Origin of the sequence: Pseudomonas sp. NFIX49, assembly GCF_900115915.1 — a bacterium.
In the GTDB taxonomy this organism is placed as follows: Bacteria; Pseudomonadota; Gammaproteobacteria; order Pseudomonadales; family Pseudomonadaceae; genus Aquipseudomonas; species Aquipseudomonas pharyngis.
Genome location: NZ_FOYE01000011.1, coordinates 172,166 through 218,173 on the forward strand (window position 1 = coordinate 172,166; position 46,008 = coordinate 218,173).

The window sequence follows — 46,008 nt, forward strand, 5'->3', positions numbered from 1 at the left end:
ATTTTTCGGTACTGAGAAAGTGCTTGCCGTAGGACCAATGGTGATAGCCCAGCGGCATGCCGACCGACGCATAGGCGTCCATCATCTGTTCGGCGGTGATCACTTCGATCTGGTTGGGATAGGTATCCAGGGCATAGCGGGCCGCGATACGGGCGATTTCACGGTCGTACGTCTGGATCAGCTCGAATGTCCATTCCGAGCCGGTGGAAATGGGTTGGCGCTTCTGCTCTTTGGCGGTCATGTCACTAACCTGCGCTGGAAGAGTTCACGGAAGACCGGATAGATATCCCCGGCCGAGACCAGTTGTTGCTGGGCAAAAGTATCGGAAAAGGCTTCGGCGATGCGCTCGTACTCGTACCACAAGGCCTGATGTTCGCGCGGGGTGATCTCCACGTAAGTGTAGTACTGCACGAACGGCATGATCTGGTTGATCAGGATGTCGCGGCAGATCGGCGAGTCGTCGTTCCAGTTGTCGCCGTCGGAAGCCTGGGCGGCGTAGATGTTCCATTCGTTGCTTGGGTAGCGCTCGGCCATGATCTCCTGCATCAGCTTGAGTGCACTGGAAACGATGGTGCCGCCGGTTTCCCGGGAATAGAAAAACTCTTCTTCGTCCACTTCCCGGGCGCTGGTGTGGTGGCGGATGAACACCACGTCGATCTTGTCGTAGTTCCGCTTGAGGAACAGGTACAACAGGATGAAGAAGCGCTTGGCGATGTCCTTGGTCGCCTGGGTCATGGAGCCGGAAACGTCCATCAGGCAGAACATCACGGCCTTCGAGCTGGGGTTCGGCTGCTTGATCAGCAGGTTGTACTTGAGGTCGAAGGTATCGAGGAACGGCACCCGATGGATGCGCGCACTGAGTTTCTCGATTTCCGCCTCGAGATCCTGAATATCCCCGAAGTTATCCGGTTCTTCGCGTTTCAGTCGCGCCAGCTCTTCTTTGACTTCGCGCAGTTTGGCGCGGCTGCTGCCCGACAACGCAATGCGCCGTGCATGAGCCGAACGCAGGGTACGGATGATGTTGATCCGCGACGGGTTGCCCTCGTTGCTGATCCCCGCACGTACGGTCTTGAAGGTGTCGGTGCCGGTCAGGTTGCGCTTGACCAGGTTGGGCAGTTCGAGGTCCTCGAACATGAATTCGAGGAATTCTTCCTGGGTGATCTGGAAGACGAACTCGTCCATGCCTTCGCCGGAGTTGCCGGCCTTGCCTGGCCCACGGCCACCTCCGCCTCCCGGCGGACGGGCAATATGTTCGCCGGCGGTGAACTCCTTGTTGCCGGGATGGACCACGGTCTGCTTGCCGCCGCGACCATGGTGAAGCACCGGCTCGTCGATATCGCGACCGGGAATGCTGATCTGCTCACCGTGTTCCATATCGGTAATGGAACGCCGGCTGACCGCCTCTTCGACAGCCTTCTTGATGTGGTCACGGTAACGCCGCAGGAAGCGCTGACGGTTCACCGTGCTCTTGTTCTTGCCATTGAGACGTCGGTCGATCACATAGCTCATAGGAGGCCCTCCGGGCAGCTTCAAGTAGTGAGCTGCGAGCCGCAAGTGCAGGCATATGCCCTGGCATCAGGCTCATGCGCTTTTTTACTTGCAGCTCGAAGCTTGTAGCTTGCAGCTGCTTTACTGCGATTTCCGGACCCGCAGATACCACTCGGAGAGCAGTCGTACCTGTTTGTCGGTGTAGCCGCGTTCGACCATTCGTGTAACGAAGTCGTTGTGTTTCTGTTGATCCTCTTTGCTGGCCTTGGCGTTGAAGCTGATGACTGGCAGCAGGTCCTCGGTGTTCGAGAACATTTTCTTCTCGATGACCACCCGCAGTTTTTCGTAGCTGAGCCAGGTCGGGTTCTTGCCGTTGTTGTTGGCCCGGGCGCGCAACACGAAGTTGACGATTTCGTTGCGGAAATCCTTCGGATTGCTGATGCCGGCCGGTTTCTCGATTTTTTCCAGCTCCTCGTTGAGGGCGACGCGGTTGAGGATCTCGCCGGTTTCCGGATCTCGGTACTCCTGATCCTGAATCCAGAAGTCCGCATACAGCACGTAGCGGTCGAAGATGTTCTGGCCGTATTCGCTGTAAGACTCGAGGTAGGCGGTTTGGATCTCCTTGCCGATGAATTCGATATAACGCGGCGCCAGGTATTCTTTCAGGTAGCGCAGGTAGCGCTCGCGGGTTTCGGCCTGGAACTGTTCCTGTTCGATCTGCTGTTCCAGCACATAGAGCAGGTGTACCGGGTTGGCGGCGATTTCGTGCGGATCGAAGTTGAAGACCTTGGACAGAATCTTGAACGCGAACCGGGTCGACAGACCATTCATGCCTTCGTCGACGCCCGCCGCATCGCGGTATTCCTGAATCGACTTGGCCTTCGGATCGGTGTCCTTGAGGTTTTCGCCGTCATACACGCGCATCTTCGAATAGATGTTGGAGTTTTCCGGCTCCTTCAGGCGTGAGAGCACGGTGAACTGCGCCAGCATCTTCAGGGTGTCCGGCGCGCAATGGGCCTTGGACAAGGAGCTGTTGAACAACAGCTTGTCGTAGATCTTCACTTCGTCACTGACCCGCAGGCAGTACGGCACCTTGACGATGTAGATCCGGTCGATGAAGGCTTCGTTGTTCTTGTTGTTGCGGAAGGTGTGCCACTCCGATTCGTTGGAGTGAGCCAGCAAAATCCCGGTGAAAGGAATCGCGCCCAGGCCTTCGGTACTGTTGTAGTTGCCTTCCTGAGTGGCGGTCAGTAACGGGTGCAGCACCTTGATCGGTGCCTTGAACATCTCGACGAATTCCATCAGGCCCTGGTTGGCCCGGCACAGCGCACCTGAGTAGCTGTAGGCGTCGGCGTCGTTCTGCGGGAATTCTTCGAGTTTGCGGATATCGACCTTGCCCACCAGCGCGGAGATGTCCTGGTTGTTTTCGTCACCCGGCTCGGTCTTGGCCACGGCGATCTGGTTGAGGATCGATGGGTACAGCTTGACCACGCGGAACTGGCTGATGTCGCCGCCGAATTCGGCCAGGCGCTTGGTGGCCCATGGCGACATGATGGTGTTCAGGTAGCGCCGTGGAATGCCGAAGTCTTCCTCGAGGATCGCGCCATCTTCGGTGGCGTTGAACAGACCCAAAGGCGATTCGAATACCGGCGAGCCCTTGATCGCGTAGAAGGGCACTTTTTCCATCAGTTGTTTCAGCTTCTCGGCCAAAGACGATTTACCGCCGCCGACAGGGCCGAGCAGATAGAGGATCTGTTTCTTCTCTTCCAGGCCCTGGGCGGCATGGCGGAAATACGACACGATCTGGTCGATGCATTCTTCCATCCCGTGGAAGTCTTCAAAGGCCGGATAGCGACGGATTACCTTGTTGGAAAAAATTCGCGACAGTCTCGAGTTGGTCGAGGTGTCGAGCAGCTCCGGTTCGCCGATGGCCAGCAATAGACGCTCGGCGGCAGAAACGTAGGCGCTACGGTCGTTCTTGCACAGCTCCAGGTACTCTTGCAGCGAGAGTTCTTCCTGGCGTGTGGACTCGAAGCGTTGTTGGAAGTGGCTAAAGATACTCATGACGTCACCTCGCTCGATACGTGGAGCCGACGCCGGATCACTCAGTCGATGCTGGCAAGCAGCCGCTGTGGCAGCTGATTGTTTACCCCCCAGAACACTTTCGCGGTCGACAACCTTGAAAGTCACTCCCGATGACCCGTGCGCCGGTGTACCGGCTCTCCCCTGTTTTGGATGGCCTGGGCTTAAGGATAGTTGGGAATTCGGGAGGTAAAGGCGAGATACGTAATTAGTTGTGGCAAGACCGTTCGTCTGCCGCCGCGGGCCCACGGGAGCCGGGGCCTGCGCGTTACAAAAAAATTATTCGGAGCTGCCTTGCGCGGTTTCCGAAGGAAAAGTCGTACGCCACAGTTCGAAGCCGCCGTCCATGCTGTAGACGTCGGAGAAGCCCTGGCTCACGAGGTAGGCCGCGGCACCCTGGCTCGAGTTGCCGTGGTAGCAGACCACGACGGTCGGAGCATCGAGGTCGGCGCCCTGGATGAAAGCATGCAGGGAATGATTATCCAGATGTTTCGAGCCGCTGATGTGCAGGGCGGCGAAGGTCGCCGGGTCGCGGACGTCGACCACGACTGCACCTTGCTCGCGCAGGGCCTGGGCCTGCTCCGGGGGAATACGTTTGAATTCGCTCATGGCGGGTTCCTGTTGCTCGGCTGAAAGCGCAGTCTAACGCGGGACGCTGACTGGCGAAGTTTCGGGGATAAGTGGTGCGACGGTTGGGGCAAGGCCACCATGCTCATCGCATTTGCATGACAGGCGTTCGCCGCTGTCGACGTTCATCAGGGTCAGACTGCCGCCCCAGACACAACCGGTGTCCAGTGCGCAGATGCCTGGCTCATGGACATTGCCTTCCAGCGCCGCCCAGTGACCGAAGATGATCCGCAGACCTTTGGTCTTCCGATCCTTGTGCTGGAACCAGGGCTTATATCCCGGTGGCGCGGTGTCGAGGCCTTCCTTGCTCTTGAGGTCAAGCTTGCCTTCGGCGGTGCAGAAGCGCATGCGCGTGAAATAGTTGGTGATGACTCGCAGGCGGGTGACGCCTTTGAGATCGTTGTCCCACTTCGCCGGTTCGTTGCCGTACATGCCGTCGAGGTAGGCGGGAAACAGATTGTCGTCGCGCAGGGCGGTTTCGACCTCGGCGGCGCACTTCAGAGCGCGCCGCAGCGACCATTGCGGCGGGATGCCGGCGTGGGCCATGGCGACATCACGCACTTCGTCGTAGTGCATCAGCTTTTGCTGACGCAACCACTCCATCAGCACCGGGCCGTCGGGGGCTTCGATAATCTCGCGCAGGGTGTCGGACTTTTTCAGGCGCTCGATCTTTTTAGCGGCCGCCAGCAGGTGCAGGTCGTGATTGCCCAGCACGCAAACCAGCGATTCGCGCATGCCATATAGAAAACGCAGGGTTTCCAGCGATTGCGGGCCACGGTTGACCAGGTCGCCGACCAGCCACAGCCGATCGATCGACGGATCGAACGCAACCTGCTTGAGCAGGCATTTCAGCGGTTCGAGGCAGCCTTGCAAGTCCCCCACGGCATACGTCGCCATCAGTGCAGGGCTCCGGGGACGGCGAGGCGGAAGGGCTTGATGATTGCGTCGAAATGTTTGCCGTCGCTGGCAACCATTTCGTAAGTGCCTTGCATGGTGCCGACCTTGGTGGTCATGACCGTGCCGCTGCTGTACGTGTGGCTTTTGCCTGAATCGATCAGTGGTTGCTGGCCGACGACACCGGCGCCGCGGACTTCTTCGACATGGCCGTCGCCGTCAGTGATCACCCAGTGACGCGACATCAGGCGTGCGGGCTGCTCGCCATTATTCTGCACGGTGATGGTGTAGGCGAAGGCGAAGCGGTCGTGCTCGGGTTGCGATTGGTCTGCCAGATAGTGGGTAACGACGCTGACATCGACCTGATAACGAGGATCGGACATGCAAAAGGGCCTTAAACGAAGCGGAACGCGAGGGGTAGCTGATGGGGAATCAGTCTAGGCAAGTATCGGGCAGTAAACCAGAGTGGCGTCCTGCCCGATAGCGTTCACGGCTGTCAGTCGGCGGCGGGGGTTGCCGGGATCTGTACCGCGAGCTGGTCGGCCAGACGTACGAATGCCGCCAGATCCAGTTGCTCGGGACGCAGACTGCCATCAACGCCGGCGGCTTCGATTTCAGCGTTGCTGAGCAGTTGTTTGAGGGTGTTGCGCAGGGTTTTGCGGCGCTGGTTGAAAGCTTCGCGAACCACGCGTTCGAGCAGGCGATGATCCTTGGCCGGGTGCGGCAGAACCGCGTGCGGCACCAGGCGAACGATGGCCGAGTCGACTTTCGGTGGCGGGTTGAATGCGCCTGGCCCCACGTTGAACAGATGCTCTACGCGGCAATGGTACTGAACCATGATCGACAACCGACCCCAGTCACCACCACCCGGACCTGCGGCCAGACGTTCGACCACTTCCTTCTGCAGCATGAAGTGCATATCGCGAATGATGCCGGCGTTGTTCAGCAGGTGGAAAATCAGCGGCGTGGAGATGTTGTACGGCAGGTTGCCGACCACGCGCAGGCTGTTCGGCGCAGCATTCAGGCTGTTGAAGTCGAACTTCAGCGCATCGCCCTGATGCAGGTTGAAATTGCTCTTGCCGGCGAACTGCTGGTTGAGGATCGGGATCAGGTCCTTGTCCAGCTCCACTACGTCCAGCTGTGCGCCGGAGTTGAGGATGCCGGCAGTCAATGCGCCCTGGCCCGGGCCGATCTCCAGCATGCGGTCGCCGGCCTTGGCACTGATGGAGCGCAGGATGCGGTCGATGACGCCGGCATCATGCAGGAAGTTCTGGCCAAAGCGTTTGCGCGCCTTGTGTTGGTATTGCTCGGTCATAAACGGGTCTCGGCCATCTGGTAGGCGGTTTCCAGGGCGACTTGCAGGCTGCCGGTGTCGATCCTGCCGCTGCCGGCCAGATCCAGGGCGGTGCCATGGTCGACCGACGTGCGGATGATCGGCAGGCCCAGGGTCACGTTGACCGCAGCGCCGAAGCCTTTGTACTTCAGCACGGGCAGGCCCTGGTCGTGGTACATCGCCAGCACCGCGTCGCAGTGCTCCAGATATTTGGGGGTAAACAGAGTGTCGGCAGGCAGCGGGCCACGAAGGTCCATGCCCTCGCCGCGCAGGCGCTCCAATGTGGGTTCGATGATGTCGATTTCTTCATGGCCCAGGTGTCCGCCTTCACCGGCGTGCGGATTGAGCCCGCAGACCAGGATGCGCGGTTGGGCGATGCCGAATTTTTGTTGCAGGTCGGCGTGCAGAATCCGCGTGACCCGTTCCAGCCGCTCCGGCGTGATCGCATCGGCGATGGCGCGCAAGGGCAGGTGAGTGGTGACCAGCGCCACGCGCAAACCGCGGGTGGCGAGCATCATCACCACTTGGGCGGTGTGGGTCAGGTCGGCGAGAAATTCGGTGTGACCGGAAAACGCGATACCCGATTCGTTGATCACGCCCTTGTGAACCGGGGCGGTGATCATCCCGGCGAAATCACCGTTCAGGCAGCCATTGCCGGCGCGGGTCAGGGTTTCGAGGACGAATGCGGCGTTGGCCTTGTCCAGTTGCCCGGCGACCACCGGGGCGCTGAGTGGGGTGTCCCAGACATACAGGCTGTTGGCGGGCGCCGGAGCGTCCGGCCAGTGGTCAGGCGCAACGTCCAGCAAACTGACGGCCAACCCCAGCTGCGCGGCCCGCTCTTGGAGCAGGTCGCGGCTGGTGATGGCAATCAGGGGATGTGGCTGGGCTTGCGAGGCGAGCAGCAGGCACAGGTCGGGACCGATGCCGGCCGGTTCGCCGGGTGTCAGCGCGAAACGCTTGGGTTTCACTGCGCTGCCTGGTCTGCACCAGGGAGTTTGATCTCTACGTACGCTTCGTCACGGATCTGACGCAGCCAGGTTTGCAGCTCTTCGTCGTATTTGCGGTTACGCAGTACGGTCATCGCTTGCTGCTCACGTGCCTGTTCGGTGCTGTCGGTGGCGCGACGGCCAAGGACTTCCAGAACGTGCCAGCCGTACTGGGTCTGGAACGGCTTGGACAGCTGACCCTGCTGGGACTTGGCCATCACGGCGCGGAATTCCGGTACCAGTGCGTTCGGGTCGATCCAGTTCAGGTCGCCGCCGTTGAGGGCAGAACCCGGGTCTTCCGAGTACTTCTTGGCCAGTTCGGCAAAATCTTCACCGGCTTCGATGCGGTTATAGAGCGACTGAGCCAGTTCCTTGGTCTTGGCTTCGTCGCGAACCGGACTTGGCTTGACCAGAATATGGCGCACATGCACTTCGTCGCGCATCTGGCTTTCGCCACCACGTTTTTCCAGCAGCTTCAGGATGATGAAACCACCTGGGGTGCGTGCCGGTTGAGTGATGTCGCCGATTGCCATGCGGCTCAACTCACGGTCGAACGGCGGTGGCAGTTGAGCGGCTTTACGCCAGCCCATATCGCCGCCTTCCAGAGCGTTGTCACTGGCGGAGTTGGCCACGGCCATCTGGCCGAAGTCAGCGCCTTGCTTGAGCTGCTGGTAAACGTCCATCGCCTTGCGTGCAGCACTCTGAATCGCTTCGGAGTTGGCGCTTTCCGGGGTCGGGATCAGGATGTTGGCCAGGTGCAGCTCTTCTGACAGTTGCATCTTGCCCAGGTCGGAGGCGAGGAAGTTCTTCACTTCCTGTTCCGATACCTGAATGCGCTCGGCCACGCGGCGCTGACGCACACGGCTGATGATCATTTCACGACGGATCTGCTCGCGAGCGTCGTTGTAAGACAGACCATCGCGAGACAGGGCGATGCGGAACTGCTCCGGGGTCATGTTGTTGCGCTGGGCAATGGTGCCAACCGCCTGGTTCAGCTCTTCATCGGTGATGCGGATGCCGGAACGTTCGCCGATCTGCAGTTGCAGATTTTCAACGATCAGGCGCTCGAGCACCTGTTGATCCAGCACGCCCGGAGGCGGCAGACCGCCGCCACGCTTGGCGATGGTTTGCTGAACTTCGTGGACGCGTTGATCCAGCTGGCTCTGCATGACCACGTCGTTGTCGACGATGGCCACAACCTTATCGATGGACTGCACCGCGGCGTTGGCCGCGGTACCCAGGAACAGCGCGCCCAGCATCAGCGGGCGCAGACAATCAGAAAGCTTGGTCTTCACGTTGACGATAACCTTGGATGCCTTTGTCGAGGAAGCTCTCTACCTTGGCGCCGGTGAGGCCGCCGAGTCCCTTCAGAACAATTTGGAGGAAGACGCCGTGGTCGCCTTTTTCGTTTTCCGGGGCGTTCTGACTGAATTCGTCATAGCTGACCCAGTAACGGTTGATCAGGCGCAGTTTCCAGCAGCAGTTGTCATATTCGAAACCACCGAAGGCTTCCAGCGTGCGATTGCGGTTGTAGTCGTACTGCCAGCGGCTGATCGCGCTCCACTGCGGAACGATCGGCCAGATGACCGAGAAGTCATGCTGCTGGATCTTGTAGTAGTCCTTCACGTAGCCAGGCTGGCCTGGGGTGCCGTAGTCACCGCCACCCACCGACCATTTACCGGTGTTCTGGTCGTAACGGACCTGGTCGTTGCGATAGCGATAGCCGACGTTGACCACCTTGTTCGGGTTGTCTTCAGGCTGGTAGTGGAACATCGCGCTACCCGAACGCGGGCTGCGGCTGTCCGGATCCCAGTTGTAGTCGGCCGTGGTGCGCCAGTCGCGGTTCCAGCGGTATTCGTATTCCAGCGCGTAAGGCGAAACATTGGCCTTGGCGTCGTCGCGGTCGTTGAACGCGATGCCTGGCAGTTGGACTTCGCGATCCTTGAAGTACAGAGCCTGGCCGACGCTGATGCGTTGACGCTCGAACCCGTCGTCTTCGATCCAGCGGCTGGTCACGCCCAGCGACAGCTTGTTCTCGTCGCCAACACGGTCGGAACCGGAGAAACGGTTGTCACGGAACAGCGACGCATAGTTGAAGGTGTATTCGCTGGTGTCGAATACCGGAATGTCTTCCTGATCCACCTTCGGCACATAGAGATAGAACATGCGCGGCTCAAGCGTCTGGCGGTAGTTCTTGCCAAAGAAGGACGTGTTGCGGTCAAAGTACAGACCACCGTCAACGCTGGCGATCGGCACGCCGCGACTCTGGTTGCTGTCGAAGGTGCCGTTGAGTTTGTTCTGCTCTGCTGTCTGGGCGGCAATTTGCGATTTGCCGGTGCCGTCCAGATCCAGTTGATACTGGGTGTACTGATATTTGAGCGACGGAGTCAGGTAGCCATAGGTCGTGCTCATCGGCAGGCTGACACCTGGTTTCAGGTTCAGACGGTCACCATTGGCGCGAGCGAGCCCGAATACGTTGTTATCGAGGCGTGGCTCGACAGTGCCGTCTTCGTTGGTAAAGTTGCCGTTTTTCAGATCACGGTCAAAACGAACGATCTCGGTCTCGTAGTCGAAATTCAGGCCTTCCGGATGATAGGGCAGCTGACCATTGAAGGTGATCTGCGGCAGACGGTCATATGGCGTGATGTTCGATACGGTCGCCAGCTGGTACGCCTGGGCATTCAAACGGGCGATGTAACTGTCGCCACGATAGGTGACCGAGCCCTGCTGATTCACGTAGTCGTCGCTCTTCACACCAATCTGATCGGTCTGCAAATCCTGGAAGTAGTACGGATCGCTGATCTTGGTGTAATCCACCTGGGTGAGCACGCGGGAGTCGAGACCACCCTTGTGTTGCCAGTTGTACATGTAGCGGGTCTTGTCGTAGTCGGTCTGGCCCTTGCGCTCGTCGTCCTCGTCGTTGAGGTACGCCGCACCGAACTGACCTTCGCTGGACTTGGTGAGGTAGCGGAATTCGCCTTCCATCAACAGGCCGCGTTTAGCCATGTAACGTGGATACAACGTGGCATCGTAGTTCGGTGCCAGGTTGAAGTAGTACGGGGTGACCAGCATGAAGCCGGTGTCGCTGCCGGTGCCGATGGTCGGCGGCAGGAAACCCGACTGGCGACGATCGTCGATCGGGAAGTAGATGTACGGCGTGTACAGGACCGGAATGTCCTTGACCCGCAGTGTCACGTTGGTCGCGGTACCGAAGCCGGTGGCAGGGTTCAGGGTGATGTTGTTGCCCTTGAGCTGCCAGGCGTTGCTGTTCGGTTCGCACGTGGTGTACGTGCCGTCCTTCAGACGAATGATCGCGTTTTCGGCACGCTTGGCGTACAGCGCGTTACCGCGGATGCGCGATTTGTGCATCACGTATTCGGCGTTGTCGACCTTGGCTTCACCAGTGTCGAGCTGCACATCGGCGTGGTCGCCGACGATCAGCGCGCCGTTGTCGCGAATGCGCACGTTGCCCGCCAGTTCGCCACGGCTTTCGGCCTGATACAGGTTGGCCTCGTCGGCTTCGACCTGCATGCTGCCCTGACGCATGACCACGTCACCGGCCAGGCTCGCGACCTGCGAATCCTGCTGATAACGCGATGCCTTGGCGCCGATGAAGGTCGGGGCGTCACTTTTATTCGTCTTGTCATTCATGCCAGGACGAATCGGTTCGATATAGGAACCAGAGCAGTAAGGACCGGTCTCGGCCAGTTGGGCGGCGGTGAGCTTCTCGCGCGGAACCCAGTCGAGGTGACTGTAGTCTTCGCTACGGGATTTCAGGCCGCGGCCCTTGGACTCGGTAACCAGTACCGGCTTGGGCCCGGACTCCGCGGTGGAGCCGTTCTGGGCCGGAGCTTCGCCAGCGGCGCTGACGGCACTGCCGTCGTGCACGGGACGCGGCGGCAAGGCAGCGGCCGGCGTCTTCGGCGAGCAGGCCCAGCCACCCGTTGCCGACACGGCGCAGTCATACTGCTCGGCGGCAACAACGAATGAACTGGCCAGAGGTTGCATAGCCAGCAGACTGCCGGTTACCAACAACGGAAATTTTTTACGAAACGCGGGGGATTTCAATGCCATCTTATTAGTCCGGGCTTCCTGCGTGCCATCTGCCCGCGGTGTGGGCCGCACGCCTCTCGATGGTCTGAAAAAGATGCTGGATAATAAAGCATGACCCGCTTGACGGCTAGCGCCGTCGGAGACCCTTGCAATGCCTGATCAAGATGTACGCTTGCAACACCTTAAAGTTTGGCTCGATGAACAGTTGGCAACCCTTTTTGCGAATCAGGGCTGGGGAGCCGTACCCCCGGCCACGTTGACCGCGGCCAGCAGCGACGCGAGTTTCCGCCGGTATTTCCGTTGGGAAGGCGCGGGTCGCAGCTTCGTCGTGATGGACGCGCCGCCGCCTCAGGAAAACTGCAAACCGTTCGTGGATATCGCCTTTTTGCTGGCGAAATCCGGTATCAACGTGCCGAAAATTTATGCCGAAGACCTCGAACGTGGCTTTCTTTTGCTCAATGACCTGGGCAACCAGACCTATCTGGACGTGATCGACAGCGAAAATGCCGACGCGTTGTTCAGCGATGCCCTGCAAGCGCTGCTGGCTTTTCAGCAGCTGCCGATGGTGGCGCCGCTGCCGAGCTATGACGTCGCGTTGTTGCGCCGCGAGCTGGAGCTGTTCCCCGAGTGGTACGTGAAGCGCGAGCTGGGCGTCGAGTTCGATGCAACCCAACAGCAGCAGTGGCAAAAGGTCAGCGAGCTGCTGATCGACAGCGCCCTGGCCCAGCCGAAAGTGTTGGTGCACCGCGACTACATGCCGCGCAACCTGATGCTCAGCGAGCCTAATCCCGGCGTGCTGGATTTCCAGGACGCGGTGTATGGTCCGGTGACCTACGACGTGACCTGCCTGTTCAAGGACGCATTCCTCAGCTGGCCAGAAGAGCGTGTGCGCGGCTGGCTGGAAAGCTACTGGCAGCAGGCATCGGCGCTGAACATCCCGGTGCAGCCGGACTTCGAAGAGTTTCTGCGCGCCAGCGATCTGATGGGCGTGCAGCGTCATCTGAAAGTCATCGGCATCTTCGCCCGCATCTGCCATCGCGACGGCAAGCCGCGTTACCTCGGTGATGTGCCGCGTTTCTTCTCTTATATAGAAGCGGTCATCGCGCGCCGTCCCGAGTTGACGGATCTGCAGGCACTGCTCGCCAGCCTGCGTGGTGGAGTGACGGCATGAAGGCAATGATTCTGGCGGCCGGCAAAGGCGAGCGCATGCGCCCGCTGACCCTGACGACCCCCAAACCGCTGGTGCGAGCCGGTGGCGTGCCGCTGATTGAATACCACCTGCGTGCCCTCGCGGCGGCAGGTTTCACCGAGATCGTGATCAACCATGCCTGGCTCGGACAGCAGATCGAAGATCATCTGGGCGATGGTTCGCAGTTCGGCGTGTCGATCCAGTACTCGCCGGAGGGCGAGCCACTGGAAACCGGCGGCGGCATTTTCCGCGCCTTGCCGCTGTTGGGCGACGACGCGTTTCTGGTGGTCAACGGTGATATCTGGACCGATTACGACTTCAGCGTGCTGCATCAGCCGATCACCGGGCTGGCGCATCTGGTGCTGGCGGACAACCCGGCCCATCACCCGACAGGCGACTTCACCCTGACCGACGGCCAGGTGCGTGATGGCCAGGCCGAGGCGGCAACCCTGACCTACAGCGGCATCGCCGTATTGCACCCGCAGTTGTTCGATGGCTGCAGCGACGGTGCCTTCAAACTGGCGCCGCTGCTGCGTAAAGCCATGGCGGACGGGCAGGTGACCGGCGAGCGACTGAAAGGTCGCTGGGTCGATGTCGGCACGCACGAGCGTCTGGCCGAAGCCGAAGCCTTGATAGAAGCGAGTCGCTGATATGTTGTGGCCAGGGACTCTGATTGGAGCCGGAGCGGGTTTTGCTATCGCCAGCATTCCGGGGGCCATGCTTGGGGCTTTGTTGGGGCAGGCGCTGGATCGGCGCCTGCATTTGCAGAGCTGGGGGCATTTGCGGGAAAAACTCGGCGGCCGGCCGATGCTGCGCAACGACGAACTGTTATTCGTGTTGCTCGGGCGTCTGGCCAAGAGCGACGGGCGGGTCACGGACGGTCACATCCAGCAGGCGCGGCATGAGATGCGCGCGCTGGAAATGAGCGAGTCGGCGCAGCGCCGGGCGATTGCCGCGTTCAATCGCGGCAAGTCCGGCAACGACAATCTGCGCGGTTATCTGCGTCGATTGAGCACTCAACCTCACGCGGCTGAAGGTGTATTGCGCGCCTGCTGGCGAATGGTCTTCGCCGATGGTCGGGCCGGCGTCAGCGAGCGGGAATTGCTGGCGCAGTGGGGCAAGTGGCTGGGCTGGACGACCCAGCAGATCCAGGCGCTGGCGGCGGACTACGAGCCACACAAGCGTCCGATCGTCAGCGCGGCGGTGAGCTATCAGGAGGCGATGCGCCTGCTCGGCGTCTCAGCCACCAGCGAACCGGCACAGATCAAACGCGCCTATCGGCGTCTGCTCAGCCGGCATCACCCGGACAAGGTGGCCGGGACAGGTGCCACGCCGGCGCAGGTGCGTGAGGCCACCGAGAGGACCCGCGAATTGCACAATGCCTACACGTTGATTCGCGAACGGCGGGATTTTCGCTAGGCATAAAAAAATCGCAGCGTTGGGCTGCGATTTTTTTGTCTGCGCTTTGTCAGTCGGGGCTCTGCGGATTCAACCAGCCACGCACCCGGCGGAACAATTGCTCCTGTTCAGCCTTGTTGTCCGGCAGGGCCTTGAGTGCGACCTGACTGAACGCGGACGTCTTCAACCGTTTGCTGGCCTGCATGCGCTCCAGTGCCGCGTTGCGGTCCAGCGCTTTATCCATGTAGAAAATGTCCGCGGTCGGCAGCTTCAGGGTCGGCGTCAGTTCCACCAGTTCCGGTTTGGCCTTGGCCGGGGTCTGCGCGGCCACCAGCATCAGCTTCTCGACCTGCGAGCTTTGTCTCTCGCTCATGTAGCGCGCGGCCCAGTAAGCACCGGTGCCATGGCCGAGGACGACGATGCTGCGCGCGCTCTGTTGTTCGGCGTAGGCCAGCGCGGCGTCGATGCGGGCGAAAATTCGCTCGGCGTCGGCCTTGGACTGTTCCTCGGTGGATTCAGCAACGACCTTGTCGGCCACATCGGCTTCGCCACCGGCGGCTTGTTCGATCGGCTCGGCGGTGGTCGAATCCTTGCTGCCCGGGTCTGCGGTTTTCGCTGCGGCGGGTGCTTCGACCACGCGCGGCGCGATGGCATCGCTTTGCAGATCGGGCAGGGTGATACTCAGGCTGCTCCACTCGACGTCCGGCAACTTGCGGCGCAACGGGCCGATCGCCTGGGGCCAGTCGGCGGTTTCGCCGGCGCCGGGAATGAGGATCACTGCGCCTTTGGGTTCGGCGGTGTTGGCCGGTTTCCACAGGGCGAGGAAGGTGTCGCTGCCGGCTTGCAGTTGCTGTTGTTCCTGGGCCGGAACCTTGCGTTCGAGTGCCGCGGCTTCTTCCTGACTACGCTCAAGCAGTGGCTGGCGTTCGACCGGTTTTTCTTCGGCGGCTTTTTCTGCGGCGGGGGCGGGTGCCGGATCCGCGGCTTCGACGGAAAACGCACAAGGCAGGATCAGCGACAGGCACAATGCTGGCATTGCCAGGCGATAGACAGGGGGCATCGGTTATTCCAGGCCAGAAGTTATCCCGGCAGCCTAATGGGTTGGTCAGAATTTGTCAGTGTATGAGACTTCAATGATGCGTTTTTGCTGCCTGTGGGTTATCGGCTGTCTGGCGTTTCCCTTGATGGGCTGGGCGGCGCCTGCGCCACCGAGCCACCTCGCGCGGTTATCGGCGAGCGAACAACAGTGGCTCGCACAGCACAACGAATTGCGTGTCGGTCTGGTGCTGCAGGCGCCGTACGCGCAATACGACCGGCGCTTGCAGCGGCTGTCGGGGGCCAATGTCGAAGTGATGAAGGCATTGGCCCGTGCGCTGAATGTCGAGCTGAGCTGGCGCAACTTTCAGGATCTGGCACAACTCGAGGCCGCTGCCCGGGACGGCGAAATCGACATCGCCCCAGGCCTGACCCAGACCCCGGGCGGCCTGCGTCTTTGGCAGTTTTCCGACCCGTACATGCGCGTGCCGCAACTGGTGGTCAGCGACCAGAAAAGCAGCGCGACCGTGGAGCTGGAAAAACTCGACAGCCAGACCCGCGTCGCCGTGCGCATGCCCGGCGTCACCGCCGATTATCTGCGCGGCAACTATCCGCACCTGAATCTGCAAGGCGTACCGATGGAGCGTCAGGCGCTGCAACTGTTGCTGAGTCAGCAGGCGTCCTACGCGGTGGTCGATGAGGCGCAGCTCGGGCGGCTGTCGGCGGAACCGGAGTTTGCCGGGCTGGTGGTGGTCGGTGACATCGGTCTGCCGCAACTGCTGCGCATCGGCACCCGTCGCGACTGGCCGGAACTGGCCGGGATCGTCGAGAGTGCCTTGCGCGCAATTCCGGCCAAGGATCTGGAGCGCCTGCATGCCCAATGGCTGCAACCCAAATATCCGCGACTCTCCGAATCGCCGGGCTTCTGGCAGAACCTGAGCCTGTTGTTCGCGGTGCTGCTGCTCAGCTGCGTGGCCATCGTCTTCTGGCAGCGCCGCCAGCAGCGCAGTCTTGAACAGCGCCTGCTCGACGCCCGTGAAGACATCGCCCTGCGCGCCGCCAGCGAAGAAGCTCTGCGTCTGACCCAGTTTTCAATTGATCAGAGCACCGTCGGCATTCTCTGGGTCAACTGGGACAGTCATGTGCGCTACGCCAATCGCGCGGCAGAAAACATGCTCGGTTATCCACAGGGCGCCATCATTGACCGGCCGTTGATCGACTTCGAACCGGGCCTGCACATGGATCGCTGGCTCAACCTGTGGAAACGCGCCCGGGCCAGCGAAGAAGGGCCGCTGAGTTTTGAAACCAACTGTGTGCGCGCCGATGGCAGTGTGCTGCCGGCGGACGTGTCGCTGAGTTTCCTGCGTTTTCGTGATGGCGAGTACCTGGTGGTCTATCTCACCGATGTCACCGAACGCCGTCGTGCCCTGGCTGCGTTGCAAGAAAGTGAGGCGCGGTTGCAAGGTATCGCGGCCAATGTGCCGGGGCTGGTGTTCCGTCTCGAGCGTGCACCGGTAACCGGGCAGATCGACTTTGCCTACATCAGCGAGGGCAGCGAAAGTCTGGTCGGCTACGCGCCGGCCGCCATCGCCCATCGCGACATGGGACTTCGCAGTCTGGTGCATCCGGATGACCGGGCCGCTTATCACCAGACTCAGGACCAGGCGCTGGACACCGACAGCGACTGGTCGTGGCAGGGCCGGATCCTCACGCGCCAGGGCGAGCAGCGCTGGGCCGAAATCAAGGCCATCACCCGTCAGCTGGAAGGCGGGTCATATGTCTGGGACGGCATTGTCTGGGATATCACTGAAAGCAAACGCATCGAACTGGAGCTGGCAGCCTCCCGCGAACAACTGCGCGAACTGTCGGCGCACCTGGAAAGCGTGCGGGAAGAGGAAAAGGCGCGCATCGCCCGGGAGGTTCACGATGAACTGGGGCAGATGCTGACGGTGCTGAAACTGGAAACGTCGATGTGCGAACTGGCCTACGCGCAACTTGATCCGGGTCTGAACGAGCGCTTGAACAGCATGAAGCGCCTGATTGCCCAGTTGTTCCAGTTGGTGCGCGATGTGGCGACGGCATTGCGCCCGCCGATCCTCGATGCCGGGATTGCCTCGGCCATCGAGTGGCAGGCGCGGCGGTTCGAGGCGCGCACGCAGATTCCGTGTCTGGTACAGGTGCCGGATAACCTTGCGCCGCTCAGCGACGCCAAGGCCATCGGCCTGTTCCGTATTCTTCAGGAGGCGTTGACCAACGTCATGCGCCATGCTCAGGCGCATACTGTGGAACTGACGCTGACGCAGGAAGGCAACGAATTGTGTCTGACGGTCAGCGATGATGGCGTAGGATTTGTCGCCGCTGCCGGCAGGCCGACGTCCTTTGGGCTGGTGGGCATGCGCGAGCGGGTGTTGATCATGGGCGGGCAGCTGTCACTCGACAGCGAGCCGGGCGAGGGCACCACGCTGAGCGTGCGGGTGCCACTGGATGAGGAGAAGTAAGTGATCCGTGTACTGGTAGCCGAAGACCACACCATCGTTCGCGAAGGCATCAAGCAATTGATCGGCCTGGCCAAGGATCTGCAAGTAGTGGGGGAGGCGAGCAACGGCGAGCAATTGCTGGAAACCCTGCGCAATGTGCCCTGCGAAGTGGTATTGCTGGACATCTCGATGCCCGGCGTCAACGGGCTTGAAGCGATTCCGCGGATCCGCGCGCTGAACCATCCGCCGGCGATTCTGGTGCTGTCGATGCACGACGAAGCGCAGATGGCCGCCCGGGCGCTGAAGGTCGGCGCCGCCGGTTATGCGACCAAGGACAGCGATCCGGCGCTGCTGCTGACGGCGATTCGCAAGGTCGCGGCGGGCGGGCGCTACATCGACCCGGAGCTGGCCGACCGCATGGTCTTCGAAGTCGGCCTGACCGATGCGCGGCCGCTGCACTCGTTGCTGTCGGAGCGCGAATTTTCGGTGTTCGAACGTCTTGCCCAAGGCGCCAACGTCAACGACATCGCCCAGCAACTGGCCCTGAGCAGCAAGACCATCAGCACCCACAAGGCGCGGCTGATGCAGAAACTCAACATCACTTCGCTCGCCGAGCTGGTGAAGTACGCGATGGAACACAAGCTGCTCTGAGCGGCATATCCAATAGCGACAGGCGCTTTTGCCGGTTCTGACGGCTTGAGCCCCGACCCATGCGTCGGGTTTGCCAAAACGCGCCATCCTTGTAGGGCAATCCCTACCCCCGGCCTTCCATCCGGCTGAGGCGATTCTCTCCTGCGCCCCGATTTGCGTGACTGCAAGCAGCCACTAGGCTTAATCCCACAGCAGTCATCAATAACAAAGGTGTGGGTATGAGCCAGGTCGAATCAAACGCAGGGGCCAGCGATGTGCTGGTCAGCTTTCGTGGAGTGCAGAAGAGCTACGACGGCGAGAACCTGATCGTCAAAGACCTCAACCTGGACATCCGCAAGGGCGAATTCCTCACCTTGCTCGGGCCGTCCGGCTCGGGCAAGACCACCAGCCTGATGATGCTCGCCGGTTTCGAAACCCCGACCGCCGGTGAGATCCTCCTCGCCGGGCGGGCGATCAACAACGTGCCGCCGCACAAACGCGACATCGGTATGGTGTTCCAGAACTACGCGCTGTTCCCGCACATGACCGTCGCTGAAAACCTGGCGTTTCCGCTGACCGTGCGCGGCCTGAACAAGAGCGACGTCAGCGACAAGGTCAAGAAAGTCCTGAGCATGGTGCAGCTTGATGCGTTCGCATCGCGTTACCCGGCGCAACTGTCCGGCGGCCAGCAACAGCGTGTGGCGCTGGCCCGTGCGCTGGTGTTCGAGCCGCAACTGGTGTTGATGGACGAACCCCTCGGCGCCCTCGACAAACAGCTGCGTGAACACATGCAGATGGAAATCAAACACCTGCACCAGCGCCTCGGCGTGACCGTGGTCTACGTGACCCACGACCAGGGCGAAGCCCTGACCATGTCCGACCGCGTGGCCGTGTTTCATCAGGGCGAGATCCAGCAGATCGCCCCGCCGCGCACCCTCTACGAGGAACCGAAAAACACCTTCGTCGCCAACTTCATCGGCGAGAACAACCGCCTCAACGGTCGCCTGCTCAGCCAGAACGGCGAGCGCTGCGTGGTCGAGCTGGGGCGCGGGGAAAAGGTCGAGGCGCTGGCGGTCAACATCGGCCAGACCGGCGAGCCGGTCACCCTGTCGATCCGTCCGGAGCGCGTCAGCCTCAACGGTTCGAGTGACCAGTGCGTCAACCGCTTCTCCGGGCGGGTGGCCGAATTCATCTATCTGGGCGACCACGTCCGGGTGCGCCTGGAAGTCTGCGGCAAGACCGACTTCTTCGTGAAACAACCGATTGCCGAGCTCGATCCAGCGCTCGCGGTCGGTGACGTGGTTCCGCTTGGCTGGCAGGTCGAGCACGTTCGTGCGCTCGACCCTCTTCTAGAGGCGCATTAAGCGCCCCGGCAATACCAACACCAACCCTGCACGTGGAGAGAACAATAAATGTTGAGATCCCTGAAGTTCACAGCCCTGACCCTGGGCCTGATGGGTGCGGCAAGCGCAATGGCCGCCGGCCCGGATCTGACCGTGGTGTCGTTTGGCGGGGCGAACAAGGCGGCGCAAGTCAAAGCCTTCTACGCACCGTGGGAAGCGGCGGGCAACGGCAAGATCGTCGCTGGTGAGTACAACGGTGAAATGGCCAAGGTCAAAGCCATGGTCGACACCAAGAGCGTGTCCTGGGATCTGGTAGAGGTTGAATCGCCGGAACTGTCCCGTGGCTGCGACGAAGACATGTTCGAGCAACTGGATCCTGCGCTGTTCGGCAAGTCCGAAGACTACGTCAAAGGCGCGATCCAGCCGTGCGGCGTGGGCTTCTTCGTGTGGTCGACCGTATTGGCCTACAACGCCGACAAGCTGAAAACCGCACCGACCAGTTGGGCGGATTTCTGGGACACCAAAAAATTCCCGGGCAAACGTGGCCTGCGCAAAGGCGCCAAGTACACCCTCGAATTCGCACTGATGGCCGACGGCGTAGCGCCGAAAGACGTGTACAAGGAACTGGCCAGCAAGGGCGGTCAGGATCGCGCATTCAAGAAACTGGATGAGCTGAAACCGAACATCCAGTGGTGGGAAGCCGGCGCCCAGCCGCCGCAATACCTCGCTTCCGGTGACGTGGTCATGAGCTCGGCCTACAACGGTCGTATCGCTGCCGTGCAGAAAGAATCCAATCTGAAAGTGGTGTGGAACGGCGGTATCTACGACTTCGATGCGTGGGCCATCCCGAAAGGCCTGGACGCCAAGCGCGCCGAAGCGGCGAAGAAATTCATCGCGTTCTCGGTGCAGCCGCAACAGCAGAAGACCTACTCGGAAAACATCGCCTACGGCCCGGCCAACTCCCAGGCTGTGCCGTTGCTGGACAAGGCAATCCTGAAAGACATGCCGACCACCCCGGAAAACATCGCCAATCAGGTGCAGATCGACGTCAGCTTCTGGGCTGACAACGGCGAGCAACTGGAGCAGCGCTTCAATTCCTGGGCTGCGAAGTAACTACGTCACACGGGCCGACGGCTACCGGATGATCATTCCCACGTCGAGGCGTCGAACCGTCCGCGTGGGAATGTCGCCCGGGACGCTCCGCGTCCCTGTGACGCAGAGCGTCACTGAATGCGTTCCCACGCAGAGCGTGGGAACGATCAGTACCCAAAGTTCGAGGCGGTATTCGCCGCTTTTGTAACGATCAAAGATTTGCGGAGTACGTCATGGCCATCGCCGTTCCCCTGAACGAGGGCAACAGCCCCACCTTGAAGCAGCGGCTCAAGCACGCCGAGCGGGTCAACCGCTGGAAGGCCCAGGCGCTGATCGCGCCGCTGGTGCTGTTTCTGTTGCTGGTGTTCCTGGTGCCGATCGTGGCGCTGCTCTATAAAAGTGTCGGCAACCCGGAAGTGGTTGGCGGCATGCCGCGCACCGTAACCGCGATTGCTGCGTGGGACGGCCGAGGCCTGCCCGCAGAACCGGTCTACAAAGCCGCCAGCGAAGACCTCGCCGAAGCGCGCAAAAACCAGACTCTGGGCGATCTGTCCAAGCGCCTGAACATGGAGTTGGCCGGCTATCGCAGCCTGCTGACCAAAACCGCCCGCTCGCTGCCATTCGCCAGCGAACCGGCCTCTTATAAAGAAGCGCTGGAGGGCCTCGACGAGCGTTGGGGCGATCCGGCCTACTGGCAAGCGGTTAAGCGCAACACCAGCAGCATCACCCCGTTCTATCTGTTGGCAGCGGTGGATCACCGCATCGACGACCTCGGCGAAATTGCCCCGGCCACCCCGGATCAGGCGATCTACCTCGACATCTTCGCCCGGACCTTCTGGATGGGCCTGATCATCACCGTGATCTGCCTGGTGCTGGCCTATCCGCTGGCCTACCTGCTGGCCAACCTGCCGTCGCGTCAAAGCAACCTGCTGATGATTCTGGTGCTGCTGCCGTTCTGGACTTCGATCCTGGTGCGAGTCGCCGCGTGGATCGTGTTGCTGCAATCCGGCGGATTGATCAACAGCGCGTTGATGGCGATGGGGATAATCGATAAACCGCTGGAGCTGGTGTTCAACCGCACCGGGGTCTACATCTCGATGGTGCACATCCTGCTGCCGTTCATGATCCTGCCGATCTACAGCGTGATGAAAGGCATCTCGCCGACCTACATGCGTGCCGCGATTTCCCTCGGCTGCCATCCGTTCGCCAGTTTCTGGCGGGTGTACTTCCCGCAGACCTACGCCGGCGTCGGCGCCGGTTGCCTGTTGGTGTTCATCCTCGCCATCGGCTACTACATCACCCCGGCGCTGCTGGGCAGCCCGAACGATCAGATGGTCAGCTACTTCGTCGCGTTCTACACCAACACCAGCATCAACTGGGGCATGGCCACTGCGCTCGGCGGGCTGTTACTGCTGGCGACCGTGGTGCTTTATCTGATCTACAGCTGGCTGGTGGGCGCTAGTCGCCTGCGCCTGAGCTAAGGGGAATTTGAAATGCTGAGTCCTTATATGTCGCCTGTCGAGCGGGTGTGGTTCTACAGCTTGCGGATCCTCTGCGGCTTGATCCTGTTGTTCCTGATCCTGCCGGTGCTGGTGATCGTGCCGCTGTCGTTCAACTCGGGCAGTTTTCTGGTGTACCCGCTGCAAGGCTTTTCGCTGCAGTGGTACCACGACTTCTTCGCCTCGGCGGAGTGGATGCGCTCGCTGAAGAACAGCATCATCGTCGCCCCGGCCGCGACCGTGCTGGCGATGGTGTTCGGCACGCTGGCGGCCATCGGCCTGACCCGTGGCGACTTTCCCGGCAAGCCGCTGGTGATGGCGCTGGTGATTTCGCCGATGGTGGTGCCGGTGGTGATCATCGGTGTGGCCAGTTACCTGTTCTTCGCGCCGCTGGGCCTGGGCAACAGTTTCTTCTCGCTGATCGTGGTGCACGCGGTGCTCGGTGTGCCGTTCGTGATCATCACGGTGTCGGCGACGTTGCAGGGTTTCAACCATAACCTGGTGCGGGCGGCGGCCAGCCTTGGTGCTTCGCCATTGACCACGTTCCGTCGGGTGACCTTGCCGCTGATTGCGCCGGGGGTGATTTCCGGGGCGCTGTTTGCCTTTGCAACCTCGTTCGATGAAGTGGTGGTGACGTTGTTCCTTGCAGGTCCCGAGCAGGCGACGTTGCCTCGGCAGATGTTCAGCGGGATTCGCGAGAACCTGAGTCCGACGATTGCTGCGGCTGCGACGTTGTTGATTGCCTTCTCGGTGATTCTGTTGCTGACGCTGGAATGGCTGCGTGGGCGGAGTGAGAAGCTGCGTACTGCTCAGGTCTGAGCCCAGCTCGATATTGTTCCCTCGCTCCGCGTTCCAGCTCCCGAATGGAACGCGGAGCGTCCCTGGCTGCATTCCCACGCGGAGCGTGGGAACGATCAGTGTGCGGGTTGCCATTCATGCGCTGAATGACAGACAACCCGATTTCCCCAGCTACGCTTGTGCTCAGCTCCCACATCTATAAGAGGCTGCGCACGATGAGTCTTTCCTCGTTCAAGATTGCTCACAAACTGATCACCGGCGCCGGGGCCATCGAGCAGCTGGCGGCCGAACTCTCGCGGCTGGATATCGACAACCCGCTGATCGTCACCGACGCCGCATTGGTCAAGTCCGGCACGGTGGAGCTGGCGCTGGCGCAGATCGGTGAGCGCGAGTACGAAATCTTCGACCGGGTGCTGCCGGATCCGGAGATCGCCATCGTCGAGGATTGCATGCGTGTCTACCGAGAGGGCGGGCATGACGGGTTGATCGGCCTCGGTGGCGGCAGTGCCATCGACATCGCCAAGAGCGTTGCGGCGTACGCCGGTTATCACGGTGCACTGGAGGATCTGTTCGGCGTCGATCAGGTGCCGCGCAAAGGCCCACCGTTGATTGCGATCCCGACCACTGCCGGCACCGGTTCTGAAGTGACCAACGTCGCCATCCTTTCGGACAAGGTCGCGCAACTGAAGAAAGGCATCGTCAGCGACTACCTGTTGCCGGACGTGGCGTTGGTCAGTCCGCAAATGACGCTGACCTGTCCGCGCAGTGTCACCGCCGCCAGTGGCGTCGATGCGCTTGTGCATGCCATCGAGTCCTATCTGTCACTGAATGCCTCGCCGATCACCGATTCGCTGGCCATCGGCGCGATCAAGTTGATCGCCCGATCCTTGCCCAAGGCCTACGCCAATCCGTCCAACCTGCAAGCCCGGGAGGATATGGCCACCGCCAGCCTGATGGCCGGCATGGCGTTCGGTAATGCCGGGGTCGGCGCGGTGCATGCGCTGGCGTATCCGCTGGGCGGGCGATTCAACATTGCTCACGGCGTCAGCAATGCGTTGCTGCTGCCGTATGTCATGACCTGGAACAAGATGGCCTGCGTCGAGCGGATGCAGGATATTGCCGAAGCCATGGGGGTGAAGACCGCTCATCTGAGTCTCAATGAAGCGGCCGACAGCGCCGTCGCGGCGATGACCGAACTGTGCGCGGCGGTAGAAATCCCGCAGGGTCTGCGCAGTTTCGGCGTGCCTGAAGAAGCGATCCCGGCCATGGCCGTAGAGGCCGCCGGCATCGAGCGCCTGATGCGCAACAACCCGCGCAAGCTCAGCGCCGCCGACATCGAGAAGATCTACCGGGCGGCCTACTGAGAACCCGCCGGTCATCGGTCATGGCACAACCCAATCATCGCGGTCACGGTGCGCGCGCGGAAACTTGAGGTATACAATGCGCGCCATCGTGATTTAGCTCAGAAAAGGTGCGTCATGCAGCCCTTCGTTATTGCTCCGTCGATTCTCTCTGCCGACTTCGCCCGCCTGGGCGAGGAAGTGGATAACGTGCTGGCCGCCGGTGCCGACTTCGTCCACTTCGATGTCATGGACAACCACTACGTGCCGAACCTGACCATCGGCCCGATGGTCTGCGCCGCGTTGCGCAAGTACGGCGTGACCGCGCCGATCGACGCGCACCTGATGGTCAGCCCGGTGGATCGCATCGTCGGCGACTTCATCGAAGCCGGCGCCACTTACATCACCTTCCACCCGGAAGCCACGCTGCACGTCGATCGTTCGCTGCAACTGATCCGTGAAGGCGGCTGCAAATCCGGTCTGGTGTTCAACCCGGCAACCCCGCTGGACGTGCTCAAGTACGTGATCGACAAGGTCGACATGGTCTTGCTGATGAGCGTCAACCCGGGCTTCGGCGGGCAGAAATTCATCCCCGGCACCCTCGACAAGCTGCGCGAAGCGCGGGCGATCATCGATGCCTCGGGCCGTGACATCCGCCTGGAAATCGACGGCGGCGTCAACGTCAACAACATCCGCGAAATCGCTGCTGCCGGCGCCGACACCTTTGTCGCCGGCTCGGCGATCTTCAATGCGCCGAACTATCAGGAAGTCATCGACAAGATGCGTTCCGAACTGGCGCTGGCTCGCCCATGAGCGGTTTTGAGCAGCTGTTCCCGGGGCAACTGCCGCGGTTGGTGATGTTCGATCTGGATGGCACGCTGATCGATTCGGTACCCGACCTGGCGGCGGCTGTGGATAACATGCTGCTCTCCCTCGGGCGCAAGCCTGCCGGTATCGAGTCGGTGCGCGAGTGGGTCGGCAACGGTGCGCCGGTGCTGGTGCGCCGCGCCTTGGCCGGCGGCATCGATCATTCCTCCGTGGATGACGTCGAAGCCGAGCACGCGCTGGAAGTTTTCATGGAGGCCTACGGCGCCAGCCATGAGCTGACCGTGGTCTATCCCGGCGTGCGCGACACCCTCAAATGGCTGCACAAGCAGGGCGTGGCCATGGCGCTGATCACCAACAAGCCGGAGCGCTTCGTCGCGCCGCTGCTGGATCAGATGAAGATCGGCCGCTACTTCAAGTGGATCATCGGCGGCGATACCCTGCCGCAGAAGAAGCCCGATCCGGCGGCGCTGTTCTTCGTCATGAAGATGTCCGGGATTCCGGCCTCGCAATCGCTGTTCGTCGGTGATTCGCGCAGCGACGTGCTGGCGGCGAAAGCGGCGGGGGTCAAATGCGTCGGGCTCAGTTATGGCTACAACCATGGCCGGCCGATTGCCGAGGAATCCCCGGCGCTGGTGATCGACGATCTGCGCAAGCTAATTCCCGGTTGCCTGGATACGGCCGCTGAGATAACGTTGCCCGACGCTTCTCAATCCCCTTCTGGAAACGCCATCGTGGTGGTCACCCGCAAACTCTGGATGAAAGTCATCAAGGCCCTGGCCCGCTGGCGTTGGCGCGCCTGACTTGTTCCTGGCCGGCCTGCCGGCGCGTTTGCACACCTGACTGATTTGCCCCTCACACCACGAGGCACCCTATGATCCGCGAAGAATTCCTGCGTCTGGCCGCTGACGGCTATAACCGCATTCCGCTGGCCTGCGAAACCCTGGCCGACTTCGACACCCCGCTGTCGATCTACCTGAAACTGGCCGACCAGCCCAACTCCTACCTGCTCGAATCGGTGCAGGGCGGTGAGAAATGGGGCCGTTACTCGATCATCGGCCTGCCGTGCCGCACCGTGCTGCGGGTTCACGATCATCACGTGAGTATCACCGTCGATGGCGTCGAGACCGAAAGCCACGACGTCGACGATCCGCTGGCCTTCGTCGAAACCTTCAAGGCCCGCTACAACGTGCCGACCATTGCCGGTCTGCCGCGCTTCAACGGCGGTCTGGTGGGTTACTTCGGTTACGACTGCGTGCGTTATGTAGAGAAGCGCCTCGGCAAATGCCCGAACCCGGATCCGCTGGGCGTGCCGGACATTCTGCTGATGGTTTCCGACGCGGTGGTGGTGTTCGACAACCTCGCCGGCAAGATGCACGCGATCGTGCTGGCCGACCCGGCGCAGGCCGATGCCTACGAGCAGGGCCAGGCGCAATTGCAGGAGTTGCTGGAAAAACTGCGTCAGCCGATCACCCCGCGCCGTGGCCTGGATTTCAGCAAGCAGCAGGCGGCCGAGCCGGTGTTCCGCTCCAGTTTCACCCAGGACGACTACGAAAAAGCCGTCGACACCATCAAGGAATACATCCTCGCCGGTGACTGCATGCAGGTCGTGCCGTCCCAGCGCATGTCGATCGACTTCAAGGCGGCGCCGATCGATCTGTACCGCGCACTGCGTTGCTTCAACCCGACGCCGTACATGTACTTCTTCAACTTCGGCGATTTCCACGTCGTCGGCAGTTCGCCCGAAGTGCTGGTACGGGTCGAAGACAACCTGATCACCGTGCGCCCGATTGCCGGCACCCGTCCTCGCGGGGCGACCGAAGAGGCGGACGTGGCGCTGGAAGAAGACCTGCTGTCCGACGACAAGGAGATCGCCGAGCACCTGATGCTGATCGACCTCGGTCGTAACGACACCGGGCGCGTATCGGAAATCGGCTCGGTGAAGCTCACCGAGAAAATGGTCATCGAGCGTTATTCCAACGTGATGCACATCGTGTCCAACGTCACCGGTCAGTTGAAGGCCGGGTTGACGGCGATGGACGCACTGCGGGCGATCCTGCCGGCGGGCACCTTGTCCGGCGCGCCGAAGATCCGTGCGATGGAAATCATCGACGAGCTGGAGCCGGTCAAGCGTGGCGTGTATGGCGGCGCGGTCGGGTACTTCGCCTGGAATGGCAACATGGACACCGCGATTGCGATCCGTACCGCCGTGATCAAGAACGGCGAGCTGCACGTGCAGGCTGGTGGCGGCATCGTCGCCGACTCGGTGCCGGCGCTGGAATGGGAAGAAACCATCAACAAGCGCCGGGCGATGTTCCGAGCTGTTGCACTGGCCGAGCAAACCCCGGACTGAGTGATTGCTGATTCGGCCATAAAAAAACGCGGCGCCTGTGAGGGCGCCGCGTTTTTTATGGCCTGCGAATCAGAAGTCGAGTGCTACGCCGACGTTGATCCCTTGCTGGGTGAAGTCGTCATCCTTGCGGATGTCGTAGCTCGCGCGCAATGCCAGATCCTTGGTGAGGTTGTGGCTCACGCCCAGGTTCAGGCGGTTCAGGTTGGTTTGAGGGGCGTAGCCGGCCAGGGTGTAGCGGTTGTTCGGCAGGCTGTTGAGGTTCATCGTCACATGCTGGGTGTCGTCGTTGTACTCGCGTTCGTGGGCCAGTTCGCCGAACATCTGGGTCTGCGAGGTGATCTGGTACTTGCCCTGAATCCCGAGGCCCAGGCGCCGGGAAATGCGTGACTGGTCATCGAACGTCAGTGCCGTGGAGTCGGCGCCGTTTTCCGAATAGCCATCGACTTCAACCTTGGCGAAGTCGGCGCTGACGAACGGCGACAGATGCCATGGGCTGCTCGCTTCTGGCGCAATGTCGTAGCCCACGCGTCCGCTGAAGGCCAGGACATAGCCGTCGGTATCGCCTTTCTCGCCGCGTTCGTTGACCCCCAGTTGGAATTTGCGTTTGAGGCTGTCGTAATCCAGATGCCCGGCGGTCACGGCGGCGTCACCCCACCAGCGGTTCTGCTGGTACTGGGCGAATGCGGTGCCCAGATAAGTGTTCAGCTTGTAGTCGGAGTCGTTGTCGCCGGCCTCGAGCTTCTGATTGTAGAAACCGGCCGCCACGCCCACACGCCAGGCGTCGTTGAGACGGTAGCTGCCGCCGATGTTCAGGTTGTAACCGTTGCCGTCGGCGCTGGCGCCGCTGCGTTGGCTGTCGAAGTCCTGATGCTGGCCGCCACCGGCGACAATCGCCCGCCATTGGCCAACGGCCTGCCAGTTTTCCCAATCTGCCAGCCACTGGTTGCGCAGTTCATCCTGATGCGAGCGCAGGGTGCCTTGGGCCATTTGCGGCAACAGGGTCGCTTCCCATGGTGCGGCCAGCAGCGAGTAGGCGTAATCGGCAATCAGGCGCTGCCCGGCTTCGGTCGGGTGGACGGCGTCGTTGTAGATCAGCTTGGACGGATCCGGGGTGGCGCTGTTGATCCCGTACCGCGCGTTCTCCGTGCAGCTGTTGCCGCTGAAGCAGGTGCCGACCAGATTCTGGTCAGTGGCCAGGCCGAACTGCGCCGGATTGGCAAATGCCTCTTTGAGCAGAACCGGGACGTTCAGCGGGATGACGTTGGCATTGACGCTCTGCAACTGGCTGACCAGTTCGGTGTTGAACTGGGCGCTGAGTTGCGAGGTGAAGGCCTGCAGCGGTGAACCGTTGATGGCCGGAGTCAGGCCGATGTCCGGCAACAGCCAGACCATGATGTAACGGGCGCCGGCGCCTTGCAGTGTGCGTACGCTGTCGACCAGTCGATCGGCAGCGGCATTCGCCTGAGGAAGACTGGTGACGCGGCCCTGGAGGAAATCGTTGCCACCCCCGGTCAGGTAATACAGGGCATTCGGGTCGGCGCGGAAACCGTTCGACGGCAGATAACCGGCGCGGGTGCGTTCGCCGGTGGCGGACTGGCTGGTGATCGAGTCGAGAATCTGGTCGGTACGGTAGCCGCCGACAGCCCAGTTGTTACCGTCCGGCTGGCCTTGGCCGGCACGAACTGCTGAGGACGAGGAGGCGGTCTGGTCCGGGGTGAAGCCGAGACGGCCTCCGAGCAATTGGGTGGAATTGAGTGAGTAGAACTCACCGCTGCCGTCCTGATAGTTCGGGCCCGTGCGGTTGGTGTAGCGTTCGGTGGCGCCGGCCGGGCCGCCGCTGTCGGTGAAAGTCCCCGCATCGCTCAGGCTGTCGCCGAAGACCACGAAATTCGAATAAGGATTGGGTGCGGCGTTCGCCTGGGCGCAGGCCATCGCGAGCAGGCATCCGGCGAGCGGTACAAACAACGTCTGTTTGATCATGAGCAAGTCCGTTTATTTATTGTTGTAGTGAACGAAACGACAGTACCAAAAACTTCCGGCGATTTGCCATCGGTCGTCAACCCTCCCATTGTTTTATCCCCCACGGCCCCGGCCATATTGCACGCTCCGCCCAGCTAAGTTACTGTGCCGAAACGTATGAACGAGACCTTCCCCGTGTTGATCACCAGCAAACTTCTGGATCAAGTCATCAAGGCACACGCCCGCTGGCGTTGGCGCGCCTGAATCTATTCTGCCGGCCCCGCCGGATCTGTATCGCTTTGCCTTCCTTGCCCGTTTGAAATGCCGCTGTGCCGACGCGACCTGCGCGCCTGACCGTGTGCAGCGCCTGGCAAGTCATCCGAAGGCTGTCTTCAAGTCAGAATTCAAGAGGTTCGAAACGCCATGTTGCTGATGATCGACAACTACGACTCCTTTACTTACAACGTTGTGCAATATCTCGGCGAGCTGGGTGCCGAGGTCAAGGTGGTGCGCAACGACGAACTGACCATCGCCGAAATCGAAGCGCTCAACCCTGAGCGGATCGTCGTATCCCCGGGCCCGTGCACGCCGACCGAAGCCGGCATTTCCATCGAAGCCATCAAGCACTTCGCCGGCAAACTGCCGATCCTCGGCGTCTGCCTCGGTCACCAGTCCATCGGTCAGGCTTTTGGCGGCGATGTCGTCCGCGCCCGGCAGGTGATGCACGGTAAGACTAGTCCGGTATTCCACGAGGACAAGGGTGTGTTTGCCGGGCTGAATCGCCCGCTGACCGTCACCCGCTATCATTCCCTGATTGTTAAACACGAAACGTTGCCCGATTGCCTGGAGCTGACGGCGTGGACCCAGCACGATGACGGTTCGGTCGACGAAATCATGGGCCTGCGTCACAAGACCCTGAATATCGAGGGCGTACAGTTCCACCCGGAATCGATCCTCACCGAACAGGGCCATGAACTGTTCGCCAACTTCCTCAAACAAACCGGCGGCACGCGCTAAGGACTTCCCATGAATATCAAGACAGCCCTGAGCCGTATCGTCGATCACCTTGACCTCAGCACCGATGAAATGCGCGACGTGATGCGCGAAATCATGACCGGCCAATGCACGGACGCGCAGATCGGCGCGTTCATGATGGCCATGCGCATGAAGAGCGAGAGCATCGACGAGATCGTCGGCGCCGTGTCGGTGATGCGCGAACTGGCGGACAAGGTCGAACTCAAGACCCTCGACGGCGTGGTCGATGTGGTCGGCACCGGCGGTGACGGGGCGAATATTTTCAACGTGTCGACCGCGTCTTCCTTTGTGGTCGCTGCTGCTGGCTGCACCGTGGCCAAACACGGTAACCGTGCCGTATCGGGCAAGAGCGGCAGTGCCGACCTGCTGGAAGCCGCCGGCATCTACCTCAACCTCACCCCGGTTCAGGTGGCGCGCTGCATCGATAACGTCGGCATCGGTTTCATGTTTGCCCAGACTCACCACAAAGCCATGAAGTACGCCGCCGGCCCGCGTCGCGATCTCGGTCTGCGCACCCTGTTCAACATGCTCGGCCCGCTTACGAATCCGGCCGGTGTGAAACATCAGGTGGTGGGCGTGTTCACCCCGGCGCTGTGCCGGCCGTTGGCTGAAGTCTTGCAGCGTCTGGGCAGCAAGCACGTGCTGGTGGTGCATTCGAAGGACGGTCTGGACGAGTTCAGCCTGGCGGCGCCGACGTTTGTCGCCGAGCTGAAAGACGATCAGATCTCCGAGTATTGGGTCGAGCCGGAAGATCTGGGCATGAAGAGCCAGAGCCTGCATGGCCTGTCGGTCGAAGGCCCGGAAGCGTCGCTGGCGCTGATCCGCGATGCACTAGGCAAGCGCAAGACCGAGAACGGCCAGAAAGCTGCCGAAATGATCGTGCTCAATGCCGGTGCGGCCCTGTACGCCGCCGACCTGGCGACAAGTCTGAAGGAGGGCGTGGCACTGGCCCACGACGCTCTGCACACCGGTCTTGCTCGGGAAAAACTCGAGGAGTTGGGTGCCTTTACCGCGGTATTCAAAGTGGAGAATGAGGGATGAGTGTACCGACGGTTCTGGAAAACATTCTGGCCCGCAAGGTTCAGGAAGTCGCCGAGCGTAGCGCCCGTGTGAGCCTGAGCGAGCTGGAAAGTCTGGCCAAGGCGGCCGATGCACCCCGTGGTTTTGCCCAGGCATTGCTGGCGCAGGCCAAGAAGAAACAACCGGCGGTGATCGCCGAAATCAAGAAGGCGTCGCCGAGCAAGGGCGTGATCCGTGAGAACTTCGTTCCCGCCGATATCGCCAAAAGCTACGAGAAGGGCGGGGCGACCTGCCTGTCGGTGCTGACCGACATCGACTACTTCCAGGGCGCCGATGCCTACCTGCAACAGGCCCGTGCAGCCTGCTCGCTGCCGGTGATCCGCAAGGACTTCATGATCGATCCGTACCAGATCGTCGAAGCCCGTGCCTTGGGCGCCGATTGCGTGTTGTTGATCGTCTCCGCACTGGATGACGTGAAAATGGCCGAACTGGCGTCGGTCGCCAAAGACGTCGGCCTCGATGTGTTGGTGGAAGTGCACGACGGCGATGAGCTGGAACGCGCGTTGAAAACCCTCGACACGCCGCTGGTCGGGGTCAACAACCGCAATCTGCACACCTTTGACGTGAGCCTGGAAACCACCCTCGACCTGCTGCCGCGCATTCCGCGTGATCGTCTGGTCATCACCGAGAGCGGCATCCTCAACCGTGCCGATGTCGAGTTGATGGAAATCAGCGATGTTTACGCGTTCCTGGTCGGCGAAGCGTTCATGCGCGCCGAAAGTCCGGGCATCGAACTGCAGCGTCTGTTCTTCCCTGAACGCGGCGTTCCGGTGAGCGGTTCGACCCTCGACTGATCGAGTCTTTGCAGGCGCCCGTCCCCCTGTGGGAGCGGGCTTGCCCGCGAAGGCGGCATAAGATTCACCTCAGACTCAACGTCCTATGGAAACCTTATGATCCCCACATCCCTGACCATCGAAGCCGGCCTGCAAGCCGAACAGGATCTGCTGGCCTCGGTCTGCGCGGGCGATGCCGAATTCGGCTTGTTGTTCTGGCAGCCCAGCGACCGCGCTTTGGTCATGCCGCGCCGTTTGAATCGCCTCTCCGGATTCGATCACGCCTGCGAAGTCTCCGCCGCGGCCGGTTGGCCGGTGTTGCTGCGTGAAACCGGCGGCGAACCGGTTCCGCAATCGGCGTCGACCATCAATATTGCGCTGGTCTACGCACCGCCTCGCAGTGAAGGCGATCTGAACCGCATCGAAACCGGTTACCGGAGGTTGTGTGATCCGATCTGTGAGTTGCTGGATGAGTTGGGCGGCACTTCGTCGTTGGGTGAAATCGACGGTGCGTTCTGCGACGGTCGCTTCAACGTCAATCTCGGCGGTCGCAAGATGGTCGGCACCGCTCAGCGCTGGCGCCAGAGTCAGGGTGGTCAGCGTCCGGTGGGATTGGTGCACGGGGCGATGCTGGTGGATGACGAACGTGAGTCGATGGTCGCGGCGGTCAACCGATTCAACGAGGCGTGTGGCCTGGAGCAGCGGGTCCGTGCCGCCAGCCACATCGCTCTGCACGAAAAATTCCCGGCGCCCCATGCACTGGCGCGTCTCGATGAACTCTTCCGTTTGATGCTGGCGCAGGTCTACGCCGGCTGAGCTTTGGAACTCAGCGAGTGCCGAAGACCACCATGGTCTTGCCTTTCACATCGACCAGGTTGCGCTCCTCAAGATCCTTGAGCACGCGACCGACCATCTCTCGAGAACAACCGACAATCCGGCCGATTTCCTGACGGGTCACCTTGATCTGCATGCCGTCCGGGTGAGTCATGGCGTCCGGTTGTTTGCACAGCTCCAGCAGGCAGCGAGCGACACGACCGGTGACGTCGAAGAACGCCAGGTCGCCGACCTTGCGTGTGGTGTTGCGCAGGCGTTGTGCGATTTGTCCGCTGAGGACGTAAAGAATGTCCGGATCCTGTTGCGACAACTCGCGGAACTTGGCGTAGCTGATTTCCGCGACTTCGCATTCAACCTTGGCCCGCACCCAGGCGCTGCGCTGCTGTTCCTGGCCGGCTTCTTCGAACAGGCCCAGCTCGCCGAAGAAATCCCCTGCATTCAGGTACGCGATGATCATCTCGCGGCCGTCGTCATCCTCGATCAGGATCGTGACCGAACCGCGGATGATGAAGTACAGCGTGTCGGAGCGATCCCCGGCGCAGATGATGTTGCTCTTGGCCGCGTGACGGCGGCGCTGGCAATGCATCAGCAGCTTGTCGAGGTTCTTGATTTTGGGTGTGGGGGTAATACCAACCATGGTTGTATCCCGAAAAGACTGCACGGTTATATTTGGTTTTTATATGAGGCGCTGAGGCGGTCGCTACACAGTCTGGCGAAGGCGCCAGTGAATTGGCGCCAGCTTACCAGACACTTCGTCGAAATTTCGAGAAATCACCTACGTTAAAGGTGCATTCGTCCTAGGAACGTGCTCGCTGTCCGGGCGGGGCCCTGTGCTAAGCTGGCGACCCTTTTTTCTACAGTGGAGTCTTGGCGATGAAGGCACGCATCCAATGGGCTGGCGAAGCCATGTTCCTCGGCGAATCCGGCAGCGGTCATGTCGTGGTCATGGATGGTCCGCCGGACGCCGGTGGTCGTAATCTGGGTGTCCGCCCCATGGAAATGCTCCTGCTGGGTGTCGGCGGTTGCAGCAATTTCGACGTGGTCAGCATTTTGAAGAAGTCCCGTCAGGCCGTTGAAAGCTGCGAAGCCTTTCTGGATGCCGAACGCGCGACCGAAGATCCGAAAGTGTTCACCAAGATCCACATGCACTTCGTGGTCAAGGGCCGGGGCCTGAAAGAAGCCCAGGTCAAACGCGCCATCGAACTGTCTGCGGAGAAGTATTGCTCGGCCTCGATCATGCTCGGCGCGGCTGGCGTAGCGATCACCCACGACTACGAAATCGTTGAACTCGGCTGAGCCGACATTCAACTATCATAAAAGCAGTGCAGACTCTGGCGATCCCCCGCTGACGTCTGCATAATGCGCCACTTTTTTCAGGGCCGTGATCAGTCAACCGACGGGTCATCCGCCTGAACAGATAACCAAAATCGCCATCGCGAAGAGGTGTTAACCGTCCTACGCAGGTGCGTTGTTCGCACTTGACGGGCATGCTTGATCACGCGGCCGTGCCGCATACATAGAGAGTTTTTAACGGTGAAAAGCAAACTCAAGCTCCACGGGTTCAATAACCTGACAAAGACCTTGAGCTTCAACATCTATGACATCTGCTACGCGGAAACCCCGCAAGACCAGCAGGCTTACGTCGAGTACATCAATCAAGAGTACAACGCCGAACGCCTGACGCAGATCCTCACGGAAGTTGTCGAAATCATTGGTGCCAACATTCTGAACATTGCGAGTCAGAACTATGAGCCTCAGGGTGCCAGCGTCACGATTCTGATCTCGGAAGAGCCGGTGACCCCGACCGAAAGCCAGATCGAAGAATCCCCGGGCCCGTTGCCCGAAATCATCCTGGCCCACCTCGACAAGAGCCACATCACGGTGCACACCTACCCGGAAATCCATCCGGACGCCGGTATCGCGACCTTCCGTGTGGACATCGACGTGTCGACCTGTGGTGTCATTTCACCGCTCAAAGCGCTCAACTTCCTCATTCACCAGTTCGATTCGGACATCGTGACCGTGGATTACCGTGTGCGCGGCTTCACCCGTGACGTTGAAGGTAACAAGCACTTCATCGACCACGAGATCAACTCGATCCAGAACTACCTCTCCGAAGACACCCGCGACGCGTATCAGATGACCGACGTGAACGTGTATCAGGAAAACCTGTTCCACACCAAGATGCTGCTGAAGAACTTCGAACTGGACAACTACCTGTTCGGCGACGCCACCAGCAATCTGTCTTCCGAGCAACGTGCTCAGGTGACCGAGCGTGTGAAGCACGAAATGCTGGAAATCTTCTACGCGCGCAATATGCCGAGCTAAGAAATCCAGGCACAAAAAAAGGCGACTGCTTTGCGGCAGTCGCCTTTTTTATGGGCGTTTTTCAGATCCGGTAAGTGCTCTTGGTCATCACTTTGGCCAGCAGGCTCATGCCGAACTTCACCGGCGCCGGAAAGCGGAAACCGCCAGCCTCCAATGCACTTTCCGCATGATGCTCTTCATCAATACGCATCTGCTCCAGAATCGCCCGGGATTTTTCGTCCTCGGCCGGGAGTTGCTCCAGATGCTCGTTCAGATGCTTGCAGACCTGATGCTCGGTCGCCGCGACAAACCCGAGGCTGACCTTGTCGCTGATCAGCCCGGCCACTGCACCGATGCCGAACGACATGCCATAGAACAGCGGATTGAGCACGCTGGTGTGGCTGCCCAGCTGGTGAATGCGCTGTTCGCACCAGACTAGATGATCGATCTCTTCTTCGGCCGCATGCTCCATGGCCTCGCGCACCTGTGGCAGCTTGGCGGTCAGCGCCTGGCCCTGATACAGCGCCTGGGCGCAGACTTCACCGGTGTGGTTGATGCGCATCAGGCCGGCGACATGGCGGGTGTCTTCATCGCTCATTTGCACATCGGGCTGCACGATCGCCGGCGACGGACGGTACGGCTGGCCGCTGAAGGGCAGCAGGGTACGCATCGCGGCATCGGCTTGCAGCAGAAGACGATCAATGGGCGAGTAGTGACGTTGGGTAGTCATGCTGACCTCCGGGAAGAATCTCGGCGGCCAGTTTAACCGAATCGGCCGGGGAAGGTTTGCGCTGGGTCATGTGGGAGCGGGGCGCTCCCACCGATCGTTGGGTTCAATCAGCCCGGCGGCCAGTTCATCTGGCGTTGACCGAGCACGTGCATGTGAATGTGGTAGACAGTCTGCCCGCCCATTTCATTGCAGTTCATCACCACCCGGAAGCCTTCCTCGCAACCCAGTTCCAGCGCCAGACGCTGGGCGGTGAACAGGATATGCCCGGCCAGTGCCTTGTCGTCTTCGGTCAGGTCATTGAGGGTGCGTACCGGTTTCTTCGGGATCACCAGAAAATGCACCGGTGCCTGTGGGGCGATATCGTGGAACGCCAGAACCTGGTCGTCCTCGTAAATGATCTTCGCCGGGATTTCCCGGTTGATGATCTTGGTGAACAGAGTATCCACAGCTGTTTTCTCCGTTGTTTGGGCTGGCCTGAGTGTACTCATAGGGGGATTAGCCCGCCCAGTGTTTTGCCGTAGGGCTTTTCAGCGCGGGCAGTAAGCCTTGTTGACCATGCCGACAATCGTGCGATTGAGCCAGCGCGAACCGAGCCGTGGCAGAAAGGCGAACCAGCGGTTTCGGCGTCCGGGAATGATGATCGCGCGGTTTTTCTCCAGGGCGCGCACGGTATACAGCGCGACCTCCTCGGGGCTCATCAGCAGTTTGCTGGCGTTGAGTTTGTCGTTGTTCAGTTGCGCGGTGCGAAAGAACGCGGTGCGGGTCGGACCGGGACAGAGCACCGACACCTTGACCGCACACTTCTTCAATTCCACCCGCAGTGCTTCCGAGAAGTGCAGAACATACGCCTTGCTGGCGTAATAGGTGCTCATCCACGGCCCGGGGTTGAAGGCCGCCACCGACGCGACATTGAGAATCTGCCCGCCACCCTGCAACGCCATGCTGTTGCCGATGGCATGGCAGAGGCGGGTGAGCGCGAGGATGTTCACTTCGATCAGGTCCTGCTCGGTCATCCAGTCCTGGGCCAGGAACGGGCCGCAAGTACCGATGCCGGCACAGTTGACCAGCAGATCGATCTGCCGGTCGCCTTCTTCAAGCTCCAGCAGAAAGCCGGACAGGCGCAGCGGCTCGCCGAGATCACAGGCGCGGAACAGCACCTCCACGCCGAAGCGTTGGGTCAGTTCAATCGCAATGCTTTCCAGCTGATCACGCTGGCGGGCCACCAGAATCAGGCTGCGGCCACGGCGCGCCAGGGCTTCGGCCATGGCCAGGCCGATGCCGCTGGAGGCGCCGGTGATCAGAGCGTAACGGGTCATGCAAATCTCCATCGCAACAGCGCCGCGCCGTCGACGCAGGTGTCACGGCGGGGAGCGTTGTTCATTCTTTCGCAGAGTCTACAGGGGCGAGAGCAGCTTCGGCTGCATCGTCTGCCGAATTCGCGGCCGGCTCGACTTCGACATCGATTTCATCGGTGGTCACCGAACCGCTCTCATAGCTGCTTTCAAGACTGCTTTCGTATTCCTGCTGGATGGCGGTAATCCCACCCAGCAAGCCGCCCATGAAAAACAGCCCGATAAACACGATCCACAAAGAGCACAGCACTTTGACTGCCGTACTGTTCGGCGGAGGTGGTGGGCCATAGCGGTTGGCGCCGGTATTGCCCGGCACGACCATGATCACCAGCGGGAAGAAGCTGCCCACGAACGGAACAAGGGTCAGCAGCCAGAGCCATCCCGACCAGCCGATATCGTGCAAGCGCTGAATGCTGAACAGGATGCCGACGATCGCGAAGGCCAGGAACAGGAAGAAGGCGAGGAGACCGCCGATGATCAGCCCCGTCGTCGAGTCGGCGCTGACCAGGCCCAGGCCGATCAGCGCGAACACGCTGACGATTGGCAGGGTTACCAGGCTCAACACCATCGACCAAGCCAGGTAACGCAAACGGCCGATCCGGCCCTCGACGCTGAACGGCTTTAGCGGCGCGAACGCCGGCAGGCTTTCACCGACAGCGGCGCGAGGGGGCGCATAAGGCGAGTCAGGCTCCGCGACGGCGGCGCTTTGCTCGTGGACATCCGACAGATTCAGCTCGATGGGCGTTTCCGCTTCGATCCGGGCGTCGATCCCGGTCTTGCCCAGCGCTTGCAGATAGGTCTGCGCATCGCTGTGCGACAGATCACGCTTGAGCGCGACGGTGCGGCCATTGAACAGGCGCTCGATGGCGGCGACATCGCTTTTGAACAGATCGGCCAGGTTCAATTTGGCCGTGGTGATATCGACGCCGGGCTGGAGCGCGCCGTCGAAAACGATCTTGTAACGGGGTTCGCTCATGGCCGAGGCATCCTTGTCGCGAGATAAATTGAGTCTAAGGCCAGTCAGACAGCGACCGGCCAGGTTTCATTCAGCGCGGCCAGCGTTTCGGCAGTTGCGCTGCGTGCTCCAGGGCTTGGCGGTACTCGGCATCGAGACGCGCCACCAGTTGATCCACGCTTGGCAGATCGTCGATTTGCCCCACGCCCTGACCCGCAGACCACACGGTTTTCCAGGCCTTGGCTTCGTCGTTGATCGGCTTGAGCTTGTCGCCGAAATTCACTTCACCCTTGCCTTGCAGGGCTGCCATGTCGAAACCGGCGGCCTCCAGGCTTTGGCGCATGAAGCTGGCCGGAACACCGGACACGGCAGGAGTATGAATGATGTCGGCGGCTTTGGCAGTCAGCAGCATCTGCTTGTAGGCGTCAGGCGCATGACTTTCAGTGGTGCCGATAAATCGCGTGCCGAAGTAGGCCAGATCCGCGCCGAGCAGTTGTGCGGCGAGAATCTCATGCCCATGGTTCAAACATCCTGCAAGCAACAGGGTCTTGTCGAAGAACTCGCGGATCTCGGCGATCAGCGAAAACGGGCTCCAGGTCCCGGCGTGCCCACCGGCACCGGCTGCAACAGCGATCAAACCATCGACGCCGGCCTCGGCGGCTTTCTCGGCATGGCGGCGGGTCGTCACGTCGTGGAAGACCAGGCCGCCGTAACTGTGTACGGCGTCTACCACTTCCTTCACTGCGCCGAGGCTGGTGATGACGATGGGCACCTTGTGCTCGACGCAGATGTTCAGATCCGCCTCCAGACGTGGATTGCTCTTGTGAACAATCAGATTCACGGCATAAGGCGCCGGGTTCTCCAGTGTCGCCAGTCCCGCTTCGATCTGCTCCAGCCAGGCCTTGAATCCGCTGCTTTCGCGTTGATTCAGCGCCGGAAAGCTGCCGACCACGCCGTTACGGCAGCACGCCAGCACCAGTTCGGGGTTGGATATCAGGAACATCGGCGCCGCCACCACAGGCAGACGCAGACGTTGTTCGAGCAGTGCGGGCAGCGACATCGGAAGTACCCCGGAAAGTTGTATTTGTTGAAGTTAGAACGGCTTGACCACGACCAGAATTACGATAGCCAGCAATAGCAGAACCGGCACTTCATTGAACCAGCGATAAAAGACATGGCTGCGGGTGTTCTCGCCACGGGCAAAACGTTTTACCTGCGCGCCGCACATGTGGTGGTAACCGATCAACAGCACGACCAGGGTCAGTTTGGCGTGGATCCAGCCACCGCTGCTAAAGATGCTCGGGTTGAGATAGATCAGCCAGCCGCCGAAGATCAGCGCGGCGATCATCGCCGGGCCCATGATGCCGCGATAGAGCTTGCGCTCCATGATGCTGAAGCGTTCCTTGCTGATCGTGTCTTCACTTTGCGCGTGATAAACGAACAGTCGCGGCAGATAGAACAGCCCGGCAAACCAGCACACGATGCTGACGATATGTAGCGCTTTGATCCACAGATAGAGCATTTTTGGTTATTCCCTGATTCACGGTAAGCCGGATAGTAGAGGCTTGAGCGTCCGCACGTCACCTTGACGGTTGTCGCAGGGGCGCGCGGCCCCTATTATCGACGGCTTTCCAGTGGGTTCGTTGAGGGCAGGTTTATGGTCAAGGTCGGAATCGTCGGCGGCACGGGTTACACCGGTGTCGAACTGCTGCGTCTGTTGGCGCAGCATCCGCAGGCAGAAGTGGTGGTGATCACTTCCCGATCCGAGGCCGGTCTGGCCGTGGCTGACATGTACCCGAACCTGCGCGGTCACTATGACGGTCTGGCATTCAGCGTACCGGACATCAAGACGCTGGGCGCTTGCGACGTGGTGTTCTTCGCGACTCCGCACGGCGTTGCTCACGCACTGGCCGGCGAATTGCTGGCGGCCGGCACCAAGGTCATCGACCTGTCGGCAGACTTCCGTCTGCAGGACGCCGATGAATGGTCCAAGTGGTACGGCCAGCCGCACGGCGCGCCAGAGCTGCTGGACGAAGCGGTTTACGGCTTGCCGGAAGTCAATCGCGAGCAGATCAAGAAAGCACGCCTGATCGCGGTGCCGGGTTGCTATCCGACCGCGACGCAGCTGGGTTTCCTTCCGTTGCTTGAGGCGGGCATTGCCGACGCTTCGCACCTGATCGCCGACTGCAAGTCCGGTGTCAGCGGTGCCGGTCGTGGTGCTGCCGTAGGCTCGCTGTACTCCGAGACGTCGGAAAGCATGAAGGCCTATGCGGTGAAAGGTCACCGTCATCTGCCGGAAATTCGTCAGGGGCTGCGTCGTGCTGCAGGCAAGGACGTCGGTCTGACTTTTGTGCCTCACCTGACGCCGATGATTCGTGGCATTCACTCCACGCTCTACGCGACTGTGGTGGACCGCTCGGTGGATCTGCAGGCGCTGTTCGAGAAACGTTATGCCAATGAGCCGTTCGTCGACGTGATGCCGGCTGGCAGCCATCCGGAAACCCGCAGCGTGCGTGGCGCCAACGTCTGCCGCATCGCCGTTCACCGTCCGCAGGATGGCGATCTGGTGGTGGTGCTGTCGGTGATCGACAACCTGGTCAAGGGCGCGTCGGGTCAGGCCGTGCAGAACATGAACATCCTGTTCGGTCTGGATGAGCGTTTTGGCCTGTCCCACGCCGGCATGCTGCCGTAACGACTGATCTTGCTTGGTAAAAAGGCCCGTCTAACGGGCCTTTTTGCATTCTGGTCGGTTGATCTGCTTTATTGATATACCGTAACAATAGTTGACCGATTTTCTAGGACAAGCGGATAATGCGCGTCATCACGCATTATGGCGGCGTAACGCCGGGAGATAGTCAGCATGAGCGTCGAATCCTTCACCCCCACGGCTTTGCAATTCACTCAAGGTGCCGCGCACAAGGTGAAGAGCCTGGTCGATGAAGAGGGGAATGATCGCTTGAAGCTGCGCGTATTCGTTACGGGCGGCGGTTGTTCAGGGTTTCAGTACGGCTTCACCTTCGATGAAGATGTGGCCGAGGACGACACCATCGTCGAGCGCGAAGGCGTCAGTCTGGTGGTTGATCCGATGAGCTTCCAGTACCTGGCAGGTGCCGAGGTGGATTATCAGGAGGGTCTGGAAGGTTCGCGTTTCGTGATCAAGAACCCGAATGCCACCACCACTTGTGGTTGCGGCTCCTCGTTCTCGATCTGATAGCGTTTCACCAACACAATAAAACGCCGCAGAACCTCACGGTTCTGCGGCGTTTTGTTATCTGCGATTTGTCAGTTGGGGTAGATGGCGCCGAGTACGCGTAGGCCTTTGGCGCCGGTGACGCTCGGGCGATTGGCGGCGATCCCTTCCAGACAGCAGTGAGCCAGCCAGGCGAAGGCCATGGCCTCGACCCAGTCCGGATCAATGCCATGAGTCGACGTGCTGGCGACCTTGGCGTTCGGCAGCAACCCGGCCAGACGATTCATCAGTGTTGCGTTGTGAGCGCCACCGCCGCAGACCAGCAGTTCCCGAGTGTCGGACTGAGCGCTTTGCAGTGAATCGACAATAGTCAGTGCGGTGAGCTCCAGCAGCGTCGCTTGCACGTTCTCCGCCGGGAACACTGGCAGGCGCGAAAGGTGTTGCTCCAGCCAGGGCAGGTTGAAGACTTCGCGGCCGGTGCTCTTTGGGCCTTGCGTCACGAAAAACGGATCGCTGAGCAGGGCTTTCAGCAGGGTGGGCTCAACCTTGCCGCTGGCTGCCCATTGCCCGTTGCGGTCGTAGTTCTCGCCCCATTGCTGATGAATCCAGGCATCCATCAGCACATTCCCAGGCCCACAGTCGAAACCGGCTACAGGCTTGTTCGGCTCAATCAGACTGAGATTGCTGAAACCGCCGACATTCAGGACCGCGCGGTTACCGGTACGCTCTTCGAACAACGCTTCATGAAAGGCCGGAACCAGCGGGGCCCCCTGGCCACCGGCGGCTACATCGCGGCTACGGAAGTCGCTGACGACGGTGATGCCGGTCAGTTCGGTGAGCAGGGCGGGGTTACCGATCTGTACGGTGAAACCGCGTGCCGGTTCATGGCGAATGGTCTGGCCGTGGCTGCCGATCGCGCGAATGGCTTCAGGCTTGAGCTGTTGCTGTTCGAGGAGGGTATGGATCCCTTGCGCGGCGAGCTTCACCCAATTCTGCTGGGCAATCGCTGAACGGGCGATTTCGTCAGGGCCGCTGGCGCACAAGCCAAGCAGCTCGGCGCGCAGGGTGTCAGGCATAGGGATGTAGTGCGTGGCGACCAGATTGATCGCCGAGGATTGCTCGATCAGGGCGATGTCCAGCCCGTCGAGACTGGTGCCGGACATCACGCCGATATAAAGAGCCATGGCTTAACGTTTGCTCGAAGCCAGCATGGTGGCTTTTTCCTGATCCATACGAGCCATCAGTGGCTGGCTCTGCGCCAGGAAGCGGGCGCGTTCGGATTTGGCGATCGGGTCGGCCATCGGCAGCTTCTGGCCCAATGGATCGACGTGGACACCGTTGACCTGGAACTCATAGTGCAGGTGCGGACCGGTGGACAGGCCGGTGGTGCCGATGTAACCGATCACTTGGCCCTGTTTAACTGTGCCGCCGGTCTTCACGCCCTTGGCGAAGCCCTGCATGTGGCCATACAGCGTACGGTAAGTGTTGCCGTGCTGGATGATCACGGTGTTGCCGTAACCGCCGCGACGGCCGGCCAGCAGCACTTTGCCGTCGCCGGCAGCCTTGATTGGCGTACCGCGTGGAGCGGCGTAGTCGACGCCTTTGTGGGCGCGGATCTTGTTGAGGATCGGGTGTTTGCGGCCCATGGAAAATTTAGAGCTGATGCGGGCGAAGTCCACCGGTGTACGGATGAACGCCTTGCGCATGCTGTTGCCATCGGCGGTGTAATAGCTGCTGATGCCCTGCTTGTTGGTGTAACGCACGGCGGTGTAAGTCTTGCCGCGGTTGGTGAAGCGGGCGGACAGTATCGGCCCGTTGCCAACGGCTTTGCCGTTGACCACTTTCTGTTCATAGATCACATCGAACTCGTCACCCTGGCGGATATCCTGGGCGAAGTCGACGTCGTAGCCAAAGACACTGGCCATGTCCATGGTCAGGCTGTGGGAAAGGCCTGCGCGGGCGGCGGACTGCGACAGCGAGCTGTTGATCACACCGTGTACATAAGCGGTGCGAACAGTCGGTTTGGCGGTAACGCGGTTGAACACATAACCCTTGTCATTCTTGGTCAGGGTGATGGTTTCAACGTCGCTGATCTTGCTGTGCAGGTTGGTCAGCTGACCTTGTGGATTCAATTCGAATTCGAGTTTCTGGCCATGTTTGAGCTGACTGAACTGCTTGGCTTGTCTATCACTGGCCAGCACTTCATGGACGGCCGCGGCCGGGAGGCCGACTTTCTCGAACAGTGTAGAAAGCGTATCGCCCTTGGAGACGATCACTTCCCTGTGATTTGGGGCCTTCTTTTCTTCAGCTACCGGTGTCGGCGCTGGTGCGGCCTGAGCGGTTTCCTGCGTCTCTTCGGCGCTGTTTTCGATCTGTGCGAAAGGGGAAGCTACGGACTCATTTGTGGCTTGAGCTGCGTCGGCAGCGTCTTGATCTTGTGTCAGTTGTTCAGCAGGACTTTCCAGTTCAAGGCTCAGCGTTGTCTTTTTGGCTTCAACATCACTGGATGGAAACACCAGGAGCGCCAAGCTGAGAAGGGCGGCGATCCCACTTGCGGCGAGCAGGTGGGTCTTCGGGTAAAGCGGTGGCGCTTTAGACGGTTCAGTGGTCATAAGTAATTTGACTTTGAAAAAGATGAATTGGAAAAGATGAATGACATGATGAAGATGAAATAACTGTATAAAATATAACCAAATCATCTCTGAAGCAAGTCTGCGGACGCCCTGTCCGTGGATTGGTGTCCGTGCGCCGGGCAAAACTTGTATTTGGTGCGCGATCTTGTATGGTTGGTTCCCTTTGAATCTGAGCCTTGCGGGTCTGTTATGAAGTCGGTTGAAGAGCAGCTAGCGCTGATTAAACGTGGTGCGGAAGAACTGTTGGTCGAGTCCGAGCTGATCGAAAAGCTCAAGCGTGGCCAGCCGCTGCGAATCAAGGCCGGCTTCGATCCAACTGCGCCGGATCTGCACCTTGGTCACACTGTGCTTATTAATAAGCTGCGCCAGTTCCAGGAGCTGGGGCATCAAGTGATCTTCCTTATTGGTGATTTCACCGGAATGATCGGTGATCCGAGCGGCAAGAGCGCCACTCGCCCTCCATTGACCCGTGAGCAGGTTCTGGAAAACGCCGAGACCTACAAGGCCCAGGTGTTCAAGATTCTTGATCCGACGAAAACCGAAGTCGCGTTCAACTCCACCTGGATGGATCAGATGGGGCCTGCGGACTTTATTCGTCTGACTTCGCAGTACACCGTTGCTCGTATGCTCGAGCGTGATGACTTCGACAAGCGCTACACCACCAATCAGCCGATTGCCATTCACGAATTCCTCTATCCGCTGGTGCAGGGTTATGACTCGGTTGCTTTGCGCGCTGACGTTGAACTGGGTGGTACCGATCAGAAGTTCAACCTGCTGATGGGGCGTGAGCTGCAGCGTGGTTACGGCCAGGAAGCGCAGTGCATCCTGACGATGCCGTTGCTTGAAGGTCTGGATGGCGTGAAGAAGATGTCCAAGTCGCTGGGCAACTACGTCGGTATCCAGGAAGCGCCGGGTGTCATGTACAGCAAGCTGGTCTCGATTCCTGATGCGTTGATGTGGCGTTACTTCGAGTTGCTCAGCTTCCGTTCAATGGATGAGATCAATGCGTTCCGTGCTGATGTGGAGGTCGGCGCTAATCCTCGCGATATCAAGATCAAGCTGGCCGAGGAGATTGTTGCGCGCTTCCACGGTGAAGAGGCTGCGGCCAATGCTCACCGTGGTGCGGGTAACCGTATGAAGGATGGCGAGCTGCCGGATGATCTGCCAGAGATCGAACTGACAGCTGCCGAGGATATGCCGATTGCTGCTGTCCTTAATAAGGCGGGTCTGGTGAAGAACTCGGCAGCTGCTCGTGATCTGCTGGCTTCCGGTGGTGTGCGTGTAGATGGTGAGGTGGTTGATCGTTCCTTTATATATGTACTGGGCGCGACTCACGTTTGCCAGGCCGGCAAGAAGGCTTTCGCACGGATTACGCTGAAATCTGAGTAAAGTTGAAATAAGGGGTTGACGGCGAATTCCAGAGGTCTATAATTCGCCCCACTTCCGGCGCAGTCGAAACGGAAAACTCCTTAAGATTCAATGAGTTAAGTAAGTTTCGATAGTGGATCGCTTCAGTTCATCGAAGCCTGGAAGGAGTTGGAAATGCCGGTTTTCTGGTGCTTTCAACGGTTCGATCTTCTCGGTCGAAGGCGGAGAAAAAGAGGTGTTGACAGCAGCGTGTAACGCTGTAGAATTCGCCTCCCGCTAACGAGAGATCGGAAGCGCAAGTGGTTGAAGTTGTTGAAGAAATCTTCGAAAACTTCTGAAAATAATCACTT

43 protein-coding genes (1 of these 43 running past the window's edge) are annotated in these 46,008 nt (G+C 60.4%); 22 read left to right on the top strand and 21 right to left on the bottom strand.

Going from position 1 to position 46,008, the window contains the following annotated elements; translation table 11 throughout:
• From BMZ46_RS27810 to BMZ46_RS27855, 10 genes are all read right to left on the bottom strand, one after another.
• A protein-coding gene (locus BMZ46_RS27810; protein WP_039768077.1) for a SpoVR family protein crosses the window boundary here: on the bottom strand, window positions 1–241 show its beginning. 1,322 nt of this gene lie to the left of the window's left edge; 241 of the gene's 1,563 nt are visible here — the first part of the coding sequence; its start codon is at window positions 239–241; the stop codon falls past the left edge of the window.
• Window positions 238–1,509, bottom strand: a complete 1,272-nt coding sequence (locus BMZ46_RS27815) for a YeaH/YhbH family protein (RefSeq protein ID WP_007959907.1) — start codon at window positions 1,507–1,509, stop codon at window positions 238–240. The genes BMZ46_RS27810 and BMZ46_RS27815 overlap by 4 nt, the downstream gene beginning before the upstream one ends.
• 120 nt (window positions 1,510–1,629) lie before the next feature.
• Window positions 1,630–3,552, bottom strand: coding sequence for a PrkA family serine protein kinase (locus BMZ46_RS27820; protein ID WP_039768078.1), 1,923 nt, complete (start codon window positions 3,550–3,552; stop codon window positions 1,630–1,632).
• Between the two features lie 297 nt (window positions 3,553–3,849).
• Window positions 3,850–4,179 (bottom strand): thiosulfate sulfurtransferase GlpE, encoded by a 330-nt coding sequence (gene glpE / locus BMZ46_RS27825; RefSeq protein ID WP_039768079.1) that lies wholly within the window; start codon window positions 4,177–4,179, stop codon window positions 3,850–3,852.
• Window positions 4,180–4,212: 33 nt separating this feature from the next.
• Window positions 4,213–5,094 (bottom strand): symmetrical bis(5'-nucleosyl)-tetraphosphatase, encoded by an 882-nt coding sequence (locus BMZ46_RS27830; protein WP_074692226.1) that lies wholly within the window; start codon window positions 5,092–5,094, stop codon window positions 4,213–4,215.
• Window positions 5,094–5,474 (bottom strand): Co2+/Mg2+ efflux protein ApaG, encoded by a 381-nt coding sequence (gene apaG / locus BMZ46_RS27835; protein WP_039768081.1) that lies wholly within the window; start codon window positions 5,472–5,474, stop codon window positions 5,094–5,096. The genes BMZ46_RS27830 and apaG overlap by 1 nt, the downstream gene beginning before the upstream one ends.
• A 113-nt stretch (window positions 5,475–5,587) precedes the next feature.
• Window positions 5,588–6,406 carry a 16S rRNA (adenine(1518)-N(6)/adenine(1519)-N(6))-dimethyltransferase RsmA gene (rsmA, locus tag BMZ46_RS27840; protein ID WP_039768082.1) on the bottom strand — a complete coding sequence of 273 codons (819 nt, stop codon included), beginning with the start codon at window positions 6,404–6,406 and terminating at the stop codon, window positions 5,588–5,590.
• Window positions 6,403–7,392 (bottom strand): 4-hydroxythreonine-4-phosphate dehydrogenase PdxA, encoded by a 990-nt coding sequence (gene pdxA, locus BMZ46_RS27845; protein ID WP_039768083.1) that lies wholly within the window; start codon window positions 7,390–7,392, stop codon window positions 6,403–6,405. Before pdxA ends, rsmA begins: the two co-directional genes overlap by 4 nt.
• Window positions 7,389–8,705 (bottom strand): peptidylprolyl isomerase SurA, encoded by a 1,317-nt coding sequence (surA, locus tag BMZ46_RS27850; RefSeq protein ID WP_039768084.1) that lies wholly within the window; start codon window positions 8,703–8,705, stop codon window positions 7,389–7,391. Before surA ends, pdxA begins: the two co-directional genes overlap by 4 nt.
• Window positions 8,686–11,484, bottom strand: a complete 2,799-nt coding sequence (locus BMZ46_RS27855; RefSeq protein ID WP_039768085.1) for an LPS-assembly protein LptD — start codon at window positions 11,482–11,484, stop codon at window positions 8,686–8,688. Before BMZ46_RS27855 ends, surA begins: the two co-directional genes overlap by 20 nt.
• Before the next feature lie 130 nt (window positions 11,485–11,614).
• Here BMZ46_RS27855 and BMZ46_RS27860 point away from each other — a divergent pair, with 130 nt between their 5' ends.
• Genes BMZ46_RS27860 through BMZ46_RS27870 form a run of 3 tightly spaced genes read left to right on the top strand, consistent with a single transcriptional unit; the run spans window position 11,615 to window position 14,071 of the window.
• Window positions 11,615–12,634, top strand: coding sequence for an aminoglycoside phosphotransferase family protein (locus tag BMZ46_RS27860; protein WP_074692229.1), 1,020 nt, complete (start codon window positions 11,615–11,617; stop codon window positions 12,632–12,634).
• On the top strand, window positions 12,631–13,302 hold the full coding sequence (gene murU / locus BMZ46_RS27865) for an N-acetylmuramate alpha-1-phosphate uridylyltransferase MurU (RefSeq protein ID WP_074692232.1): 672 nt from the start codon (window positions 12,631–12,633) through the stop codon (window positions 13,300–13,302). Before BMZ46_RS27860 ends, murU begins: the two co-directional genes overlap by 4 nt.
• Before the next feature lies 1 nt (window position 13,303).
• A complete protein-coding gene (locus BMZ46_RS27870; protein WP_074692234.1) occupies window positions 13,304–14,071 on the top strand; it encodes a TerB family tellurite resistance protein in 768 nt (255 codons plus the stop codon).
• 49 nt (window positions 14,072–14,120) lie between these two features.
• Here the strand turns inward: BMZ46_RS27870 and BMZ46_RS27875 are convergent, their stop codons facing one another.
• Window positions 14,121–15,110 carry an alpha/beta hydrolase family protein gene (locus BMZ46_RS27875; RefSeq protein ID WP_074692237.1) on the bottom strand — a complete coding sequence of 330 codons (990 nt, stop codon included), beginning with the start codon at window positions 15,108–15,110 and terminating at the stop codon, window positions 14,121–14,123.
• A gap of 73 nt (window positions 15,111–15,183) precedes the next feature.
• Between BMZ46_RS27875 and BMZ46_RS27880 the strand changes: the two genes are divergently transcribed.
• From BMZ46_RS27880 to trpE, 10 genes are all read left to right on the top strand, one after another.
• The gene (locus BMZ46_RS27880; RefSeq protein WP_074692239.1) at window positions 15,184–17,583 is read left to right on the top strand and encodes a PAS domain-containing sensor histidine kinase; all 2,400 of its coding nucleotides are present in this window, start codon (window positions 15,184–15,186) and stop codon (window positions 17,581–17,583) included.
• A complete protein-coding gene (locus tag BMZ46_RS27885; protein ID WP_007959929.1) occupies window positions 17,584–18,213 on the top strand; it encodes a response regulator in 630 nt (209 codons plus the stop codon). It begins immediately after the preceding gene.
• Between the two features lie 218 nt (window positions 18,214–18,431).
• Window positions 18,432–19,556 (top strand): ABC transporter ATP-binding protein, encoded by a 1,125-nt coding sequence (locus BMZ46_RS27890; RefSeq protein ID WP_007959931.1) that lies wholly within the window; start codon window positions 18,432–18,434, stop codon window positions 19,554–19,556.
• 48 nt (window positions 19,557–19,604) lie between these two features.
• Window positions 19,605–20,648, top strand: coding sequence for an ABC transporter substrate-binding protein (locus tag BMZ46_RS27895; RefSeq protein ID WP_007959933.1), 1,044 nt, complete (start codon window positions 19,605–19,607; stop codon window positions 20,646–20,648).
• A gap of 212 nt (window positions 20,649–20,860) precedes the next feature.
• On the top strand, window positions 20,861–22,108 hold the full coding sequence (locus tag BMZ46_RS27900; RefSeq protein WP_007959935.1) for an ABC transporter permease: 1,248 nt from the start codon (window positions 20,861–20,863) through the stop codon (window positions 22,106–22,108).
• 12 nt (window positions 22,109–22,120) lie between these two features.
• Window positions 22,121–22,945 (top strand): ABC transporter permease, encoded by an 825-nt coding sequence (locus BMZ46_RS27905; RefSeq protein WP_039768093.1) that lies wholly within the window; start codon window positions 22,121–22,123, stop codon window positions 22,943–22,945.
• A 194-nt stretch (window positions 22,946–23,139) separates the two neighbouring features.
• The gene (locus BMZ46_RS27910; RefSeq protein WP_074692242.1) at window positions 23,140–24,288 is read left to right on the top strand and encodes an iron-containing alcohol dehydrogenase; all 1,149 of its coding nucleotides are present in this window, start codon (window positions 23,140–23,142) and stop codon (window positions 24,286–24,288) included.
• A gap of 114 nt (window positions 24,289–24,402) precedes the next feature.
• Window positions 24,403–25,077 (top strand): ribulose-phosphate 3-epimerase, encoded by a 675-nt coding sequence (gene rpe / locus BMZ46_RS27915; RefSeq protein WP_007918813.1) that lies wholly within the window; start codon window positions 24,403–24,405, stop codon window positions 25,075–25,077.
• Window positions 25,074–25,892 (top strand): phosphoglycolate phosphatase, encoded by an 819-nt coding sequence (locus tag BMZ46_RS27920; protein ID WP_007956306.1) that lies wholly within the window; start codon window positions 25,074–25,076, stop codon window positions 25,890–25,892. Before rpe ends, BMZ46_RS27920 begins: the two co-directional genes overlap by 4 nt.
• Before the next feature lie 71 nt (window positions 25,893–25,963).
• Window positions 25,964–27,442 carry an anthranilate synthase component I gene (trpE, locus tag BMZ46_RS27925; protein WP_074692245.1) on the top strand — a complete coding sequence of 493 codons (1,479 nt, stop codon included), beginning with the start codon at window positions 25,964–25,966 and terminating at the stop codon, window positions 27,440–27,442.
• A 69-nt stretch (window positions 27,443–27,511) separates the two neighbouring features.
• Here the strand turns inward: trpE and estP are convergent, their stop codons facing one another.
• Window positions 27,512–29,422 (bottom strand): esterase EstP, encoded by a 1,911-nt coding sequence (gene estP / locus BMZ46_RS27930; RefSeq protein WP_074692248.1) that lies wholly within the window; start codon window positions 29,420–29,422, stop codon window positions 27,512–27,514.
• 402 nt (window positions 29,423–29,824) lie between these two features.
• Between estP and BMZ46_RS27935 the strand changes: the two genes are divergently transcribed.
• The 4 genes from BMZ46_RS27935 (at window position 29,825) to BMZ46_RS27950 (ending at window position 33,105) form a co-directional block, all read left to right on the top strand.
• Window positions 29,825–30,418: an aminodeoxychorismate/anthranilate synthase component II gene (locus tag BMZ46_RS27935; RefSeq protein ID WP_007956309.1), complete on the top strand. Its 594-nt coding sequence runs from the start codon at window positions 29,825–29,827 to the stop codon at window positions 30,416–30,418.
• Window positions 30,419–30,427: 9 nt separating this feature from the next.
• A complete protein-coding gene (trpD, locus tag BMZ46_RS27940) occupies window positions 30,428–31,477 on the top strand; it encodes an anthranilate phosphoribosyltransferase (RefSeq protein ID WP_064599810.1) in 1,050 nt (349 codons plus the stop codon).
• Entirely contained in the window at window positions 31,474–32,310 is an 837-nt protein-coding gene (trpC, locus tag BMZ46_RS27945; RefSeq protein WP_007956311.1) for an indole-3-glycerol phosphate synthase TrpC, read from the top strand. Before trpD ends, trpC begins: the two co-directional genes overlap by 4 nt.
• Window positions 32,311–32,406: 96 nt before the next feature.
• The gene (locus BMZ46_RS27950) at window positions 32,407–33,105 is read left to right on the top strand and encodes a lipoate--protein ligase family protein (protein ID WP_074692250.1); all 699 of its coding nucleotides are present in this window, start codon (window positions 32,407–32,409) and stop codon (window positions 33,103–33,105) included.
• 10 nt (window positions 33,106–33,115) lie between these two features.
• On the opposite strand, the gene crp is transcribed toward BMZ46_RS27950, so the two are convergent.
• Window positions 33,116–33,760, bottom strand: coding sequence for a cAMP-activated global transcriptional regulator CRP (gene crp / locus BMZ46_RS27955; RefSeq protein ID WP_011336190.1), 645 nt, complete (start codon window positions 33,758–33,760; stop codon window positions 33,116–33,118).
• A 236-nt stretch (window positions 33,761–33,996) separates the two neighbouring features.
• Here crp and BMZ46_RS27960 point away from each other — a divergent pair, with 236 nt between their 5' ends.
• Window positions 33,997–34,419, top strand: a complete 423-nt coding sequence (locus BMZ46_RS27960) for an OsmC family protein (protein ID WP_016772921.1) — start codon at window positions 33,997–33,999, stop codon at window positions 34,417–34,419.
• A gap of 237 nt (window positions 34,420–34,656) precedes the next feature.
• Window positions 34,657–35,451, top strand: a complete 795-nt coding sequence (gene speD / locus BMZ46_RS27965) for an adenosylmethionine decarboxylase (RefSeq protein WP_007956315.1) — start codon at window positions 34,657–34,659, stop codon at window positions 35,449–35,451.
• 61 nt (window positions 35,452–35,512) lie between these two features.
• Here speD and coq7 read toward each other — a convergent pair whose 3' ends face one another.
• From coq7 to hemJ, 6 genes are all read right to left on the bottom strand, one after another.
• On the bottom strand, window positions 35,513–36,160 hold the full coding sequence (gene coq7, locus BMZ46_RS27970; protein ID WP_007956317.1) for a 2-polyprenyl-3-methyl-6-methoxy-1,4-benzoquinone monooxygenase: 648 nt from the start codon (window positions 36,158–36,160) through the stop codon (window positions 35,513–35,515).
• A gap of 107 nt (window positions 36,161–36,267) precedes the next feature.
• Window positions 36,268–36,606 (bottom strand): histidine triad nucleotide-binding protein, encoded by a 339-nt coding sequence (locus BMZ46_RS27975; protein ID WP_007956318.1) that lies wholly within the window; start codon window positions 36,604–36,606, stop codon window positions 36,268–36,270.
• Window positions 36,607–36,687: 81 nt separating this feature from the next.
• Window positions 36,688–37,476, bottom strand: a complete 789-nt coding sequence (locus BMZ46_RS27980; RefSeq protein WP_007956321.1) for an SDR family NAD(P)-dependent oxidoreductase — start codon at window positions 37,474–37,476, stop codon at window positions 36,688–36,690.
• A 61-nt stretch (window positions 37,477–37,537) separates the two neighbouring features.
• Window positions 37,538–38,488: a DUF805 domain-containing protein gene (locus BMZ46_RS27985; protein WP_039768105.1), complete on the bottom strand. Its 951-nt coding sequence runs from the start codon at window positions 38,486–38,488 to the stop codon at window positions 37,538–37,540.
• 70 nt (window positions 38,489–38,558) lie between these two features.
• The gene (locus BMZ46_RS27990) at window positions 38,559–39,527 is read right to left on the bottom strand and encodes an NAD(P)H-dependent flavin oxidoreductase (protein ID WP_074692253.1); all 969 of its coding nucleotides are present in this window, start codon (window positions 39,525–39,527) and stop codon (window positions 38,559–38,561) included.
• Between the two features lie 33 nt (window positions 39,528–39,560).
• Window positions 39,561–39,989, bottom strand: a complete 429-nt coding sequence (gene hemJ / locus BMZ46_RS27995; protein WP_011336184.1) for a protoporphyrinogen oxidase HemJ — start codon at window positions 39,987–39,989, stop codon at window positions 39,561–39,563.
• A 135-nt stretch (window positions 39,990–40,124) separates the two neighbouring features.
• On the opposite strand from hemJ, the gene argC reads away from it, so the two are divergent.
• Together argC and erpA are read left to right on the top strand one after the other, a co-directional pair.
• Entirely contained in the window at window positions 40,125–41,159 is a 1,035-nt protein-coding gene (argC, locus tag BMZ46_RS28000; protein ID WP_074692255.1) for an N-acetyl-gamma-glutamyl-phosphate reductase, read from the top strand.
• A 168-nt stretch (window positions 41,160–41,327) separates the two neighbouring features.
• Window positions 41,328–41,678, top strand: coding sequence for an iron-sulfur cluster insertion protein ErpA (gene erpA, locus BMZ46_RS28005; protein ID WP_003228776.1), 351 nt, complete (start codon window positions 41,328–41,330; stop codon window positions 41,676–41,678).
• A gap of 71 nt (window positions 41,679–41,749) precedes the next feature.
• Here erpA and BMZ46_RS28010 read toward each other — a convergent pair whose 3' ends face one another.
• Together BMZ46_RS28010 and BMZ46_RS28015 are read right to left on the bottom strand one after the other, a co-directional pair.
• A complete protein-coding gene (locus BMZ46_RS28010; protein ID WP_074692258.1) occupies window positions 41,750–42,841 on the bottom strand; it encodes an anhydro-N-acetylmuramic acid kinase in 1,092 nt (363 codons plus the stop codon).
• Window positions 42,842–42,844: 3 nt separating this feature from the next.
• A complete protein-coding gene (locus BMZ46_RS28015) occupies window positions 42,845–44,269 on the bottom strand; it encodes a peptidoglycan DD-metalloendopeptidase family protein (protein ID WP_074692261.1) in 1,425 nt (474 codons plus the stop codon).
• Between the two features lie 210 nt (window positions 44,270–44,479).
• On the opposite strand from BMZ46_RS28015, the gene tyrS reads away from it, so the two are divergent.
• Window positions 44,480–45,679 carry a tyrosine--tRNA ligase gene (tyrS, locus tag BMZ46_RS28020; protein ID WP_074692263.1) on the top strand — a complete coding sequence of 400 codons (1,200 nt, stop codon included), beginning with the start codon at window positions 44,480–44,482 and terminating at the stop codon, window positions 45,677–45,679.
• The last annotated feature ends 329 nt before the right edge of the window (window positions 45,680–46,008 follow it).

What these genes read in the sequence shown, in the direction of transcription:
- BMZ46_RS27950 (WP_074692250.1), top strand. Translation starts at nt 32,407, where the DNA reads ATGATCCCCACATCCCTGACCATCGAAGCCGGCCTGCAAGCCGAACAG.
- trpC (WP_007956311.1), top strand. Translation starts at nt 31,474, where the DNA reads ATGAGTGTACCGACGGTTCTGGAAAACATTCTGGCCCGCAAGGTTCAG.
- BMZ46_RS27830 (WP_074692226.1), bottom strand. Translation starts at nt 5,094, where the DNA reads ATGGCGACGTATGCCGTGGGGGACTTGCAAGGCTGCCTCGAACCGCTG.
- BMZ46_RS27920 (WP_007956306.1), top strand. Translation starts at nt 25,074, where the DNA reads ATGAGCGGTTTTGAGCAGCTGTTCCCGGGGCAACTGCCGCGGTTGGTG.
- BMZ46_RS27910 (WP_074692242.1), top strand. Translation starts at nt 23,140, where the DNA reads ATGAGTCTTTCCTCGTTCAAGATTGCTCACAAACTGATCACCGGCGCC.
- BMZ46_RS28010 (WP_074692258.1), bottom strand. Translation starts at nt 42,841, where the DNA reads ATGGCTCTTTATATCGGCGTGATGTCCGGCACCAGTCTCGACGGGCTG.
- murU (WP_074692232.1), top strand. Translation starts at nt 12,631, where the DNA reads ATGAAGGCAATGATTCTGGCGGCCGGCAAAGGCGAGCGCATGCGCCCG.
- BMZ46_RS27880 (WP_074692239.1), top strand. Translation starts at nt 15,184, where the DNA reads ATGATGCGTTTTTGCTGCCTGTGGGTTATCGGCTGTCTGGCGTTTCCC.
- BMZ46_RS27860 (WP_074692229.1), top strand. Translation starts at nt 11,615, where the DNA reads ATGCCTGATCAAGATGTACGCTTGCAACACCTTAAAGTTTGGCTCGAT.
- tyrS (WP_074692263.1), top strand. Translation starts at nt 44,480, where the DNA reads ATGAAGTCGGTTGAAGAGCAGCTAGCGCTGATTAAACGTGGTGCGGAA.
- BMZ46_RS27820 (WP_039768078.1), bottom strand. Translation starts at nt 3,552, where the DNA reads ATGAGTATCTTTAGCCACTTCCAACAACGCTTCGAGTCCACACGCCAG.
- BMZ46_RS27990 (WP_074692253.1), bottom strand. Translation starts at nt 39,527, where the DNA reads ATGTCGCTGCCCGCACTGCTCGAACAACGTCTGCGTCTGCCTGTGGTG.
- BMZ46_RS27875 (WP_074692237.1), bottom strand. Translation starts at nt 15,110, where the DNA reads ATGCCCCCTGTCTATCGCCTGGCAATGCCAGCATTGTGCCTGTCGCTG.
- BMZ46_RS27905 (WP_039768093.1), top strand. Translation starts at nt 22,121, where the DNA reads ATGCTGAGTCCTTATATGTCGCCTGTCGAGCGGGTGTGGTTCTACAGC.
- BMZ46_RS27985 (WP_039768105.1), bottom strand. Translation starts at nt 38,488, where the DNA reads ATGAGCGAACCCCGTTACAAGATCGTTTTCGACGGCGCGCTCCAGCCC.
- estP (WP_074692248.1), bottom strand. Translation starts at nt 29,422, where the DNA reads ATGATCAAACAGACGTTGTTTGTACCGCTCGCCGGATGCCTGCTCGCG.
- BMZ46_RS27815 (WP_007959907.1), bottom strand. Translation starts at nt 1,509, where the DNA reads ATGAGCTATGTGATCGACCGACGTCTCAATGGCAAGAACAAGAGCACG.
- trpE (WP_074692245.1), top strand. Translation starts at nt 25,964, where the DNA reads ATGATCCGCGAAGAATTCCTGCGTCTGGCCGCTGACGGCTATAACCGC.
- BMZ46_RS28015 (WP_074692261.1), bottom strand. Translation starts at nt 44,269, where the DNA reads ATGACCACTGAACCGTCTAAAGCGCCACCGCTTTACCCGAAGACCCAC.
- erpA (WP_003228776.1), top strand. Translation starts at nt 41,328, where the DNA reads ATGAGCGTCGAATCCTTCACCCCCACGGCTTTGCAATTCACTCAAGGT.
- argC (WP_074692255.1), top strand. Translation starts at nt 40,125, where the DNA reads ATGGTCAAGGTCGGAATCGTCGGCGGCACGGGTTACACCGGTGTCGAA.
- BMZ46_RS27980 (WP_007956321.1), bottom strand. Translation starts at nt 37,476, where the DNA reads ATGACCCGTTACGCTCTGATCACCGGCGCCTCCAGCGGCATCGGCCTG.
- BMZ46_RS27935 (WP_007956309.1), top strand. Translation starts at nt 29,825, where the DNA reads ATGTTGCTGATGATCGACAACTACGACTCCTTTACTTACAACGTTGTG.
- BMZ46_RS27870 (WP_074692234.1), top strand. Translation starts at nt 13,304, where the DNA reads ATGTTGTGGCCAGGGACTCTGATTGGAGCCGGAGCGGGTTTTGCTATC.
- BMZ46_RS27960 (WP_016772921.1), top strand. Translation starts at nt 33,997, where the DNA reads ATGAAGGCACGCATCCAATGGGCTGGCGAAGCCATGTTCCTCGGCGAA.
- BMZ46_RS27890 (WP_007959931.1), top strand. Translation starts at nt 18,432, where the DNA reads ATGAGCCAGGTCGAATCAAACGCAGGGGCCAGCGATGTGCTGGTCAGC.
- BMZ46_RS27855 (WP_039768085.1), bottom strand. Translation starts at nt 11,484, where the DNA reads ATGGCATTGAAATCCCCCGCGTTTCGTAAAAAATTTCCGTTGTTGGTA.
- apaG (WP_039768081.1), bottom strand. Translation starts at nt 5,474, where the DNA reads ATGTCCGATCCTCGTTATCAGGTCGATGTCAGCGTCGTTACCCACTAT.
- rpe (WP_007918813.1), top strand. Translation starts at nt 24,403, where the DNA reads ATGCAGCCCTTCGTTATTGCTCCGTCGATTCTCTCTGCCGACTTCGCC.
- BMZ46_RS27895 (WP_007959933.1), top strand. Translation starts at nt 19,605, where the DNA reads ATGTTGAGATCCCTGAAGTTCACAGCCCTGACCCTGGGCCTGATGGGT.
- glpE (WP_039768079.1), bottom strand. Translation starts at nt 4,179, where the DNA reads ATGAGCGAATTCAAACGTATTCCCCCGGAGCAGGCCCAGGCCCTGCGC.
- BMZ46_RS27900 (WP_007959935.1), top strand. Translation starts at nt 20,861, where the DNA reads ATGGCCATCGCCGTTCCCCTGAACGAGGGCAACAGCCCCACCTTGAAG.
- crp (WP_011336190.1), bottom strand. Translation starts at nt 33,760, where the DNA reads ATGGTTGGTATTACCCCCACACCCAAAATCAAGAACCTCGACAAGCTG.
- trpD (WP_064599810.1), top strand. Translation starts at nt 30,428, where the DNA reads ATGAATATCAAGACAGCCCTGAGCCGTATCGTCGATCACCTTGACCTC.
- hemJ (WP_011336184.1), bottom strand. Translation starts at nt 39,989, where the DNA reads ATGCTCTATCTGTGGATCAAAGCGCTACATATCGTCAGCATCGTGTGC.
- coq7 (WP_007956317.1), bottom strand. Translation starts at nt 36,160, where the DNA reads ATGACTACCCAACGTCACTACTCGCCCATTGATCGTCTTCTGCTGCAA.
- rsmA (WP_039768082.1), bottom strand. Translation starts at nt 6,406, where the DNA reads ATGACCGAGCAATACCAACACAAGGCGCGCAAACGCTTTGGCCAGAAC.